We start from the raw sequence: 56,743 nt of genomic DNA on the forward strand, positions 1-56,743 counted from the left end.
CGCGCATCGCGCTGCTCACGCCCTACCTCGAAGGCAAGCAGCGCGAGGTGGCCGACAGCAACGCCGCGCTGCGCGAGCGCCTGGGCGAAGGTGCGGCCGAGCCCGCCAACCAGCGCCGCCTGACCAACCTGGGCACCTTCCGCGCCTACGTGCAGGCCTACCTGCGCGCCCACCCCGGCATCCACCAGGGCATGACGCTGATGGTGCGCGCGCTGGAGCCCACGCCGCAGGGCGTGCCGCTGGAGCTGTACTGCTTCACCGCAACGACGGCCTGGGTGGCCTACGAGGGCACGCAGGGCGACATCTTCGACCACCTGCTGGCCGTCCTGCCCGAGTTCGGGCTGCGCCTGTACCAGAGCCCCTCGGGCAGCGACGTGCGCGCCGTGCTGCATGCGGACAAGGATGCGGACGCACTGGCGCTACAACAATAGGAGCTGGTTGCGCTTTCCATTACTCGATTTCAGCCATAAAATATGCTGAAACTATGAATTGGCAAGCGCTACCAGCTATTCTTTCGATAGCTTACAGCCCCGCGTCAGATTGCCTCGCTCTGCTTGAACACCAGCCGCCCGATGGGCACGCAGTCCGGCCCGGCGCAGGCCTTGCGCGGAAAGCGCGCCTGGTCCGGGTTGTCGGCCACGAGCCACCAGCCCGAGCCCTCGCGCTGCACGCGGCGCAGCAGCAGGTCGCCGTAGAAGTTGATGGCGAACACCTGCCCGTCGCGCAGCGCCGCGTCGGCGGTGTTGATGACCACCACGTCGCCCGTGTGCAGCGACGGCTCCATGCCCGCGCTGCGCACGCGCAGCGCCAGCAGCTGCCCAGGCACATAGCCGCGCCGCGCCAGCCAGTGCTTGTGCAGCGACAGCGGCGCGTCCTCGTCCGACTCGTCGGGCCAGACCGTGTAGCCGATGAGGCCCGGGCGCATGCGCAGTTCCACGGGATAGAGCTGGTACACGTCAGGCCCCGCGCCGAAGTCGTAGTCCGCCGCCGGCTCGTGCACGGCATGCGTGGCCGCGGGCGAGAACCACCCCTGCATGCCGCGCAGGCCCTCGATGCGGCGCACCGTCTTGTCCGAAATGGCACGGTTGCCCAGCAGCATCTGGCGCACGAACGCGCCGCCGCTGTAGCCCAGCAGGCGGCCGAATGAGGTCACGTTGCCTGCGCACAGCTTTTTCACGGCATCGGCCAGGCGAGCACGGCGCAACTCCTGAATCTGGCTCTCGTCCATCGAAGCAAGTTAGCATGCGATTTTCCCCCATTTGCTATCATCAATAGAAGCAATTGGTTTCATTTTTAACCCGTGCGGCCCGGCGCGTCCAGCAATGTCAACAAACGTCAGGACCCGCACGCCAGGGGTCAATTGATACCAAGTGCTACCGAAAATGGGTCATAAATCATTCGACAATGGCGCCCCCGATGCTCTCCCCCTCCGTCCTCCAAGAGAAGGATCCCCATGGGGAACTGCTCGTGCAGACCCTGGAGCAGGCCGCCGACGCGGTGGTCGTCATCGACGAGCACAACCGGGTGGTTTTCTTCAACCCCGCCGCCGAGCGCCTGTGGGGCTGGGCGCGCGCACAGGTGCTGGGCCATAACGTGAAGATGCTGGTGCCGCCGGAGATCGGCGAGGCGCACGACGACTACGTCAACGCCAACCGCGCCACGGGCATCAACCGCGTCGTGGGCGCCTCGCGCGAGGTGCCGGTGCAGCGGCGCGACGGCACGCGGCTGTGGGCCTCCATGTCCATCTCGCGCGTGGTGCTCGGGCCGCGCGTGCTCTACACCGCCTTCCTCAAGGACGTGACCGCGCAGCGCGCGCAGCAGCAGCACCTGCGCCAGCTCTCGCTGGTGGCCGACCGCAGCGGCAGCGCCATCGTCGTGACCGACGGCGACTTCCGCATCACCTACGTGAACGCGGGCTTCGCGCGGCTGCTCGGCTGCGGCCCCGAAGAAGCCCTGGGCTGCAGCCCCGCCGCCCTGCTGGGCGGCCCGCACACCGACCGCCGCACGCTCGAAGCCCTGCACGCCCGCGCCCTCGCCGGGCGGGAGCTGCAGACCCAGGTGCTGCTGTACACCCGCGCCGGGCGCCCGCTGTGGGTCTCCCTGATGATGAACCCGGTGCACGGTACGGCGGGCAGCCTGGAGCACGCCGTGTTCGTGCTCACCGACATCACGCACACCAAGATCCACGAAGTGCTGCAGCACAAGGTGCTGGACGCCATGGCGCACGGCGCGCCGCTGCGCGAAACGGCCGTGCTGCTGTGCGGCGAAATCGAGCGCATCGCGCCCGAAGTCACCGCCACGCTGCTGGAGGTGGACGCCGGCGGCCGCCTGCGCGTGCTCGCCGCGCCCAGCCTGCCGCCGGAGCTCCAGCGCCTGGCCGACGGCATGCCCGTGGGGCCTGGCGCCGGCTGCTGCGGCGCGGCGGCCGCCACCGGCCAGCCCGTGCTGTGCGCCGACATCGCCAGCGACCCGGGCTGGGCGGCAGCGCGCGAGGCCTTCACGCGCCACGGCCTGCGGGCCTGCTGGTCCAGCCCCGTGAAGGCGCGCGACGGCGCGGTGCTCGGCACCCTGGCCTTCCACTACCGCACGCCGCGCGGCCCGGACGCGCTGCACGAGCGCCTGGTGGAAGCCGGCCTGCACCTGTGCGCGCTGCTGCTGGAGCGCGAACGCGAACGCGTGCGCATCCACCAGCTCGCCTACTACGACGCCCTCACCGGCCTGGCCAACCGCAGCAAGCTGCGCATGCGCGCCGAGCGCCTGCTGCACGACGCGCAGCGCGCCCACCTGCCGCTGGCGCTGGTGTTCATCGACCTGGACCGCTTCAAGCAGGTCAACGACACCCAGGGCCACCCGGCCGGGGACGCGCTGCTGCGCGCCATGGCGGAGCGGCTGCAGGACAGCGCCCGCACCGGCGACGTGGTGGCGCGCATGGGCGGCGACGAGTTCGTGCTGGTGCTGCCGCAGTGCGACGCGCGCCAGGCCGCCATCGCCGCCGAGCGGCTGCTCGCCACCATCGCCCAGCCGGTGGAGGTGGATGGCGCCACGCTGCACCCCGGCGCCAGCATGGGCATCGCCATGTTCCCCGAGGACGGCGGCGACACCGACACCCTGCTGCGCTGCGCCGACCTGGCCATGTACCAGGCCAAGGCCGCCAACGGCCCGCGCTACCGCTTCTACCGCGCCGAGATGAACGCCCAGGCCCAGGAACGCTCGCGGCTGGAAGCCGACCTGCACACGGCGCTGCAATGCGGCGGCCTGGCCCTGCACTACCAGCCGCAGATGGACGGCGCCGCGCTGCGCGGCGTGGAGGCGCTGCTGCGCTGGACGCACCCGCAGCTCGGCGCCATCGCCCCCATGCGCCTGGTGGCGCTGGCCGAGGAATGCGGGCTGCTCGGCCCGCTCACCCAGTGGGTGCTCGGCGAAGCCTGCCGCCAGATGGCCGACTGGCGCGCGCGCGGCGTCACCGTGCCGCACGTGGCGGTCAACTTCCAGGCCGGCAGCTTCCTCGACCCCGGCCTGCCCGCCATGCTGGCGCGCACGCTGGCGCAGCACGGCCTGCAGCCGGCCGACCTGACGGTGGAGATCACCGAGACCGTCATGCTCGCGCCCGACCCCGCCGTGCTGGAAACGGCACGCGCCGTGCGCGCGCGCGGCATCTCGCTGTCGCTGGACGACTTCGGCACCGGCTACTCCAGCCTCGGCGCGCTGCACCGCCTGCCCATCAGCGAGCTCAAGCTCGACAAGAGCTTCGTGCAGGACATCGAAACCAATGCCACCGCGCGCGCTCTCACCATTGCCGTGCTGCACATCGCGCACGGCCTGGGCCTGCCCGTGGTGGCCGAAGGCGTGGAAACCCCGGCACAGCGGGAGTTCCTGCAGGCCCAGGGCTGCGCCGTGCACCAGGGCTACCTGTACACCCGCCCCCTGCCGCCCGAGGCGCTGGAGGCGTGGCTCACGGCGGCCTAGCGCGCGCCATGCCCATCCCTATCCCATCGTCAGGAATACGATAGAAATGCAACAGATTCTCAGAGACATCACCGTGCGGCGCATGGTCATGTATGTGCTCATGCTCATCAGCGCCCTGGTCGCGGTGCTGGCGTTCATCAGCACGCGCGGGCTGCAGCATGCCGAGCAGTCGCTGGAGCAGAACCACCTGCTGCTCACGGAAACCTCGGCACTCAACATCGCCAACGCCAAGATGCTGCAGGCGCAGCTGGCCCTGTCGCGCCAGCGCGAGTACACGGCCGCCGGCGACCAGGAGGCCGCCGCGGCGGAGGAGCGCAGCCTGGACGGCATCCTGTCCGTCGCACAGGAGCAGTTCGCGGTCTTCGCCCGCGCGGCGCAGCCGCACGCCCCGGGGCCCTTGCTGCAGGAGCTGCAGGCCAGCTTCAAGGCCATGGTGGACCAGGGCATCACGGCGCAGCGCAGGCTGCTCGCGGCGGGCGACATCGCACAGATCGCGCAGCACGTGCGCCAGGTGACCATACCGGCACGCCGCACGCTGGAGGACGCGGTGAACCGCTACGAAGCCTACGCCGCCGGGCACGAGAGCGCGCTGCTGCAAACCGCGCACGCCAACCGCCGCAACGCCTTCATCGGCACGGCGGCGGTGCTGGGCTTCTGCCTGCTGCTGATCGTGCTGGGCGACCGCTACGTGGTGCATTTCGTCAAGCGGCCGCTCGACGAGATCAAGGGCCACTTCCGCCGCATCGCCGAAGGCGACCTGACCCGGCCCATCGAGCTCTTCGGCCGCAACTGCGTGGGCCAGATCCTGCCCTACCTGCGCGACATGCAGGGCAGCCTGGGGGCCACCGTGGGCACGGTGCGCGAAGGCGTGGGGCAGATCGCCGGCGGCGCCTCGGAAATCGCCGCCGGCAACGCCGACCTGTCCTCGCGCACCGAACAGCAGGCCGCGTCGCTGGAGGAAACCGCCTCCAGCATGGAAGAGCTGGCCGCCACCGTGCGCAACAACGCCCACAGCGCCGCCCAGGCACGCGGCATGGCCGAGCAGGCCAGCGCCACCGCGCAGCGCGGCGGCGACGCCATGCAGCAGACCGTGGCCACCATGCGCCGCATCGCCGAGGGCTCGCGCCGCGTGGACGACATCACCACCGTCATCGACTCCATCGCCTTCCAGACCAACATCCTGGCGCTGAACGCCGCCGTGGAAGCCGCCCGCGCAGGGGAGCAGGGCAAGGGCTTCGCGGTGGTGGCCAGCGAGGTGCGCACGCTGGCGCAGCGCAGCGCCGCCGCGGCCAAGGAAATCAAGGACCTGATCGCCGACTCCAACGCCACGGTGGCCGAAGGCACGCGCCAGGTGGAAGCCGCGGGCGTCACCATGGACGGCATCCTGGACGCGGTGCACAAGCTCTCCTCCCTGGTCGGCGAGATCGCCACCGCCTCGCACGAGCAGGCGGCGGGCATCGAGCAGGTCAACCGCGCCATGGCGCAGATGGACCAGGTGACGCAGCAGAACGCCGCCCTGGTCGAGCAGGCCGCCGCCGCGGCGGGCTCGCTCGAATCCCAGGCCCAGCACCTGAACCAGGCCGTCGCCATCTTCCGCCTGAACGAAGGCGGCGCGGCGGCCCTGCCCCGGCAGCCCCACACCGCGGCGCCACGCCTGCCCGCATCGTCCCATCCCTAGCCCCAGACCCCGGCCATGCGCAACAACCAACCCATCACCCAGCGCGAGTACACCTTCCCGCTGGACGCCACGCTGCTGTCCGTCACCGACCCCGGCAGCCACATCAGCTACGCCAACGCGGCCTTCATCGAGGTCAGCGGCTTCGCGCCGCAGGACATCCTGGGCCAGCCGCACAACCTGGTGCGCCACCCCGACATGCCGCCCGAGGCCTTCGCCGACCTCTGGGCCACGATCAAGGAAGGCAAGTCGTGGACGGCACTGGTGAAGAACCGCCGCGCCGACGGCGACCACTACTGGGTGCGCGCCAACGTCACGCCCGTGGTGCGCAGCGGCCAGCTCGCCGGCTACATGTCGGTGCGCACGCAGCCCCAGCGCGCCGAAGTGGAGGCCGCCGAGCGCCTGTACGCCGACTTCCGCGCAGGGCGCGCACGCGGCCGGCGCTTCCGCCAGGGGCTGATCGTGCGCACCGGGCTGATGGCCTGGGCCTCGCTGCCGCAGACGCTGCCGCTGCACTGGCGCATCCACCTGGCCGGGTTCGCTCTGGCGCTGCTGGCCATGGCCGGCGCCTGGGGCCTGGGCATGCACGACGGCCAGTTCGCGCTATTCGCCGCCTGGACGCTGGCGGCCTACGCGCTGTCCTCGCTGTGGCTGTCCCGCCAAATCGCGCAGCCGCTGCGGCGCGTGCTGCACCAGGCACAGAACGTGGCGGCGGGCCAGATGCAGCAGGGCATGCACCTGGAGCGCATCGACGACATCGGCATGCTGATGCGCAGCGTGAACCAGGCCGGGCTGAACCTGCGCTCGCTGGTGGACGACGTGAGCGGCCAGATCGACGGGGTGCGCAGCGCCAGCGCCGAGATCGCGCAGGGCAACCACGACCTGAGCCAGCGCACCGAGCAGGCCACGGGCGAGCTGCAGCAGACGGCGGCGGCCGTGGAACAGATGTCCGCCGCCATCGGCCACAGCGCCGAGGCGGCGCGCCAGGCCAGCAGCATCGCCGCCGAGGCCACGGCCGCCGCGCACCAGGGCAGCGAGGTGACGCAGCAGGTGACGGCCACCATGCAGGACATCGCCACGGCCAGCCACCGCATCGGCGACATCACGGGCGTGATCGACTCGCTGGCGTTCCAGACCAACATCCTGGCGCTCAACGCCGCCGTCGAGGCGGCGCGCGCGGGCGAGCACGGGCGCGGCTTCGCCGTGGTGGCCGCCGAGGTGCGCAAGCTCGCGCAGCGCAGCGCCTCGTCGGCCGCCGAGATCAAGGCGCTGATCGCCGACAACATGGCCCAGGTGCAGGCCGGCAGCACGCTGGCGCGGCGCGGCGGCGAAGCCATGGCCGGCATCGTGGAGCAGACGGGCCGCGTGGAGCGCCTGATCGCCGAGATCAGCACCGCCACGGCCGAGCAGGCCAGCGGCATCCAGCAGGTGAGCGCCGCCGTGGGCCGCATCGACCAGATGACGCAGCAGAACGCCGCGCTGGCCGAGCAGTCCACCGCCGCGGCGCAGCAGCTGAGCCACAAGGCAGACCGGCTGGTGCAGGCCGTGGACGTGTTCCGCAGCTGACAGGAATAGGAATAAAAAAGGCCTTCAGCCCAGTGCCAGCAAGCGCGAGCAGCTATTTTTTCAGTAGCTGAGGCGGCGCTGCCACAGGCTCTGGCTCGGTCACGAAGCCGATGCGCTGCAGGCCCGCGGCGTGGGCCGCCCCCATGATGGCGGCCACGCGGCCATAGGGAACGGCAGCATCGGCGCGCAGCTGGATTTCCGTGTCGGGCCGCGCGGCCGCCACCTCGGCCAGCCGGGCCTCCAGGGCCTGCGGGGCCACCGGCCGGTCGTCGATGAACGCCTGGCCCGTGCGGTCCACCACGAGCGTGAGCGCCTGCACGGGCGCGCCCGGCGCGCCGCCCTGGGCGCGCGGCAGCTCCAGCTGGATGCTGCTGGCCAGCAGCGGCGCGGTGAGGATGAAGATCACCACCAGCACCAGCATCACGTCCACCAGCGGCGTGACGTTGATCTCGCTCATGGGCTGCGGCCCAGGGGTGCGCTCCAGCCGGCCGAAACTCATGCCCCCACGCTCCCCGCTGCGCGTGGTTCGCTGCCCCCCGAGGGGGCTGACCCGCCTTGGGGCGACCGGGCGGCGGGTCGCTCCATGCCGCTGCTGTCGGCCAGCAGCTCGTGCAGGTCGTGCGCGAAGCCTTCGAGGTCGGCCTCGATGCGCCCGGCGATGCGGCCATAGACGTTGTACGCCAGCACGGCGGGAATGGCCACGGCCAGCCCGGCGGCGGTCATGACCAGGGCCTCGCCCACCGGGCCGGCCACGCGCTCGATGGTGATCTGGCCCGCGCCCGCGATGGTCGCCAGCGCGTGGTAGATGCCCCACACGGTGCCCAGCAGCCCGACGAAAGGCGCCGTGGAGCCCACGGTGGCCAGCAGCACCTGGCCCCACTGCAGGCGCCCGAGCACGCCGTGCAGGGCATCGCGCAGCACGCGCGTGAGCTGCTGCGCGCGGCTGCCCTGCGCGGCCAGCGAGCCGGGCGGCGCACCCGCCGCCAGCGCATGGGCGGCGCCCGCCAGCGGCAGGATCAGGGATTCGCGGTCGAAGGGCTGCACGCGGCTGGCCGCATCGGCCAGGCTGGCGGCCTGCCAGAAGGCGGCGGTGGCGCGCGGCAGGTCGGCGCTGGCGCGGCGCAGCAGGCGCAGCTTCCACAGGATGACGACCCAGCTCGCCACCGACATGGCGAGCAGCAGCAGGGCCGTGACCTGGGTCACCGCATCGCCCTGGCGCCACCAGTGCAGCAAGTCCATGGCGCTCAGTCGTTCAGGCCAAGCACGTCGAACATGTCGAACAGGCCGGTGCGGTGCGCCGCCAGGAAGCGCACGGCGCGCAGGCTGCCCTGCGCATAGCCGGCGCGGCTGGAGGATTTGTGCGAAATTTCGATGCGCTCGCCCGTGCCCGCGAACAGCACCGTGTGGTCGCCCACGATGTCGCCGCCGCGGATGGTGGCGAAGCCGATGGTGGACGGGTCGCGCTCGCCCGTGACGCCTTCGCGGGCGTAGACGGCGCAGTCCTTGAGGTCGCGGCCCATGGCCTGGGCGATGACCTCGCCCATCTTCAGCGCGGTGCCCGAGGGGGCGTCCACCTTGTGGCGGTGGTGCGCCTCGATGACCTCGATGTCGTAGCCCGTGGACAGCGCCCGGGCCGCCATGTCGAGCAGCTTGAGCGTGACGTTCACGCCCACGCTCATGTTCGGCGCGAAGACGACGGCGGTCTTCTGCGCGGCAGCGGCGATGGCCTCTTTCTGCGCCGGCGTGAAGCCGGTGGTGCCGATGACGGCCTTGACGCCCAGTTGCGCGCACGCGGCCAGGTGCTCCAGCGTGCCCTCGGGGCGGGTGAAGTCGATCAGCACGTCGGCGTTGGCCAGGCCGGCGCGCACGTCCGCGGTGATGGGCACGCCGCTGGCCACGCCGAGGAAGGCCGTGGCGTCGGAGCCGATGGCGGGGCTGGAGGCGATGTCGAGCGCACCGGCCAGCACGCAGTCGTCGCTGGCGCGCACGGCCTCGATCAGCATGCGGCCCATACGGCCGGATGCGCCGGCGATGGCGACGCGAATGGCAGGTGCTGCGGACGGGGAAGTGGCGGTCATGGAAATCCTGGCAAATGGAGGGTGGCGCCCCGCAGCCGGCGCGCCAAGGGCGGGTCAGCGCGCGGAAGATTCCAGCGGCGGGTAGTGCCGGGGCGCGGCGTCGGCATCGGGTGCCGACGGGCTGGCGGACGGCGCGCGTTCGGGCGCGGGGTAGCGCTCCAGCTGCGCCTCGGTGGCTTCCAGCACGGGGGCCTTGCGCGGCACGGCGCGCGAACCCAGGGTGGCGACGAACTCAGCCTCGGTCGGCATCTCATCGCCCTCGGAGCGCACGAACTCGTCGCCCTCGAAGAACACGACGAGCTTGCGCGTCTGCACCTCCTCGCCCTGCTTCTTGAGCGTGAACACGTAGTCCCAGCGGTTGGCATGGAACAGGCTGGTGACCAGCGGCGTGCCAAGGAGGTCGCGCACCTGCTGGCGGCTCATGCCGGGCTGCAACGCCTGCACCTGCTCGCGCGAGACGAAGTTGCCCTGCACCACGGTGGCACGGTACGGCTTGAGGGTTTCGACCATCGCGCGCCCGGAAAGGTCGACGCTGCCGCAGGCGGTCATGGCAGCGCCAATGGACACAATCAGCGCCACGCGGGCGCTGCAACGGGCTGTGGCATGCATGGATAAGGCTATGAGGCTATGATCCGGCCCATTGTAGCGGCTGGTGCCGAATGCCCGGCCCGCGCTTTCCGGCGTATGCGAAAGACCTTGCCATGACGAATATCGACGAACTCAAAAGCACCGGACTCAAGGCCACACTGCCACGCCTGAAAATCCTCGAGATCTTCCAGAAGGGCGTGCAGCGCCACATGACGGCGGAAGACGTGTTCCGCACCCTGCTCGACGAACGCTCCGACATCGGCCTGGCCACCGTGTACCGGGTGTTGACGCAGTTCGAGCAGGCGGGCATCCTGCTGCGCAGCAACTTCGAGAGCGGCAAGGCCGTCTACGAACTGAACGAAGGCCAGCACCACGACCACTTCATCTGCACCGCCTGCGGAAAGGTCGAGGAGTTCTACGACCCCGAGATCGAGAAGCGCCAGCAGGCCATCGCGAAGTCCAAGGGCTGGGTGGTGCACGACCACGCCATGGCGCTGTACGGCCAGTGCGCGAGCTGCGCGGGCAAGGGCTGATCGGCGGCTAGAAGCCGCCGCTGTGCTCCATGGCGCGGCGGTGGCGCTCGACGAATTCCTGGTAGGTGTCGATGCCGCGCAGTTGCAGGATGGTGTTGCGCACCGCTGCCTCGACCAGCACGGCGATGTTGCGCCCCGCCACCACCTGGATGACCACCTTCAGCACCGGAATGCCCAGGACGTCCTGGGTCAGCGGCTCGTAGGGCAGGCGCTCATACTCGCGCTCCAGCGTTTCCTTGCGCACCAGGTGCACGATGAGGCGCAGGCGCATGCGGCGGCGCACGGCCGACTCGCCGAAGATGGCGCGGATGTCCAGCAGGCCGATGCCGCGCACTTCGAGCAGGTTCTGCAGCAGCTCGGGGCACTTGCCCTCGATGGTGTTCTGGTTGATGCGGTACAGGTCCACCGCATCGTCGGCCACGAGGCCGTTGCCGCGCGAGATCAGCTCCAGCCCCAGCTCGCTCTTGCCCAGGCCGGATTCGCCGGTGATGAGCACACCCAGGCCCAGAATGTCCATGAACACGCCGTGCATGGTCATGCGTTCGGCGAAATGCTTGGACAGGTAGGCGTGCAGCACGTCGATCACGAAGGCCGAGGGCTCGTGCGTGGCGAACATCGGAATCTGCGCGCGTTCGCACATGGACACCAGCTCGTCCGGTGCGGCCTGCCCGTCGGCCAGCACCAGCACCGGCGGCTCCAGGGTGACGATGCGTGAAACGCGGCGCTTGCAGTCCTCGGGGGTGGCGTTGCCCAGGTAGGCGATTTCACGCTCGCCGAGCACCTGCACGCGGTATGGGTGGATGTAGTTGAGGTGCCCCACGAGATCGGCGCCCGAGCGCGCGCTGCGGATCGCCACCTCGTCGAAACGGCGCTCCGAGGCGCTCAGCCCCGCGACCCACTCCCAGCGCAGCTGGCCGCGAAAGGCCTCGAACAGGACATCGGCGCTGACGACGTTGGGCTTCACGGCGGGCGGAGCGGGCTCAGGCCGCCTGGGTGGATTGCCAGCCGGCGATCATGCCGTGCAGCTCGGCCGCGTCGGTGCAGGCCTTGATCCGCTCGCGCAACGCGCCGTCGCTGAGCAGTTCGGCGATCTCGGAGAGGATCTCCAGGTGCTTCTGCGTCGCGGCCTCGGGCACGAGCAGGAAGATCAGCAGGTTCACCGGCTGCTCGTCGGGTGCGTCGAAGCCGATGGGACGCTCCAGCTGGAATACCGCCGCCATGGGGGACTTGAGCCCCTTGATGCGCCCATGCGGAATCGCCACGCCATGGCCCAGGCCCGTGGAACCCAGGCGCTCGCGCGCAAACAAACTGTCGGTGATCAGGGCGCGCGACAGGCCATGCTGGCTTTCAAACAGCAGCCCCGCTTCTTCAAAGGCACGTTTTTTGCTGGTGGCATCGACGCTCACGAGAACCTGAGCGGTCGGCAAGATGGAGGCAAGTCGGTTCATGGTGGTGTCGGTCATTATGCACACGGTGCTTGGAAACGCGCCGGGCTGGTTTCTGCGCGCCCGGTAGCCTCGCAATATTTTGTTGCAATGCAAAAATAGTGTAATGCGACTGTGGCCAGCGTCCCAAACGGGGGGCTATGGCAGGCAGCAAAAAAGCCGCCCCGGAAGGCGGCTTTCAGCGCCGGAACCTGCCCCGGCAGCGTGCGCTGCTCAGGCGTAGGCACGCTTGAGCGCATCGGCCTGGTGGTCCTGCAGCCGGTTCTTGTGGCGCACGACGATGCGGTCGAGCTTGTCCACCAGCTCGTCCACGGCGGCGTACAGGTCCGAGTGGGCACTCTCGGCGAACAGGTCGTTGCCCTTGACGCGCACATTGCACTCGGCGCGTTGCCGCTTTTCCTTCTCCTTTTGCTTCTCGACCGACAAAAGCACTTTCACGTCCACCACCTGGTCGAAGTGGCGGGTGATCCGATCCAGCTTGGTCATGACATAGCTACGCAAGGCGGGGGTGACTTCGAGGTGGTGACCGCTGATCGTCAAGTTCATGGATATGCCTCCTATGGCGCTCGGTTGAACACTGCGGCCCCGCTGCGCCGGGCCGCCCTGGGAACTTGTGGTTTCACTATGCGCCGGGCCCCTGCGGAAAGCAATCCGATTCCGCCCCGGCGCACCGGGTTATGGCGCGCCAGGTGCCAAAACGGTGCAAATCTGCGCACAATGGACAGGCTTTGGGGGGCTCTCCAGCCGGAGACCTAGAATCGCGCCCTGGCGGGGACAGCCCCCGCGCGCCGAACCAACCCTCCGACAGCCATGACCCAGCCCAGCACTCCCGCCCTGCACACCTCTGCCCTGACTTCGCTGCCCCTGCTGGCGCGCGGCAAGGTGCGCGACAACTACGCCGTGGGCGACGACCGCATCCTCATGGTGGCCAGCGACCGCCTCTCGGCCTTCGACGTCATCATGGGCGAGCCCATTCCCGGCAAGGGCGAACTGCTCACGCAGATGGCGCTGTTCTGGTTCGGCAAGCTCGGCCACATCTGCCCGAACCACCTCACGGGCGAGGCGCCCGAGAGCGTGGTCTCGCCCGCCGAGGCGCCGCAGGTGCGCGGCCGATCGATGCTGGTGCAGCGCCTCAAGCCCATCCTCGTCGAGGCCGTGGTGCGCGGCTACCTGGCCGGCAGCGGCTGGAAGGAGTACCAGGCCACGCAGTCGGTCTGCGGCGTGCCGCTGCCGCCGGGCCTGACGAACGCGGCCAAGCTGCCCGCGCCCATCTACACGCCCGCGGCCAAGGCCGAGATGGGCGACCACGACGAGAACATCACCTTCGAGCGCACGGTGGAGATGATCGGCCCCGACCTGGCCACGCGCATCCGCGACATCTCCATCCGCCTGTACCAGGAGGCGGCGGACATCGCCCTGGCCAAGGGCATGATCATCGCCGACACCAAGTTCGAGTTCGGCCTGGCGCCCGACGGCACGCTGGTGCTGATGGACGAGGTGCTCACGCCCGACAGCTCGCGCTACTGGCCCGTGGAAGGCTATGCCGACGCGCTGGCCCGGGGCGAAAACCCGCCGAGCTACGACAAGCAGTTCGTGCGCGACTGGCTGGAGCAGGCCAAGGTCAGCGGCAACAAGCCCTGGGACAAGACCGCCCCGGCACCGCGCCTGCCGCAGGACGTGATCGAGAAGACCGCCGCCAAATACCGCGAGGCCCTGCAGCGCCTGACGGCCTGAGCCCGTTCACTGCGGCAGCAGCGGCGGCGCCTCGATGTCGTCCAGCGACGGCTCGCCGCGCTCCTGCGCCGTGAAGCGCAGCAGCGGCTGGCCGTCTGCGTCGCGCAGCTCCAGCGCGCGGCCCTGCTGGTGGAAGGCGGCGACGGCGGCCAGGCGCTCCAGGTAGGCCATTTCGCTGCCCCCGCCCGCCAGGCACAGCCGCAGCGACGCATCGAACCCCGACAGGCGCAGCGCGCCGCCCTGCTGCGCGTAGCTGGCGATGAAGCGGTTGCAGCCGCCCGAGCCGCTGGCGCGCGGCCCGCCGCGCTGCAGCACCAGGTGCGCCGCGCTCGCACCCGGCGCCGGCGCATCGACGGCTTCGCCGCCGACGATCTCCTCCAGCCGCCAGTAGGTCTGCTGCAGCGGCACGGCCGCCGCCACGGTGGCCGCCCCCTGGGGCGGCAGCGCCAGTTGCACATCCACATGGCGGAACGCAGGCTCCCACAGCACGGGATGCACGCCGGGCGTGTCCAGCAGCAGGCGGCCGCGCCAGCGCACCATGGCACGTACCTCGTAGCGCCCTTGCGGCTGGATCTGCGCCTGGCGGTAGGGGATGCGCAGCAGGTACGGCAGCGGCCCGGCCGGGTCCACGCGCTGGCGGGCCAGCACAAGCGGCGGCGCGCCCTCGTCCGTCACGTCCACCAGCGCGGCCTCGAAATACGCATCGGGCGGCACGTACAGGCGCTCGCGCGAGAACACGGTGCCGGAGACCTGCGCGTCCGGCGCGGGCACCGTGCTGCAGCCCGCCAGCCACAGGGCGATCCCGGTGGCCCACGCCGCCCCGCGCCACCGCACGGGCTCAGCTCAGGACGACGCTGGACAGGCGGCGCCGGTACGTGGCCACGACCGGGTCTTCGGGCGGGATCTGGCCCTCGGCCACCTTGGGCTTGGGGGGCTCGATGATTTCGAGGACCGACACATAGGCCTTGCGCGCGGCCTCGTCGTTCCAGGCCTTGTCGCGCATGAGGATTTCGAGCAGCTCGTCCATCGCCTCGGTCCAGCGCTGCTGCGCCATGAGCCAGCGCGCGCGGCCAAAGCGCGCCTCGAAGTCGCGCTTGTTGGTGGCGATTTTTGCATCAAAATCGGCTCCAGCGCCCGCCCCAAGAGCGCCAGCAGCTACGAAATCAAGAGCATCCATCCAGTCCTTGAGCGCGCCCAGGCGGCGCGCGCCCGCAGCCTTGGCGATGACGGGCGCGAAGGCCACCTTGGCATCGTCCTCGCGGCCGAGCTGCAGCAGCAGCTTGACGTAGTCGAAGCGCGCCTCGTCGTTGGCCGGGTCGGTGGCCACGGCGTGCTGCAGGTGCTCCAGCGCGCCGGCGGTGTCGCCCTCGGCCAGGGCATCCAGCGCCTCGGACTCGGCCTCGTCGGCCTCCACTTCCTCGGCGCTGGGCAGGTGCTTGTCGAGGAATTCGCGCACCTGGCCCTCGGGCAGCGCGCCCATGAAGCCGTCCACGGGCTGGCCGTTCATCAGCAGCACGCAGGTGGGAATGCTGCGGATGCCGAACATGGCCGCGAGCTGCTGCTCCTGGTCGGAATCGATCTTGACCAGCTTGAAGCGGCCGGCGTAGGCCACCTCCAGCTTTTCCAGCACGGGGCCCAGCGTCTTGCACGGGCCGCACCAGGGCGCCCAGAAGTCCACCAGCACGGGCACCTGCATGGAAGCGGCGATGACTTCGGCTTCAAAGTTCTGGACGGTTACGTCGATCATGGGGGGGATCCTCTGCAAAGCATGGCGCCGGGGCGGCGCAAAAGTAAAATCGGGGGTTCCACTCAAGGCGCCGCGCCCGCGCGCGGCGCCGCACAGCACATGAAACCCATACAGATCGGCGTGGTCATGGGCTCCAGCAGCGACTGGGACACCATGCAGCACGCAGTAGAGATTCTCCGGCAATTCGGCATCGCCCACGAAGCGCGGGTGGTCTCGGCCCACCGCATGCCCGACGACATGTTCGCCTACGCCGAGAGCGCCGCGCCGCGCGGGCTCAAGGCCATCATCGCCGGTGCGGGCGGCGCCGCCCACCTGCCCGGCATGATCGCCGCCAAGACCCCCGTGCCGGTGCTCGGCGTGCCGGTGGCCAGCCGCCACCTGCAGGGCGTGGATTCGCTGCACAGCATCGTGCAGATGCCCAAGGGCATTCCGGTGGCCACCTTCGCCATCGGCCAGGCCGGCGCGGCCAACGCGGCGCTGTTCGCCGTGGCGCTGCTGGCGAACGAAGACCCGGCGCTGCGCCAGCAGCTCGAAGCCTTCCGCGCCGCACAGACCGAGGCCGCGCGCGCCATGGCGCTGCCGCCCGCCGCATGAGCGCGCACCCCGTCCACCTGCTGCCGCCCGGCGCCACGCTGGGCGTGCTCGGCGGCGGCCAGCTCGGGCGCATGTTCGCGCACGCCGCGCAGGCCATGGGCTACTTCACCGCCGTGCTCGACGCCGACGCCGACAGCCCGGCCGGGCGCATCAGCCACCACCACATCCGCAGCGCCTACGACGACCCGGACGGCCTGGCGCAACTCGCCGGCCTGTGCGACGCGGTGACCACCGAGTTCGAGAACGTGCCCGCCGTGGCCCTGGCCGCGCTGGCCGGGCAGTGCCCCGTGGCGCCGGCCGCGCGCGCCGTGGCCGTGGCGCAGGACCGCGCGCAGGAGAAGGCGCACTTCGTCGCCTGCGGCGTGCCGTGCGCGCCGCATGCGGTCATCGAGACGGCCGAACAGCTCGCCGCCGTGCCCGCCGGCCTGCTGCCCGGCATCCTGAAGACCGCCCGCCTGGGCTACGACGGCAAGGGCCAGGTGCGCGTGCAGACCGCCACCGAGCTGGCCGCCGCCTGGGCGCAGCTCGGCCGCGTGCCCTGCGTGCTGGAGCAGATGCTGCCGCTGGCCTTCGAGTGCTCGGTGATCGTGGCGCGCGCGCACGACGGCGCCACGGTGCACCTGCCGGTGCAGCGCAACCTGCACCGCGACGGCATTCTCGCCGTCACCGAGGTTTATGAAGGAAATGTGCCTCCAGCCCTTGCCAGACAAGCGGTGGAAGCTGCGATTTCCATAGCAAACGGCCTGCAGTACGTGGGCGTGCTGTGCGTAGAGTTCTTCGCGCTGCAGGACGGCCGCCTGGTGGTCAACGAAATCGCCCCGCGCCCGCACAACAGCGGCCACTACAGCCAGAACGCCTGCGACGTGTCGCAGTTCGAGCTGCAGGTGCGCACCCTGGCCGGCCTGCCGCTGGTGCAGCCGCGCCTGCACAGCGCCGCCGTCATGCTCAACCTGCTGGGCGACCTATGGTTCACGCGCGGCGACAGCGCGCAAACCCCGCCCTGGGAGGCCGTGCTGCGGCTGCCCGGCGCGCACCTGCACCTGTACGGCAAGAGCGCTGCCAAGCACGGGCGCAAGATGGGCCACCTGAACGTCACTGCCGCCACGCCCGAGGCGGCGCGCGCCACGGCGCTGCAGGCCGCCGCGCTGCTGGGCATCGCGCCATTCTGACCATGGTGCTCGACGGCCAGCAAGGCGCCTCCATCACCGCCGCGGCCCAGGCGCTGCGCGCGGGCCAGCTCGTGGGCCTTCCCACGGAGACGGTCTATGGCCTGGCGGCCGATGCCGACAACGACCAGGCCGTGGCGCAGGTCTTCGCCACCAAGGGCCGCCCGGCGGACCACCCGCTGATCGTGCACGTGGCCGACGCCAGCGGCGTCGATCACTTCGCCAGCGCGGTGCCCGCCTTTGCCCAGGCGCTGGTGCAGGCCTTCTGGCCCGGCCCGCTCACGCTGATCCTGCCGCGCCGCCCCGGCCATGGCGCCGCCGCCGCCGGGCAGCAGGACAGCATCGGCCTGCGCTGCCCGGCCCACCCCGTCGCCCAGGCGCTGCTGCGCGCCTGCCTGGCCGAAGGGGTGCGCGGCGTGGCCGCGCCCAGCGCCAACCGCTTCGGCCGCGTGAGCCCGACCACCGCGGCGCATGTGCAGGGCGAGTTCGGCGACGGCCTGCTGGTGCTCGACGGCGGCGCCTGCGCCGTGGGGATCGAATCGACCATCATCGACTGCACGCGCGGCGTGCCCGTGCTGCTGCGCCCCGGCGCCATCACGCGGGCGCAGATCGCGGCCGCCTGCGGCATCGCACCGCTCTCGAAAGAGGCGCTGCCCGCGCACACGCCGCGCGCCTCGGGCACGCTGGAGGCGCACTACGCGCCGAACGCCAAGGTGCGCCTGATGGATGCCAAGGCGCTGCAGGCCGGCCTGGATCTGCTGGGCGCCGACGCCGCCCACCTGGCCGTGTACGCCCGCACGCCGTTGCGCGCGCCCTCGCCCCAGGTGCTGCTGCGCCGCATGCCGCAGGACGCGGAGGCGGCAGCCCAGGAGCTGTTCGCCGCGCTGCGCGCCTTCGACGACGCGGGCGCGCGCCTGGTCTGGATCGAACTGCCGCCCGCCACCCCGGAATGGGAAGGCGTGCGCGACCGGTTGCAGCGCGCCGCGGCGGCCTGACGCCGCTTGACGTATACACTTTCGCCCACTTTTTTGGAGAAATTCATGGCTTCTCATTGGATGCGCCGCAGCCTTCTGGCCGCCGCCTGTGCTTCGGCCGCGCTGCTCGCGGCCTGCGGTTCCAGCACCGTCGATTCCGCCATCTCGCCGCAGCGCGCCGTGGTCTTCGGCGACGCCGTGAACGACGTGGGCCAGAAGGGCTCCGCCTACACCGTCAACGTCACCGACGGCAGCCGCTTCAACTGGACGGCGCAGTTCGCCTCGTACTGGAGCCTGCCCGTCACCCCGGCGTCCAAGGGCGGCAGCAACTACGCCCAGGGCAACGCACGCATCGGCGCCAAGCCCGATGCCGCGGGCGACGCCAGCACGCCCACCATCACCGAGCAGGTCACCAGCTTCCTGGCTGCCAACAAGACCTTCGGCGCCCAGGACATCGTGCTCATCAATGGCGGCATCAGCGACCTCATCGCCGGCATGGCCCAGGTCAATGCCGGCCAGCTTACGGCCGACGCCTACCGCGCCCAGGCGCGCCAGTGGGGCGTGGATCTGGCGGCGCAGGTGCGCCGCATCACCGAAGCGGGCGGCAGCCACGTGGTGCTGGCCGGCGTGTACGACCTGAGCCGCACCCCCTGGGCCGCGGCCATCGCGCAGCAGGCGCTGCTCAAGGACGTGAGCCGCGCCTTCAACACCGGCCTGGAAATCTCCCTGACCGACCTGGGCAACAAGGTGCAGTACGTGGATCTGGAGTACTACGTCAACCTGTACACCGACACGCCGGCCAGCTTCGCCTTCGACAACGCCACGCAGGCCGTGTGCACCTCGGTGGACGCGGGCAACGGCATCGGCACGGGCGCGGGCCAGATCAACTCGGCGCTGTGCACCCCGTCCACCGTGCTGCCCGGCGCCAACGTGGACCGCTACGTGTTCGCCGACAACGTGTACCTTACGCCCTCGGCGCACCGCCAGTTCGGCACCTACGCCGTGGACAAGGTGCGCCTGCGCTGGTAACTGCCGGCCCCGCAATGAAAAAGCCGACCCTCGGGTCGGCTTTTTCATTGCAGCCTGCGCTGATTCAGAAGGTGTAGCCCGCCGCGATCGTCAGCACCGTGGGGCGGAAGCGGATGTCCATCGAGCGCGCCACGCCCGCCGTGGTGGCCGTGATGACCGACTTGACATGGGCCGTGGCAATGGCCCCGGTGACCGACCAGCGCTCGTTGATGCGGTAGCTCACGCCCACCTGCGCGGCCAGCCCCCAGGAATCCTTCATGCGGATATCCGTGGGGCCGCCCTGGAAGGCATTGCCCACGGCGGTGGAGGTGCGCTTGTCGAACTTGGTGTAGTTCACGCCCACGCCGACGAAGGGCCGCCACTGGCTGTTGGCATCGCCGAACTTGTAGTTGAAGAACAGCGTCGGGGCGATCTGGCGCACCTCGGCCAGGGTGCGGCCGTCGAAAGCGACGATGTGGGGCGGCAGGCGCGCAGCGATCTGCGCATTCACGTCGTGCGTAGGCGGGGAGCCCAGGGCCAGTTCCAATTCCATGTGCGGGTCGAGCGCGTACGCCACCGACAGGAACAGCGTGGCCTTGTCGGCCACTTCGACGCTGATGCCGGACGGGGCGGCCGGCAGCATGGGGCCCACGGCATCGGAGGCCGAGGAATGGGGCGCGATGTGCGTGAGCCCGCCGCGCACGGTCCACTGCGCCGAGGCCGTGCCGCACAGCGCCAGCAGGGTTGCCGCTGCCGCGGCCTGGGGGATGAAACGTTGCATGTCGTGTACTCCTTCGATGGGCGCGGGCGCTCAGCCGCCCGATGCCAGCACCTGCTGGAAGAAGCCGCGCGCGGCGGCGCTGCAGAACGGCGGTACCAGGCTGCCGTGGTAGGCCTGCAGCACGGCGCTGGCACCGCCCTGCGCCGCCTTGGCCTTGGCCTGGGCAAAGCCCAGCTTGGCGGCGGCGAAGGGGTCGGCTGCGCCGGTGGGGCTGGAGTCCACGTCGAGCACCGTGACCAGCCCGGCCGGCGGCGCCAGGGGCGACGGTGCCGTCCACAGCTGCTGCATGACCTGGGTGTTGACCTTGTAGAACACCGTCGGGTCGGCATTGCCGCCGCACAGCAGCACGGGGCGCCGGGGCGTCCAGTTGCGCAGGTCGTTGGCCTTCAGCGCCTTGCGCATCGGGTGCTGGGGCGCGGCCGCCGCGGCGCCGGTGGTGGGGCTGGGCACGGCGCCGTCGGGGTTGGCAATGGCGTCCTGCAGGTAGGCCAGTCGCGTGGCGTTGTTGATCAGGTTGCCGGTGCCGAAACCCAGCGCGAACAGGGGCGCCAGCTCGGGCGGCTGCGTGGGCGGCGTGATGGTGGCGAACATCGGCGCGGGCGGCGTGCTGCTGAACAGCGCCGTCTGCGGCAGCTTGCCTTGCTGCATCAGCGTGGCCAGCGGCGTGGCCGAGGGCAGCAGGGTCTCGATGCCGCTGGCGTAGCTGGCCTCGAACACGTCGGACGTCTGGCGATAGAGATTGCCGTAGGCCTTCTGGTAGCTCACGGTGAGCATCGGCATGAACAGGGTGGCGCCCAGGTTCACGTTGCCGTAGAACACGGCATCACCGAGCGCGCCCAGGGCATACGGCCCGGACATCGGCGCCGCCGCCGTGACCGGCAGGCCCGCAGCCTGCATGGCCCGGTGCGTGGCCATGGCCACGTGGCCGCCCTGCGAATAGCCGGTCACCAGCAGCTTGCCGGCGTCGGCGCGGCCCAGGCGCGGCAACGCCTTGCGCGCGGCGGTGAGCGCGTCGATCATTTCCTTCGATTGCTGGTCGGCATTCAGGTACGGGTGGTAGCCCAGGCGCGACACGTCGTAGCCCGCGTAGTTCGGCGCCACCACGATGAAGCCCTGCGCCGCGTACATGGCGCCCAGCAGCAGCCCCTCGGACGCGCCGGGGCGCGTGGTGTCGGTGATGTCGGCGATGTTGTAGGCGCGGTTGGCATCCGTGCCGTGGGCATACAGCACCACGGGGCGGGCGCCCTTGCAGGCGGCGGCGTCGCCCGTGGGCACCATCAGCGCGCCGGAGGCGTTCGTGCCTTCGCCCGCGCCACCCACGGTGCCGTACTCGATGTAGTGGAAGTCCACGCCGCACTGGGGCGTGCCCGCCACGGCCAGCAGGCCCTTGCCGGTTTCGCTCTCGGACAGACGGTCCTTGAATTCCGCGGCCCCCAGCGACGTCACGCGCAGGGGCGGGTTGTGCACCAGCGAGCCGCGCGCGCCGCTCGTGTCGGTTTCGGTGCTGCCGCCAGTGTCGGATCCACCGCCGCAGGCCGCCAGCAAGGCAGCAGCGCTGGCCACGGCCAGCCCAGTCCATCTGTTCATTGCAGTCTCCTTTGCTATAAATCGAACGATCGTTCGTTTTTTGGACGGCACATCGTACTGCGCACATCCCCCTGGGCAGGGCAGGAGACCCCGAATGCAGCAGGGTTAGGGAGCCGTGTCTACCCCCCGCGCCGTCCAGTCGATCAATGCGTCGAGCACGGGCCGCGCCGCCGCCGCGTTGGCGTGGTTCACCAGCGCCACCAGCACCTGGCGCCGGCCGTTGGCGGCGTGCACGTAGCCGGCCACGGCCATCACGTCGCGCAGGCTGCCGGTCTTGAGGTGGGCCGCGCCCGCGGCGCGGCTGGCGCTGCGGCGCAGCGTGCCGTCCACGCCCGCGATGGGCAGCGACGCCAGGTACTCAGGCATGACCGGCGCGGCCCAGGCCAGCTGCAGCATGCGCGCCAGGGCCTGGGCGCTGATGCGCGCCTCGCGGCTCAGGCCCGCGCCGTTGTCCACCACCGGGAATTCGGCGTCGCTGCCCAGGCGCTGGCGCCACCAGCGCTGCAGCGCCTCGCGCGCGGCCTCGAAGCTGCCCGCGCCGCCCTTTTGCAGCCCCAGGGTCAGGAACACCTGCTGCGTCATGACGTTGTTGCTGTACTTGTTGATGTCGCGCACCACCTCGGCCAGCGCGGGCGAGGCGGCGCTGAACGCGGGCTGCAGCCCCGCCGGCACGCGCCCCTCGCGCACCTGGCCCGCCAGCGTGCCGCCCAGCGCGCGCCACATGCCTTCGATGGCGCGCGCGCCGAAGGCCGCCGGCTGCGCCGGCGCCACGGCCCAGGCGCGCTCGCCGCAGGCCGCAGGGAAGACGCCGGCGAAGGCGATGCGCGCGGCCTCGCCCAGCTCGGCGCGCAGGCCCTGGCGCCAGTCGCCGCAGGCCGCGCCCGGCGCCGCCAGCGGCACGCTGGCCTGCAGCTGCATGCCCGCCAGCGGCGGCTCGTAGGACACGCGCGCCACGCCAGCGGCGCTGTCGGGCACGAAGGTCAGGACGATGGCCTGGTAGTTGACCAGCAGCGCATCGGGCGCCACGTTGTACGGCCGGCTGGGCTCGCCGTCGAAAGCCGCCGGGTCGTGCGCGCCCGGGCTGAAGGCGCTGCGGTCGAGCACGATGTCGCCCGCGATGGCCTGCACGCCCTGCGCCTGCAGGCGGCGCAGCAGCAGCCACAGCCGCTCGACCACGAGCTTGGGGTCGCCCCGGCCCTGGATGTAGACGTTGCCCTGCAGCGTGCCGCCCTGCAGCGCGCCTTCCAGGTACACCGGCGTCTGCCAGGTGTAGGCGGGGCCGAGCTGCTCCAGCGCCGCGAAGGTGGTGACCAGCTTCATCACCGAGGCCGGGTTCATCGGCACCTGGGCGCGCCAGGCCAGGCGCGGCGGCTTGCGCGGCGCATCGGCATCGGCCACCACCACGGCCAGGGCCTCGGGCGGCAGCCTGGCGGCGGCCAGGGCCGCCTGCACCTCGGGCGGAAGGGCGGACAAGGGCTGCGCGGCCGCCGCGCCGCACAGCAGCCAGGCCAGCACGCAGGCGGCCCAGCGGCCGCGAAGACAGGGGATGCCAAGGGAGTACATGCTTAGATTTTAAGCATTTTTGGCATCCAACCCTTATGCAGCAAGCGCTGGCAGCTATCATTTTTGATATTCCGCCAGGGCATCGATAATCCAGGGCTGCTCTGCCTGCCCGCCCATGAAACTGCTTGCCTTCGACACCAGCACCGACACCCTGTCCATCGCCGTCCAGCACGGCGCGCGGGTGTGGACGCACAGCGGCCCCGGCGGCGCGCAAGCATCGGGCACGCTGGTCCCCGGCATCCAGGGCCTGCTGGCGCAGGCCGGGCTGGCCCTGGGCGACCTGCAGGCCATCGCCTTCGGGCGCGGCCCCGGCTCGTTCACCGGGCTGCGCACGGCCTGCGCCATCGCCCAGGGCCTGGCCTGGGGCGCGGGCCTGCCCGTGCTGCCCATCGACACCCTGCTCGCCGTGGCCGAGGAGGCCCGCGCGCAGCACGGCTGCACCGCAGTGGTGGCCGCGCTGGACGCGCGCATGGGCGAGGTCTACCACGCCCCCTGGCGCTGGGACGGCCACCAATGGGCCGCGCTGGCCGACTGCGGCCTGTGCGCGCCCGAGGCCGTGGCCGTGCCACCCGGCTTCGCCATCGCGGGCAACGCCCCCGCCGCCTACGGCGACCGCCTGGCCCCCGAAGCGGCCGGCGCCCCCCGGCTGCCGGCCCTGCCCAGCGCGGCGGCGCTGCTGCGCCTGGCACCCGCCTGGCTGGCCGCAGGCCGGGCCGTGCCCGCCAGCCAGGCGCTGCCGCTGTACGTGCGCGACAAGGTGGCGCAAACCACGGCCGAGCGGGCCGCCCTGCGGCAGAGCGCCACACAGACCGCCGCACCAGGCACCGCACAGGGTGCCACGGCCCCATGAGCGCCCTCGCCGCGCACGCCACCCGGCCCACGGCAGGGCCCGCCACGCGCTTCGAGGCGCTGTCGCTGGCGCGCCTGGACGCGCTGCTGGCCGTCGAGCAGCAGGCCTACAGCCACCCCTGGACGCGCGGCAACTTCATCGACACCCTGACGGCCGGCTACCAGGCCGAGCTGCTGCTGGCCGGGGACGAGCTGATCGGCTACTACGTCGCCATGCAGGGGGTGCAGGAAGCGCACCTGCTCAACGTCACCGTGGCGCCGCGCCACCAGGGCCAAGGCTGGGCGCGCGTGCTGCTGGAGGCGCTGAACGCCTGGGCGCGCAGCCGCGGCGCGCAGTCCCTCTGGCTGGAAGTGCGCAAGAGCAACACCCGGGCGCGCCAGATCTATGAAACCCATGGCTACCACCAGGCCGGCGTGCGCAAGGCCTACTACCCCGCCACCGGCGGCCTGCGCGAGGACGCCATCGTCATGCACCTGAACCTATGCCCCTGAACCTCGACGCACGCCAGCGCGCCATGCTGCAGGAGATGGGCATCACCCTGTGGCTGCCCGGCGCGGCACCCGCGCCCGCTCCGGTACCCGCCACGGCGGTGGCCGCCCCGGTGCCGCAAGCGCCCATGCCCCCGGTGGCGCCCCCCGCGCCCGCCGCACCCCCTGCGGCACGCCAAGCGCCCCCACCCGCCACGGCGCCCGCCCCCGCCGCAACGGCACCTGTGGCCGAGGGCGCGGCGTTCACCCTGGCGGCCCCGCGCCCAGGCTATCCCGCGCAGGCCGCCGCCGCGGGCGCCGCCCCGCAGTCCGCCTGGCTGGTGGTGGTGGAATGCGCCCAGGAAGACGACCCGTTCGCTGGCGAAACCGGCCGCCTGCTCGACAACATGCTGCGCGCGCTGCGGCTGCACCAGCATCCGGGCGTCTTCATTGCGCCGCTGCTGCGCGGCCCCGCCGCCGCGCCCGCCGCGCTGGCCGATGCGCTGCACGCGGCGCGCCCGGCCGTGGTGCTGGCCCTGGGGCTGCCAGCGGCGCGCATGGTGCTTGGCTGCAGCGAGCCGCTGGGCCGCCTGCGCGCCAGCCCGCAGAGCGTGGAGGGCATTCCCGTGGTGCCCACCTATGCGCCGTCGTACCTGCTGCGCGCCCCCCAGGCCAAGGCCGCCGCCTGGGCCGACCTGTGCCGCGCCCACGCGATGGTGCAGCGCAACAACAGCTGAAACACCGACACGGCGCTGTCATTGTTGCAGTGCGATAATCCGCCGCTTGCTTACCGGAGAACACTCCTTGGAAACCTACCCCAGTCGGTAGCTTTCAGCGCCTGGCCCGCTCCGGGTGACTGAAAGCGCCCCGCATCCCGCTTCGTCGCCCCGCACCCACAAGGAGTGAGCCCATGCTCAACATCTTTACGCTCGCCAATGGCCGCCTGGCCCAGGAAGAGATCGAGTCCCTGGAGGAGCTGTCGCGCTTCCAGCCGATCTGGGTGGACCTGGAGTCGCCCACGCCCGAGGAAAAGCGCTGGATCAAGCAGCACTACGGCCTGTCCATTCCCGAGGACGCGATGGACGAGGACATCGAGGAGTCGGCGCGCTTCTACGAGGAAGACAACGGCGAGCTGCACATCCGCAGCGACTTTCTCATCGACGACCACGACCAGCCGCGCGGCGTGCGCGTGGCCTTCATCCTGAACCTGGTCAACGACGAGCTGAAAAGCAAGGGCGTGCTGTTCTCCATCCACGACGAGGACGTGCCCGTGTTCCGCCTGCTGCGCCTGCGCGCGCGCCGCGCGCCCGGCCTGATCAACGACGCGCGCGATGTGCTGCTCAAGCTGTTCGACGCCGACGCCGAATACTCCGCCGACACGCTCGAAGGCATCTACGACGAGCTGGAACTGGCGGGCAAGAAGGTGCTCTCGGGCAACGTGACCGACGCGCTGGCCGGCGAGGTGCTGGGCGCCATCGCGCGCCAGGAGGACCTGAACGGGCGCATCCGCCGCAACGTGATGGACACGCGCCGCGCCGTGAGCTTCATGATGCGCAGCAAGATGCTGAACGCCGAGCAGTTCGAGGAAGCGCGCCAGATCCTGCGCGACATCGACTCGCTGGACAGCCACACGGCCTTCCTGTTCGACAAGATCAACTTCCTGATGGACGCCACCGTGGGCTTCATCAACATCAACCAGAACAAGATCATCAAGATCTTCTCCGTGGCCAGCGTGGCGCTGCTGCCGCCGACGCTGATCGCCAGCGTCTACGGCATGAACTTCCGCGCCATGCCGGAGCTGGAATGGGAATTCGGCTACGTATACGCCATCGGGGTCATGGTCGCCAGCGCCATCGTGCCCATGCTGTACTTCCGCAAGCGCGGCTGGCTGAAGTGAAGGGAACCTCTCAAAACCCATCCGCTCTCTTCCTGACCCGAGAAGCCTGACCCGCCCCTTGCCATGATCACACCCCGCAGCGCGCTGAAGTTCGACCTGTTCGCCCAGGCCTCGCGCCAACACAAGAGAGATGAGGTGGGCGATCCGCTGCAGGTGATCGCGCGGCACATCGACTTCGGAGCCCTGGCCGGGCTGGTGGATGCCTTGATCGAGCGCGGCGATGGCCGCAAGGGTGGCCGGCCGGCCTATCCCACCGAGGTGATGGTGCGCATCCTGGTCTTGAAGCAGCTGTACAACCTCTCGCACGAGCAGATGGAGTACCAGTTGCTGGATCGGGCGAGCTACCAGCGCTTTTGCCTGCTGCAGGATGCGATGAACGTGCCGGACCGCAACACGATCTGGCGCTTCGGCGAGCGGCTGGGCGTGGATGGGGCCACGGTGCTGTTCCAGGGAGTGGATGCGCAACTGCACCGCCATGGCTACATGGCCCGGGGCGGACAAGCCATCGATGCGACGCTGGTGCCCGCGCCGCGCCAGCGCCTGGACAGGCCGGAGCGCGAGGCCCTGGCCGAAGGCAGAACGCCCGATTGGAGTGAGGCCGAGCGCCGGCAAAGGGATGTGGATGCCACACACACGAAAAAGCACGGCAAGAGCTACTTCGGCTACAAGCTCAGCGTGAGCGTGGACCTCAAGCACGGCTTCATCCGCCGCATCGCCACGGGCACGGCCAGCGAGCACGACGGACACCACTTCGACGAGGTGCTGGACATGCACAACACCGGGCGCAGCGTGCACACGGACAAGGCCTACGCGAGCCGGCAGCGCCGGCAGATGCTGCAAGTGCTGGGCTTCGTGGACGCGATGCAGCGCCGGCCAGCCGGGCCAGCCCCTGAGCGAGTGCCAGAAGCGGCGCAACCAGCGCATTGCCAGCAAGCGTGCCCGGGTCGAACATGCGTTTGCCGGCATCCGGCACCTGGGCGGCAAGTTCGTACGCACGATCGGGCAGGCGCGGGCCACGGTGGCGATGACGATGATGGCTGCCTGCTACAACATGAAGCGCCTGGCCTCGTTCCTTGAGCGAGGCGTGGATGCGTTCTTCAAACCGGCGACCACCAAGGCACAGGTGCGCCTGCAAACGGCGAAAGCCTGAGCCATCGGGGCTGCAAGGCCCCTCAATGCACGAGGTGCAGACCGCCGTAAGGCCTCATCGCGCATTCAAAACGGCTGGCGTCCAATCGTGCCTATTCGGATCCGTCAATCATGGGGTTGTGAGAGGTTCCCTGAAGCACCGCCTTGCTTCAAGGAGCTTCCAGGCGCAAGCTTGAAGTCGCCCAGGGCTTCCTCGCGGGCGAAGGCTCAGCGCATTTCCACGATGCGGTCGCAGGCGTCCAGAGTGGACTGCCGATGTGCGATGACGACCACGGTCTTGTTGCCAGACAGGCTGCGAATCGCGTCGTTGACCGCCTGTTCGGTGGCCCCGTCCAAGGCACTCGTGGCCTCATCCATGCACAACACGGGCGGGTCGCGGTACAGCGCCCGCGCGATGCCAATACGCTGGCGCTGCCCTCCCGAGAGCCGTATGCCCCGGTCGCCCACCAGCGACGCATAGCCATCCGCCAGATCGCTCACGATGAAATCATGGATGTGCGCCGCGCGCGCAGCCCGTTCGACGCGACCCATGTCGATCTGTTCCTTGGGGACGCCGAAGGCGATGTTCTCGGCCACGCTGATATCGGCCAAGTAGATCTGCTGGGGCACATAGCCAATGGATTTTTGCCAGGCCTTCACATTGGTCTTGTCGATCACCATGCCGTCCACCAGCACCTCCCCGGCTTGCGGAGACAGCAATCCGAGGAGCAGATCCATCACCGTACTCTTGCCTGAACCGCTACGCCCTGAAATCCCGGTGATGGTATTGGCGGCGAACACCAGCTCCAGGCGGTCGAGCACCAGCACCTCCTTGCTGGCCGGATAGGCGTACGACACACCTTGCAGGCGAATTTCATGCCGGGGAACGATCTGTGCGCAGCCTTCCGCCTGGTCGTTTACCGGCATGCACAGGTCACGGTGAATGTTGTGAAGAATCGGCCCGGAGTATTTCAGGCGCGTGAGGCCACTGTAGATGGTCTGCATCGCCGGCAACAGACGGTAGGCCGCAAAGCCGTACAGGCCCATGGTGGGCAGCACTTCGCTCACATCGCCGGAGCGCCACAAAGAGAGCAGCGCAATGGCGATCAAGCCCGCGAATCCCACCGCCTCGACGATGTACAGCGGCGACTGGACCAAGGTTTCGGTCGCGGCGGAGCGGCGCGCGAAATCGTGCGAGGCACTGGCAAACGAGCGCAGGTACGCCTGCGATGCGTGCGCGATCTTCACGTCCTTGATGCCACTGACCACCTCGTGGCAGCTTTTGTACCGGCGAGCGTCTGCCGCCTGCCGCTCGGCGCCCACCTGCGTCAAACGCTTGCGCACAAAAAGGTAAATGGTGCCGTAGAGCGCGCCCACCACGGCGACGATCCACACCGCCATTGAGGGGTCGTACACCAGGATCAGCACCACCATGGCCAGCGCCACGGCGCCCTGCGCTATCACGATCGCCAGCGGTTGCAGCAGATCAAACACCAGTTGATCGACCTCCGACAGCACGTTCTTCGTCAACTCGGACGGGTTGCGCGAAAGGAAGAAGTCATACGGCTGCCGCAAATAATTCGACAGCAAACGCACGCCCAGCGATTTTCTTTGCATCTGGACAAATCGACTGACCACATGCAGCGTGACCGCCTTGAATACCGATGAGACCACCACGACCATCAGGGTGAGCAGGCCCAACACGTAAATCAGCGCCGCCGGATCAGAAAACTGCAAATCCCGGTAGATCGCATTCACCCACGGATTTTCCTCAATCACGTTCGGACGCGCCAAGACCGCCAGAAATGGCGCGATGGATAAAACGCCTGCGGTTTGCAGCAGCGCCATGATGCTGACCAGCACCACCACCCGGACGGCTTTTTTGCGCTCTTCGGTCGTGAAGAGATCAACCACCTTCTTGCAATGAGCGCAGAAGGTCACGGACGGCCCACCCATGACGCCGCACGCGAAGCCGGCAGACTGGCGCATGGCGAGCATGCGCCAGATATCGCCTTGGCCCTCAAGCCGATACCCCGTCTTTGAGACTGGGCCATCCCTCGCCCGTCACATCGTGTACCGGATCGAACTTGAGCACGTCTTCAATGTCCCTGAACTGCTCCACCTTGGGTGCCGAAAACGCCTGCCTTGCTGCCGGCTCGAACGTGAATGCCATTCCAGGCGCGCCGTCGTCACGGGGCTTGACCAGGCCAAAATCCAGCAATTCACGGCTCAGATTCTCCACCGCCGCATCCAGGTCGCTGTCCGTGACGTCGAAACGCGCGAGCATGGCCGAGCGGGCCTGCTCTGCAGTAGGAAGTGACAGCAGCATCAGCATGCAATCGGCACCGACACGGTCCACCGTATAGTAAATGCCACCGCGAAGATCGAGCAAAACCAGCTCGTCGTCGTAATTCTCGAACAATATTTCTTGATTATCAAAACACAGCAACTTCACAAGGAACCCCTTCTGCCATTTCAAGAACGCCCCACCCATTACATGGAACGTTTGCGATCCAATGATTTTTTGAACACCCTCAGAACATTCAACTCCACCAACCCTTTGCCATTGGTCAAATTCCCCTCATGGCGACGAAAAATAACAGCATCAAAATCCAGCCGCACCACACGAATACCCTGATTCTGAGCACGGTGAAACCAGTCCACGTCCTCGCCAAACCAAAGGTCAGGATCGAAAATGCCGACCCGGGAAAATACCGAGCGCCTGAACACCGTTCCAGAGATGGAGTATGGAAACTGCGCAAGATGGGAGGTTGAAAATTCAAAAGAATGGTCTGGGCCGCGCCTTGCCATCACCCTGGGCATACCCATTGCCAGATCAGCCTGACCATCTTTCCTGAGCGTATCCACCAGACGGCCCAACGCACCATCCGCCCAAAGGTCATCGCTGTCGATAAACGCGATGTACTCGCCCCGGGCATGCTCCAATCCAAAATTGCGAGCGGAGGCCGGTCCGCCGTTGGATTTTGTCAATACCCGCACACCTGAAAATTCCCTGGCACACGCAGCCGTTCCATCGGTAGACCCGTCGTCAACCACGATGATTTCAATGCCATCCATCCCCTGATTCGATACGCATTCAATTATTTCAGCAACAAATTCCCGCCGATTGTACGCGGGGATAACAACCGTCAAATCAGAGATCGGCATTAGGCATCCTCACCTTGAAAACATTTCATCGAGACGCCAGGCGCTTTCTGTCCAAGGCTTTTTTGAAGCTGCGCAGCACATTCAGCTCCACCAGATTTTTCCCCTCCGTCATATTGCCCCCATGGCGCCGGACAATGACGGAAACACCATCAATCCGCATGACGTTGATGCCACGCTCTCCAGCACGGGCAAACCAATCGACGTCCTCGCCAAAGTTCATATCCGCATCGAACAAGCCCACCCGATCAAACACCTCACGCCTGAAAACCGAGCCCGTGATATAGAATCCAAACCCCTCACATGGATTGCCGAAATATTCGTACGTGCCGCTTCGCATATTCCATTGGGCCAATTGTGGCCATCCCATGACCACATCCACCTCGGGGTGTGCGTCCATGGTGCGCACCAACTCCCGTAACACCCCCTCCGGCCACAGGTCATCACTGTCGAGAAAAGCGAGATATTCCCCCCGCGCGTTCATGATGCCCCGGTTGCGCGCCTGAGCGGGCCCACTATTGGGTTGCTCAAACAGTTTGGCGCTGGGATGGGCGCGCACACGCGCCGCCGTGCCATCGGTGGAGCCATCATCCACCACGATCAGCTCCAGATCGGAATATCCCTGGCCCACGATATTCGCAATGGCCTCGTCAATCAGATGCGCCCGGTTATATGCAGGAACGATCACCGTCACGGCCGTCGGCTGGGGGCCGAGAGACGGCGTCTGCGCGCCCCTCGACCGCTTTGGAGGCGCCTGGAGCCACGACACAAGAGCGTCCACCAGCAATTTCCTGTCGCGCCCCAACTGCAATGCATAGCCCGGAACAGCCTGGCAAAGCCGGTCGATGAATGCGTAGGTGGCATTGCCGGCATATGCCAACTGCTCCACGGTGGTCAAACCCGCTGCATTGCGCACCTCGGTGGGGGTGATATCCGTATCCAGAAAAGAAGACTCCGAGTCCTGCACCCGCGGCACGGCCACGCCCTTGATGGGCATCGAAGAAGGCATGGCAGCGCTGAACACCGGCGTCAGCTGGAACACAGCCTTCTCGTCCGCTGCTCCAGCCGGATTGCTCAGGCACGGAAGCAGGCGCTCACAGTGGGCCAATTGATCGCGGTGCACCTTGGCCGAACCATACAAGGGGTACACCGTGGGTTCCGGCTCCAGGCCGACCACGACGTAGTCGTCCCCGCAAAACAGCATGCCATGCTGCAGTCCGGCGAGCGCCGTGGACGATTTGCCGATGCCTCCGCGTCCCGTAAGCAAAAGGGCTCCGTCTTTCGTACCTATCGCCGCCGCATGCAGAAGCTGGCGCCCGTCCTCCGCCATGCACCAATGCAGCAGCGTGCGCAGCGGCGCTGCCGCGCACCAATACGGCAGGCTCCTCGGATCATCCACCCAGTAGTAGCCACAGCGCTCTTGCCGGGAGTACATATTGACGGAGAGTTCTCCGTACAGAAACGCAAACTGGTATGCGGAGTTGTCGAAACCCCAGATGTCACCACGGTCGGTGAAATGCCGATTGTCAAATGATGGGCGCGGTATTTTGGTGCCGCCGCTGGCGCCATCCCATAGGCAAAGCGTGTGGCGGGCGACAGAATCCTCTGCAGGCTCAGCCACGCGCAGATGGTTCAGCGCCGGCAGAAAGATTTCCTGCAGCCGGGAACTGCCGAAGCGCAAATCGACATGGATCTCAGCCAGCTTGAGGGTGACGGCCGATTCATAGGCCTTGGCTGCCGTCTGATACTCCCCCTGCATTTGTTCGAAGAATTGCCTTTGACAGGCCAGATCCTTATAGAAATCACTCACGATGCCGATTCCTTGCCACGCGCACGCTGTCTGTCGATATGTTCCTTGAGGATCGACAGGTGCTGGATTCTTTCGGATTTCTGCGTTATGCCTGAATTGGTGGGATGTATCCTTCGATGCAGCAACACCTCCGGCAGGATGAAACTTGAAAGACCTATGCCCTGACTGCGCGAATACCATTCGACGTCAATCCCGACCAACAAATCGGTTCGATAATCTCCAACGCGCGCAAATGTAGCCTTCTTCGCCAGCAAGGTACCGCTGGTTGGCGCCGGCATCGCACCGCCCGGACAATGCAGGCCAGCGCGGATTTCGGGGGCGAGTTCCGGGCTCAAGAACTGCATGGCATATGCATAAACAACATCAACGGCTGGATGGTCGGCCAGATGACGCATCTGCATCTGCAGCTTATGAGGCTCCCAGCGGTCATCAGAGTCGAGGAATGCAATGTATTCGCCGCGTGCGGCAGCCACACCCGCATTTTTCGCTGCGCTCGCACCTTGATTCCGCTGGTAAATATAGCGAAGGCGGTCACCGTACGACTGGCAAGTTTGCGCGGAACCATCCACGGAACCATCGTCGACCACCAGCACTTCAATATCCGCAAACGTCTGTGCTAGCGCACTGTCGATCGCCTCGGCAATATACATCTCGCGGTTAAAGCACGTCACCACGACACTGACCTTGGGAGCCAACACGGATTCACCACCTCTCAAAAGATCACAAGCCACTCGTCCAGACTCCTGCCATCCACCGGGTACGCCTACCCGCTCAAGACCGCCGCAGCAGCCGGCGGGCCATGTGCGCAGGAAAATCACGCCAACGGCTTATCTTGCTAGCAGTTTTCAGATAGCTCGGAAAACTCCCGAGCAAACGCCACCAGGGCATGTCTGGATACGCACGCGAATGGTTCATCCACCCGAGCACCAAGAGCTGGTCTGCACGCATTTCATAGGACGAAGACGTCTGCAATCTGAACAACAAACTTTCGTAGCGCGACGGAACAGCAGCATTCAAGCTGTCCATCACGTGCTCTGGAATGGGCGCGTCATGCGTTTCGCGCAGGTAGTTCAAGGCCATCTGCAGCAACTGCACGCTGTTCAGATAGCGCGCGTGGTCCATCAGCCGCAGCCAATCGATCTGCTTCTCGCGCAGGATCCACATGGCATCGACAATCCAGCGCAGCGGTGGCAATGCATTCCACAGCGCCCCATGCAGGCATACGTGGAGCAGCTGGTCCGTTGCATCGAAAGTCCGGCAATCGACACCCTTGAAATCCGACACAACGGAATTTTCCCAGAACCGCTCATGCGCTCCTGGCCATGTGGCCCGGTGCAAAGGGGTCCAATGCAGATCTATTTCCCATGTTTGCCCATTGACTGTGCGCGTAAATTCCACCGCATGGGTCAAGCGTTTTTCACGGATTTCCTTGAATTGGATATCGATGCGGCGTGCATACCCATATCCCAGCAGCACTGCACTGGCGTCTTCGAAACGATCGGGATGCACCATGAAGTCAAGGTCACTCATGGGTCGCAGCGCAGGATCACCGTAATAGCGCTGAATCAACGCGGAACCCTTGAGCAAAATCACCTCAATGGACTCCGCGCGCAATGCAGCAAGCACTTTACGCAACTCCGAAAGCATCAGATGGTTGCGGCACCACTGGTAGCGGTAAATGCCGCGCAGCCGCCCCATTTCCGCATCGCACAGCCCTGATTTTTCCGCTTGCCGGTACAAAAGCGGCAATAACCGGTTCGATGATTCATCCAAATGGTCTATATCCTCAAGGTCTCTCCATGTCCGCCAGTGCTCTGGAAATTCATCCGGGGGGCACAGGCAGGCCCTCAGCAAGGCCGCCTGGCCTGGCTGAGGGAGATTTTGAGAGGGTTTTTTGACCTTGGAGTGTGGAGAAGCTGTCATCCGCCGGGAAAAGAAGGCACTGCTTTGACGGGCGGATGCTGCGTCCGGCCGTGCATGGAAGCAGGTATTTTCGATTATTTTTTCACAATCCCCGTGCAGCAAGGCGAAGCAGATTCAAATCTGAAATAACCGCCCCGCCGCGCCCGTCCGCTACGGCGCGCCATCGGGTGCCGGCCCTTCGCCGGGCGCGGCGCCGCAGTGCACCTTGGCAAACGTGAGGATGACCTCCCGCACGACCTTGCGCTGCGGCGCGGGCAGTTGCAGGAAAGCGTCGAAGGCCTCGCGCTCCAGGTAGCCCACCCCGTCATCCCAGCGCTTGCGCTGCTCCTGCACCGACAGGCGCACCGCCTCGCCAAAGCGCAGCACCTCGGGCTCGATCTTCAGCCACTCGGCCAGGACCTGCACCTTGTCCTGCGCCGGAATCGCCTCGCCGCGCAGCCAGCGGCGCGCCGCCTGCAAGGTCACCGACCGCCCCCAGTACCGCGTGTTGAATTCACGCTCAAGCACCACCGGCCGCAGCGGGTAGCCCGCCTCGGCCATGGCGGTCCGCAGCCGCTGGCCAAACTCGATTTTCTCGTTCATGAACCTAAAGTAGGTTTTCAAATGAACTGGTAGAGACTTTTGGTTCATTTTCAAATAGACTATTGGTTCACTTCATCGCATGCCTCATGGCGGGAGGGACATCCGCATGCAGACAGAACACGAGACCGGCCGGCAGACGCCCCGCGAACGCGAGGCCGCCCGTGCCGGGCGCGGCTTCACCCTGATCGAGGTCATGATCGTCGTGGCCATCGTCGGCATCCTGGCTGCGGTGGCGCTGCCGTCGTACAGCCGGTACGTCACGCGCGCCAAGCTGCCCGAGGCGTTCTCGGTGCTTTCGGGCATGGGGCTGTCGGCGCAGCGCTACTTCCAGGACAACCGCACCTACGCCGATACCAGCGGCATCAACGGCTGCCCGCCTGGCGTGGGCGTGGCCAACGGCACCAGCAAGCACTTCAACTTCGCCTGCAGCAACGTCGCCGCCGCCACCATCACGATGACGGCCACGGGCATCGGCACCGACCTGTCGGGCATCGTCTTCACGCTGGACCAGAACAACGCGCGCGCCACCACGTCCGTGCCGTCGGGATGGACGGGCAGCAATGGCGGCGCATGCTGGGTGCGCAGCCAGAGCGGGGAATGTTCATGAGCCCCGTCCCGCACACCCCACGCCCGCCCCGGCGGCCACACCCCAGGCGCGGCGGCCGGGGCTTCACCCTCATCGAGCTGATGGTGACCATCACCATCATGGCGATCCTGCTGATGATGGCGGTGCCGCCGGTGATGCGCGCGCTCCAGAACGCCCGCACCGCGGCGCTGGTGCACCGCCTGCCGCAGGACGTGGCCTGGGCACGCAACCGCTCCGCCACCTCGCCCACCCCCTACCGCATCGTGCTGGGGCCAGGCTGCCAGTGGCAAACGCAGCAGGCCAGCTTCGCCGGCGGCACGCTGGCCTGGAACAGCACGGCCGAGACGGACGCGCGCTCCATGCCCGCCGCCACGGCCGCCGCCGCCCACCCCCAGGCCACCTGCAGCCTGAGCGGCGGCGCCACCCAGCACGTCACCTTCGACGGCCAGGGGCTCATCGCCGACAACGCCCCCACCGTCACCATCGCCAGCGGCAACGGCCAGACCTGGACGCTGCAGATCCTGCTGTCGGGCCTGGTGCTGCTGAACGCACAGACCAGTTCGTGATGCCCGTCCCGCACCCCGCCCGCACACCCCGCCGCCCGCGCCAGCGCGGCATGACGCTCATCAGCGTGCTTGTGTCGCTGCTCATCTTCGCCTTCGGCCTTCTGAGCCTGGCAGGGCTGTATGCGCGCCTGCTGTCGGCACAAACCGGCAACGAGATGGCCACCAGCACGCAGGTCTTCGGCAACCGCTTCTGGGCGCTGCTGCAGGCACACCCCGGGCTGGTGCAGGCGCTCCAGGCCCAAGGCACCAGCGTGACCTACACCCAGGCCAGCATGGGCGGCGCCCCGGCCGGGCTGCAGCCGCTGCTGCGCGACGTCTTCAGCAGCAAGGCCCTGCGCCTGCCGGACGCCAGCGTCACCATCACCCTGGGCAACGACGCGCGCGGCAAGGCCTGCGCCACCACCACGCCGCAGACCACCGTCTGCGGCGTCGGGCTGCGCATCGACTGGCCCGCGCAAGGCGGCGGCACCCCACGCAGGCAAAGCTATTCGTTCCAGGTCGGAGGGTTTTGAAATGCCCCATCAAAACGGCCACTACCCCTTACCAGAAAAGCGCTTGCAGCTATCGATAAGGAAGCATGTGCAAACCGGCTTCACGCTGATCGAGCTCATGGTCACCCTGCTCATCGGCATGCTGCTGACGCTGGCGGTGCTCGTCATCCAGGCCGAACTCTCGCGCGCCAACATGCTGCTGGCCGACGCCAGCCAGCGCAACGACCAGGCCCGCTCGGCACTCGACCTGCTCCAGCGCGACCTGGGCAATGCCCTGTACATGCTGGGCGGCACCACGCCCCGGTGCGAGGCCACGCTGCAGTACACCGGCGCTGCAGCCACGCCCGTGGCCACCCTCCAGGGCGTCACCGCCCAGCCCCAGCCCGCGCCGCTGCCGGCCAGCACCGCCGTGGCGGATGCGCTGCTCAAGCCCGATGCCTACGCGGGCGGCGAAGGCGGCGTCACCAACACCAGCCACATGCTCGCCGTCACGCTGGTGCCCTCGGCCCTGCGCGCGCCGCCCGCCACCGGCGTGCAAAGCACGCCCTACAAGGTGGTGCACAACGTGGTGGCCACGGCCCCCTCGGGCCAGCAAGCCGTGAACGACGGCTGGCTGCCGCTGAACAGCACCACGGGCATCGCCGCGGGCGACTCCCTCACGCTGCTGCTGCCCCTGTCGGGCGGCACCGCGAGCGGCCTGGCCTGCCTGCGCTTCACCGCGGGCAGCCTGGGCACGGTTTCGCTGCCGCCCCCGGCCACCGGCACGGTCGCGGCGGTGCGCATGGGCGTGCCCGGCAAGTTCGCCGACTTCACCCAGCCGCTGCGCGACGCGGGCCTGCTGGCGGCCGGCCAGGTGCTGGCCAACGGCCAGCTCGCCGGCACCAAGCTCAAGAACGACGGCCCCGCCGCCGGCCAGGGCGCCGTGCAGACCCTGGTGTACTACGTGGCCCGCGCCGCCAATGGGGCATCGGGCTCGGTGCCCGTGCTGGCGCGCGCCACCATCAACGCCGACGGCACACTGGCCGCCCAGCCCGCGCCCGTGGCCGCCGGGGTGGTGAGCCTGCAGGCCCTGTTCGGCGTGGACGGCGCCAGCGCCGCCACGCCGCCCACCGGCGGCGTGACCCACTACCGCACTTGGCAGCAGGTCACGGCCAGCCAGCTCACGGGCCGCGTGCGCACGGTGCTGTACGCCGTGGTGGCACGCACGCTGCAGGCGCACCGCCAGAACCCCGAGGTCACGCAGGTGAACATTCCGAGCCCGCAGCTCACGGCGGGCGACCCGGTGTTCACCGCCTTCCGGCCCCGCACCGACGATGAAAAGCGCGACCGCTACACGGTGCACACCGCCGAGGTGGCGCTGCGCAACCAGATATGGGGGCGCTGATGCGATTTCCAGCCAAACCGGCCCCAAAGCCTTGCATGGAAAGCGCTGCCAGCTCCTTTTTCAGGAGCACACGGAGGCGCCAGCGGGGCGACGTGCTGCTGTTTGTTTTGTTCGCGCTGCTGGTCACGCTGCTGGGCGGGCTGTACGCCATGCGCGGGCTGCTCGACGACACCGTGGTGGCAGGCCATGCCGCGCAGCGCCAGAAGAACGTGCAGATGGGCGACGCCGCGCTGGCGCTGGCCACCCAGGTGATCACCAGCACGCTCGGCGGCACCGATGGCAGCGTGGCGCTGCAGATCGCCGCCGATGGCGCGAGCTGGTTCCACATACCGTCCGGCGCGGGCGCCTGGGATCCGCCCGGCACCGGCACCAACGCAGGCTTCTGGAGCCAGTGCACGGACAGCGCGGCCGCCGTGAAGTGCCCCGACGTCGCCACGCTGGCCGGCACCGCGCTGCCCGGCGGCTACACCGCGCGCATGCTGGTCGTGCCCACCAACCTGCCGCCCGATCCGCAGACCTGCGGCACCACCGGGTACGTGGCCAGCTTCTACAGCGTGTTCGTGAACGTGCGCGAAGCCAGCGGCATGACCTCCGCCAACCTGGAGAGCGTCTTCAAGCAATGCGTGCGCGACATGAACTGAACCCACCAGGACCTGCCATGAAACAGCCCCTTCCGCACCGCCCTCCCCTGCAGGCGGCAGCCGCCAGCCTCTGCCTCGCCGCGCTGGCCTGCGGCCTGCCGCCCGCCAGTGCCCAGACCCAGGCCCGGGCCCAGGTGGTCTTCGCCGTGGGCAACTCGGAATCGATGGACGGCACGCTCTCCGGCGCCATCATGACCGGCTCGGGCATGTTCGCGGGCAACGCCAGCCTCAGCTCGCTGGCGGGCTCGTCCTCGCCGCCCAGCTATGCCGTGCCCGCGGGCTTCACGCCGCCGAAGCAGGCGGCCGATGGCACGGGCCAGGCACCCTACACCGTCAGCAGCGGCGGCACGCTGTACGACAACGGCGCCAGCCGCCTGAACGTGGCCAAGGCGGGCATCGCCAGCACCCTGAACAGCTATCTGGGCAGCATGGACTTCGCCCTGGTCACCTACCAGACCAGCAACAGCAGCGTGTACACCACCTGGGCATACCACATGTCGCCGCTGGGCGGCTTCAGGTTCACCAACACCCGGCAGGCGGGAAGGCGCTACGTCACCAACCCCTGTTACGCGGCCACCGGCGCGGCCGGGCTTTCCACCACGGTGCGCGGCAATTGCCAGTCGATCGCCAACGCCAACCTGTACGACGCGGCGGCGGCCCCAGGCGGCATCTTCGCCAACCCGTACATGGAGATCGCCTCCAGCGCCGACGACCCCAGCATCAACGACGTGCTGTATGCGAACAACTTCGCCGCCCTGTGGATCACCTACGGTGCGGTGACCACCAACAATGGCGTCACCGTGACCCCGCCCAGTGCCAATACGCCGTACACGGCCTATGGCCTGAACAGCTACAACAACGGCGGCATCCTGGTGGGCTATGCCAGCTCGGCCCCTGCTGCCAACACGGCCACCGGCCCCACCAACGCGGGCTACGTGCCCTTCTCCTCGCAGGTGATGTACGTGCAGCGCGGCTTCGGCTACGGCGGCAGCCAGTCCGCCACCACGGGCAGCACCCGGGTGGCCATGACCAGCCTGGGCAACAGCCCCGCCGCCTCGGCCATCGCCACCGCCTACAACCAGTTCAAGCCCCTGCTGGAGCCCGAGACCAACAACATCGGCACCGGCGAAATCAAGGCCATCGCCGGGCAGGCCGCCACGGCCGGCCTGGTGGCGGGCGCGGGCAGCGTGCTCTCCAGCCTCACGGCCACCTGCGCCGGCCAGTACGTGATCCTGCTGACCGACGGCCTGCCCACGATGAGCCTGGACGGCAAGGCCTGGCCGCCGCTGGGCAGCGAGGCCGGCGCGGGCTACGGCGTCTACGCCACCTTCGCCGGGCTGCCCGCGAACGCGCCCTATGGCATGCGCGACGGCATGGGCTCCACGCTGGCGCGCGGGTCGCTGGTGGCAGGCGCCACCGCCACCAACAACCAGGCGCTGACCGACACCATCGCCAAGATCACCGAACTCCGGAGCCGGGGCATCAAGACCTACGTGGTGGGCCTGGGCGCGGGCGTGGATGCCACGCAGAACCCGGCGGCGAACGCGGCCCTGAACGCCATGGCGATCGCGGGCGGCACCGGGCAGCAGTACCCGGCGAGCGACATTCCTTCGTTCCAGGCGGCACTCTCGGCCATTGCGGCGCAGATCTACGCCAGCACGCAGATCACCGCGCCCGTGGCACCAGGCAGCGTCACCTCGGGCTCCAAGGTCTACGTGGTGACGAGCAAGAACCAGTCCGGCGCCATGGGCGGGCATATCGAGGCGTACAACACCGACACATCCCCCAGCGCCGCGCCCGGCACCGCCGTCGGCAGCGCGCTGTGGGACGCCGGCAGCCCCGCCAAGATGGGTGCCGCCACGCGCCGCGACAGGCTCTGGAGCACCCTCGCCACGCCCGGCGGCGGCGCCCCGGGCGCGGGCGCGCTCGCCAAGCTGGCCGGCATGGACGCGGCGGCCTTCGGCTGGCCGCTGTCGCCCGCGCAAACCTGCGTGCCCAGCCTGGCCACCATCCTGGCCTACACCTTCAACCCCAGCTACGGCACGGCGGGCGACACGGGCAGCGGCGGCATGGGGTTTCCCGCGCCGGTGGCGGGCTGCTCCTACCTGGCCGGGCGCGAGCCCAACTGGATGCTGGGCTCGATGAGCCCGAACGACGGCGTCCAGTACCTGGGCGCGCCCGGAAGCGCCTCGCTGCTCGACCTGCCCGGCTATCCGGCCTTCGCATCACGCAACAAGGGCCGCCAGGGGCTGGTGCTGGCCGCGAGCAACGACGGCATCCTCTACGGTATCGACGCCGACACCGGGGCCATGCACTGGGGCTGGATGCCGCGCCCCTTCGTGGCGCAGCTCGCGCAGTACACCGCGCTTGCGTCCAGGCAATTGTTCGACGGCGGCTTTCGCGTGGCCGACGCGGTGGACGCATCCAACGGCTGGGCCAGCTACGTGGTGGGCACGGCCCAGGGCGGGGCGTACCACTATGCGCTGCAGCTCACCGGCAACGCCAGCGCCACGGAAACCACGCCGCCCGGCCCGGCCGCGCAGGCCTGGGGTATCGGCGTGCCCGGCGGCACGTCGCCGCAGATGCAGGAACCCGTGGTGGTGACGGTGGGCGGCCGGCAGTACGCGCTGTTCGTCGTCAACACCACCTCGGGCGCCACCACCACGAGCGCGCTGTACGAGGTCAACGTGGCCACGGGCCAGGCGGCCGGCGGCGGCGCGCTCTCGGCCAGCCTGCCCTTCGCCGCGCACAGCGCCATGAGCTACGACGCGCAGACCGGCACGCTGTGGCTGGGCGACAAGACGGGCGGCGTCTGGTCGGTCAGCATCACCGGCCAGAGCACCGCGGACGCGGCCACCGCACTCCAGCGCGGGGCCGTCAGCCCGGCCGCCCCGATCAACTTCGTGGGCTATGGCGAGTCGGAGGGCATTCCCTACGTCTGGGCGGCAGCCAAGGACAAGCTCACTATGTTCACGCTGTCCGGCTCGGGCATGGCCCCCGCCGCCTGGGCCAGCCAGGGTGGCACGTCGCCGCAGGGGTACAAGGCAGGCAACGCCAGCGCGGCCGTCAGGGCGCTGAAGCAGGGCGGCCAGATCTCCGCGCCGCCGGTGCTGGCCAACGGCGTGCTGGTGGTGCCGGTGCACGTGCCGCCCGCCGCGGGCAGTTGTGGAGCGGGCCAGGGGTACTACCAGCTGTTCGACCTGGCGTCGGGCTCGGACCCCAAGATCCGCATCACCTACAACGGCGCGGACGTGGTGGCCGGAGAGATCTACCTCGGCGCGGGCGCGCCGCTCACACCCGGCCTGCACGGTTCGGAAAAAGGCATCGTGGGCTATCCCGGCACCGATGCCCCGCCCGCCGCGGGCAGCAACCCCAGCCTGGGCTCGATCAATTTCGGCGGCAAGCCCCTGAGCCGGGCGATTCTTTGGCGGCAGCGCTAATGATGCTCTGAAAAACAGGCTCCAGCGCTTATCCAGAAAGCGCTGGCAGCTCTTCTTTTCAGAGCAAACGCAGCCAGGCCCCGACGATGTGGTCGGCGTAGCGGCTGGCCACGGTGGCGACGAAGCGGCTGAAATCGACGTGTGCCGTGTCGTCGGCGCGGTCCGAGATGGTGCGCATGGCGGCGAAGGGCACGCGGTAGTCGGCGCAGACCTGGGCCACGGCGGCGCCCTCCATCTCCACGGCCAGCACCGGGTGGCCCGCCGCGTGCAGCGACGTGCGCAGCGCATGCGCATCCTGCGCGGCCGAGACGAAGCGGTCGCCGCTGGCCAGCAGGCCCTGGTGCACGCGCGGCGTGGCGCCGCCGTCTTGCGCATCAAAAACGCCCCCAGCCCTTTCCAGGCAAGCGCTGGCAGCTTGCAAAAGCGTAGCAGTCAGCGCCGTGTCGCAGGCCAAGCGCGCGCCGCCGTAGCCGGGCAGCTCCCAGCGCGGGAAGAGGGGCGAGGCGTCCATGTCGTGCTGCAGGTAGTCGCTGGCCACCACCACGTCGCCCACGCGCACGCCATCGCCCACGCCGCCGGCCACGCCCGTGAACAGGATGCGCGACGCGCCAAAGCGCTCAATGAGCGCCGTGGCCGTGGTGGCCGCCGCCACCTTGCCGATGCCGGACAGCGCCAGCACCACGGGCCGCTCGTGCAGCTCCCCACGCCAGAAGGAGCGCCCGGCGTGGATGACGCGCTGGGGATGCGCCAGCGCCTGCACCAGGCCGGCCTGTTCTTCAGGCAGTGCGCTGAGGATGGCGGTGCTCATGGGCGCGGCCCATCGGGCCAGCGGCCGCCGCGCAAGGGCCGCCCCGCCGCGCAGCGGCTCAGGGGGGTGCTCACTTCTTATCCCGCAGCTCGCGGCGCAGGATCTTGCCCACGGGGGTCTTGGGCAGGTCGGTGCGGAACTCGATCACCTTCGGCTGCTTGTAGCCCGTGAGGTTGGCGCGGCAGAACTCCTTGACCTGCGCCTCGGTCAGCGCCGGGTCCTTCTTGACGATGACCAGCTTCACGGCCTCGCCGGTCTTCTCGTCGGGCACGCCCACCACGGCGCATTCGAGCACGCCAGGCATCTTGGCCACCACGTCCTCGACCTCGTTGGGGTAGACGTTGAAGCCGCTGACCAGCACCATGTCCTTCTTGCGGTCCACGATCTTGAAGTAGCCGCGCTCGTCGATGATGCCGATGTCGCCGCTCTTGAAGTAGCCGTCCTCGGTCATGACCTTGGCGGTTTCATCGGGACGCTGCCAGTAGCCGGCCATGACCTGCGGGCCCTTGATGGCGATTTCGCCGGGCTGGCCCTGGGTGGTGACTTCGTTGCCCTCGTCGTCCAGCAGCTTCATGTAGGTGCTGGGGATGGGCACGCCGATGGTGCCGGTGTAGTCGGTCGCGGTGACCGGGTTGCAGCTGGCCGAGGGGCTGGTTTCCGACAGGCCGTAGCCTTCGCAGATGGGGCAGCCGGTCTTCTCCAGCCAGAGCTTGGCCACGGCGCCCTGCACGGCCATGCCGCCGCCCACGGAGATCTTCAGGTTCTTCCAGTTGACCTTGCCGAAGTCGGGGTGGTTGGCCAGGCCGTTGAACAGCGTGTTCACCGCCGGGAAGCTGTGGAAGCTGTGGCGCGACAGCTCCTTGAGCACGGCGGGCAGGTCGCGCGGGTTGGGGATCAGGATGGTCTTGCCGCCCGTGCGCATGGACAGCATCATGTTCACGGTGAAGGCGAAGATGTGGTACAGCGGCAGCGCGCACACCGCCGTGGGCTGCTCGCCCGCAGGCACCTTGCCCATCACCGGGGCGTTCCAGGCCTCGGACTGCAGCACGTTGGCGATGATGTTGCGCTGCAGCAGCACGGCGCCCTTGGATACGCCGGTGGTACCGCCCGTGTACTGCAGCAGCGCGATGTCGTCGGGCTTGATGTCGGGCGCCTTGAAGCTGCCGCGCGTGCCCTGGGCGATGGCGTCGTTGAAGCGCACGGCGCCGGGCAGGTCGAACTCGGGCACCATCTTCTTGACGTTGCGCACCACGTAGTTGACCAGCGCGCCCTTGAGCAGGCCGAGCTGGTCGCCCATGGCGCACAGCACCACGTGCTTGATGGGCGTGTTGGCCACGCAACCCTGCAGCGTGGTGGCGAAGTTCTCGATGATGATGATGGCCTTGGCGCCGGAGTCCTTGAGCTGGTGCTCCAGCTCGCGCGCGGTGTACAGCGGGTTGACGTTGACCACCACGTAGCCCGCGCGCAGCACGGCCGCCACCGCGACCGGGTACTGCGGCACGTTGGGCATCATGATGGCGACGCGGTCGCCCTTGGCCAGCCCCAGGCTCTGCAGGTAGGCCGCGAGGGCGCGGCTGAGCGAGTCGGTCTCGGCGTAGCTGATGTCCTTGCCCATGAAGCTGTAGGCGATCCGGTCGGCGTACTTGGCGAACGCTTCGTCCATCAGGGCCACCAGGGACGGGTACTGCGACGGGTCGATGTCGGCCGGAACACCTTGCGGGTAAGCGGCCAGCCAGGGGCGGTCTTGCATGCTTGTCTCTCCTAACTTCTCGTTACAAAACGGATGGCCTGCATTGTCTCAGCGGGCCCTTTCTCTCACGCCGGTGGTTATCCCGAAGCCGGGGCCACCGCTTGATGCTGCGCAACGTCCCCCAGGCACAGGCCGCCGGCTAGGGCCGGGGCGCCGCGGGGACGGGGAACGGCGGGATGGTCAGGGTGCCGTCCATCATGCCGGTGCTCTGCCGGGCGGCCTGGGCCAGCGCCTCGGTCCATGCCTTGGCGGGCCTGCCGGCCACCAGGAATTCATGGCTGTTGCGCGTCTGCGGGCGCAGCAGGTGCTGCGCCACCCAGGCGTCCACCACGACCAGGGCGCCCCGGTCCATGCCATAGCGGTAGCTGATGTAGCTGGCCGGCTGCGGCGGCGCCAGCTTGCGGCCGGCCAGCCACTGCGCCCATTCGGTCTGGTGCTTGTCCATCCAGGCGCCGTCGGCCCAGCGCTTCATGCGCAGGCAGTCCACGCGCACGCTGGAGCCGCTGCGCGCGTCCTCCACGTCCATGCCCTGCTGGCGCGGGCAATTGCCGGTCCAGAGCACGTCCTCGCGCTCGAAGTTGCCGCGGTTGGTCTGCACGCGCAGCACGGCCAGCACGTCCTTCTTGGCGCCGCGCAGCACCAGGGTGCGCGCCTGCAGCGCGATGCTGTCGCCCGGCTCCGATGGCAGGGGGTAGACGGCGTCGCTGGTGCCCAGGTCCTCCCAGTCACCCGGGGGCAGGTTCAGGCGCGTGCGCCCGACCTGGTACTCGTTCGGCTGGCGCTCCAGGGGCGCGCAGGCCCCGAGGGCCAGGGCGGCGCAGGCCAGGAGCAGACGGGGCAGCCAGCGGCGGGCTGGCAGAGCGGATGTATTCATATCTGACCACAAGCTTACATGAAGATGGTTGCGCCCCCGCCGCGCGCGCCCGCTGTAGGGAGCTGCCCCCACCGGCGCGGCGCCCGGGCCGCGTGCAAAAAAGGCAGCCCGCGGGCTGCCTTGGCATGGCCGTCGCGCGGGGCGCTCAGCGCACGACCTGCGCGAGTTCCCCGGCGGCGTATTTCTGCGCCATCGCGGCCAGCGGCACGCCCTTGATCTTGGCGGCCTGGCCTTCGCAGCCGAATTCCAGGTAGCGCTGCTTGCAGATGGCCTTGGCGGCCTCGCGCGCGGGCTTCATCCATTCGCGCATGTCGAACTTGTCGGGGTTCTCGGCGTGGAACTTGCGCACCGCGCCGGTCATGGCCAGGCGGATGTCGGTGTCGATGTTGATCTTGCGCACGCCGTACTTGATGGCTTCCTGGATTTCCGTCACGGGCACGCCGTAGGTTTCCTTCATCTTGCCGCCGTACTGGTTGATGAGGGCCAGCAGGTCCTGCGGCACGCTGGAGGAGCCGTGCATCACCAGGTGGGTGTTGGGAATGCGCGCGTGGATTGCCTTGACGCGGCTGATGGCCAGCACGTCGCCCGTGGGCGGGCGCGTGAACTTGTAGGCGCCGTGGCTGGTGCCGATGGCGATGGCCAGCGCGTCGAGCTGCGTAGCCGTGACGAACTGCGCGGCTTCCTCGGGGTCGGTCAGCATCTGGCTGTGGTCCAGCTTGCCGGCGGCGCCAACGCCGTCTTCCTCGCCCGCCTCGCCGGTCTCCAGCGAGCCCAGGCAGCCCAGCTCGCCCTCGACGGTGGCGCCGATCCGGTGCGCCATGGCGACCACCTGGCGCGTCACGTCCACGTTGTAGGCGAAGTCGGACGGGGTCTTGCCGTCCTCGCGCAGCGAGCCGTCCATCATCACCGAGCCGAAGCCCAGGTCGAGCGCACCCTGGCAGATGGCGGGCGAGGTGCCGTGGTCCTGGTGCATGACCAGCGGGATGTGCGGGTAGGCCTCGCTGGCGGCAGCGATCAGGTGCTTGATGAAGCTCTCGCCCGCGTACTTGCGCGCGCCGGCGCTGGCCTGCAGGATCACGGGCGCGCCCACTTCGTCGGCCGCGGCCATGACGGCCTGCACCTGCTCCAGGTTGTTGACGTTGAAGGCGGGGATGCCATAGCCGGCTTCGGCGGCATGGTCGAGCAGTTCGCGCATCGAGACGAGAGGCATGGTGGGGAGTCCGGTCGAGGGTTGAGGAAAAGCGGTGGTAACCGCTTGGTAACCCTCGATTCTAGTGTCGCGCCACCGGTCAGATGCCGAAGGCTGCGCGCCGCCCTCGGATCGCAGCGCAAGGCGCATTGCGCCGCCAATACCGGGCGTATTGGCAAGCGATGCAACGCCGCGATGCGATTCGAGGGCCAGCGCAGACCGGCAGATGACCGGTGGCGCGGCACTCGGGCCTGCCCCATCCAGGCCCGCCAGCGCCGCAGCGCACCCCAGGGGCTTACGCCACGCGGCAGATCTTCAGCATGTTGGTACCGCCGGGCTGGCCCATGGGCTCGCCGCAGGTGATGGCGTAGATGTCGCCGGCCTGCACGATCTGGCGGGCCTTCAGGTGCATCTCGGCCTGCTCCAGCGCGGTGTCGCGGTCGGCGCTGGTGTCCATGAGCAGCGGGCGCACGTTGCGGTACAGCGCCATCTTGCGCTGCGTGGCCACCTTGGGGGTGAGCGCGTAGATCGGGATGTGGATGCGGTGGCGGCTCATCCACAGCGCGGTGGAGCCGCTGTCGGTCAGCGCCACGATGGTCTTGGCGCCCAGGTGGTGCGCGGTGAACAGCGCGCCCATGGCGATGCTCTGGTCGATGCGGCCGAAGGTGCGGCCGGTGAAGTCGGCGTCCAGCTCCACGTCCTCGGCGGCCTCGGCGGCGGCGCAGATGTTGGCCATCTCGCGCACCGTCTCCAGCGGGTACTTGCCCGCCGCGGTCTCGGCGCTGAGCATCACGGCGTCGGTGCCGTCGAGCACGGCGTTGGCCACGTCGCTCACCTCGGCGCGCGTGGGCACGGGGTTGGTGATCATGCTCTCCATCATCTGCGTGGCGGTGATGACCACCTTGTCCATGTCGCGCGCCATGCGGATCATCTTCTTCTGCAGCGCGGGCACGGCGGCGTTGCCCACCTCCACGGCGAGGTCGCCGCGCGCGACCATGATGCCGTCGGACACGCGCAGGATTTCCTCCAGGCGCGGGATGGCCTCGGCGCGCTCTATTTTTGCGATCAGCGCGGGCCGGTGGCCGTAGTCCGCCGCCGCCACGTTGCACAGCTGGCGCGCCATCTCCATGTCGATGGCGTTCTTGGGAAAGCTCACGGCCACGTAGTCGGCCTGGAAGCCCATGGCGGTCTTGATGTCCTCCATGTCCTTGGCGGTGAGCGCGGGCGCCGTCAGGCCGCCGCCCTGCTTGTTGATGCCCTTGTTGTTGGACAGCTCGCCGCCGAGCTTGACGGTGGTGTGCACGGCGTCGCCGCGCACCGCCTCCACGGTGAGCACGATCAGGCCGTCGTTGAGCAGCAGCGTGTCGCCCGGCTTCACGTCGCGCGGCAGCTCCCTGTAGTCCAGGCCCACGCCCTGCAGGTCGCCCGGTTCGGTGCGCGAGGCGTCGAGCACGAAGGGCGCACCCGGCTCCAGCCACACCTTGCCCTCGGCGAACTTGCCCACGCGGATCTTCGGGCCCTGCAGGTCGGCCATGATGGCCACCTCGCGCCCGGCACGCTGGGCGGCCTCGCGCACCATGGCGGCGCGGTCGATGTGGTCCTGTGCCTTGCCGTGGCTGAAGTTCAGGCGCACGACGTTGACGCCCTCGCGGACCATCTGCTCCAGCAGCTGGGGGTCACTGGAAGCGGGGCCCAGGGTGGCGACGATCTTGGTGGCGCGAAGCAATTGCATGAGGGTCTCCTGGTGTGCGTGTAATCCGGTTTCAATTTTTGCACGAATCTGGTTACATCCGTGCGACAAGCGGCAGCAAAAACAGGAGCTGCCAGCGATTGCCTGGCAAGGGCTTGCAACTCTTTTATGCTGCAAACCCAATAAAAACAAGCGCCAGCAGCTATTGCTTTGGTAGCAGCCTCAGCCCGCCAGCACCCGCACGGGCCGCCCGCGCTGCACCGCCTGGTGCTGCAGGCGCCGCTGGCGCCCCGCGTCCTCGGCCTGCGCGGCCTGGCGCTCGGCCAGCTTGAGGGCGATGAGCGTGCGCGCCAGGCGCTTGTTGGCGTGCTGGCTGCGCTCGCCCATCACTTTGACGGCGATGCCGCTGGCCACGTGCAGCGCGTGCACCGCCGAGTCGGTGGTGTTGACGTGCTGCCCGCCCTTGCCGCTGGCGCGGCAGGCCTGGTAGACGATGGCGCCGTCGTCCAGCCCCGCCACGGCCTCGGGCACGGCGCAGCGCTGCACGCCCACGAACCAGTTCTTGCGCCGGTGGCCCGGCCGCCAGGGGCTGGTGAAGACGCACTGCACGCTGCCCTCCCACGTGGCCAGCCATTGCCGCGCCGCGGCGCTGGCCGCGCCCTGCAGCAGCACCGACCTGAAGCCCGCCGGCGTGCCCGCCTCCTGCGCCACGGCCAGCGCGATGCCGTGGGCCCCGGCGTCGCGCAGCAGGGCACGCACGGTGATGGCCACGGCGCGTTCGCATTCCGCCGGGCCCTGCGCGGCGGTGATCTGGATCAGCAGCATGCGGACAGCGCCCCTTTCTTGTAGGTCAGCAGCGGCCGCAGCCGGGCCACCAGGCGCGCCAGGCCGGCCTCGGCCAGCGTCGCCACCACGGCGTCCACGTCCTTGTAGGCCTGGGGCGCCTCCTCGTACAGCAGCGCCTTGTCGGCGCAGACCACGGTGCTGCCGAAGCGCGTGCGGCGCAGCCCCTCGGACGGAAAGCGCGGCGCCAGGCGCCCCATGCAGTCCGCGCGCGCCCACTTGCGCCCGGCCCCGTGCGCCAGCGAATCGAGCGCGTCGTGGCAGTCCGCCCGCGGCGCCACGAGGTAGCTGTAGTCGCCGCGCGAGCCGGGAATCACCACCAGGCCCTGGCCGACCGGCGTGGCACCCTTGCGGTGCAGGTAGCCCGCCTCGCCCCGCGCCACGGCGGGCAGCACGTGGTTGTGGCTCACGTCCAGCAGGCACTGGCCGCCGGTGCGCAGCGCGCGCAGCATGCGCTGGGCGATCCAGTGGCGGTTGCACGCGGCGTAGGCCAGCGCGGCGTCGTGCGCGGCCAGGTAGGCGCACGCATCGTCGCAGCCTGCGGCCAGCCCGGCGTGGCCCCAGCGCTCGACGTGTTCGCGCAGGATGGCGCCGCCCAGCCCGCGCGAGCCGCTGTGCACCAGCAGGTGCACGTGCTTGGCGTCGAGCGCCACGCTGGCGTCGTACACGGCATCGACCACCTGCAGCTCGGCAAAGTGGTTGCCGCCGCCGATGGTGCCCAGGCTCTCGGCCAGCATGGCCTCGGTGGCGGGCAGCGGCGCCGTGGGCAGCGCGCGCAGCTGCGCCAGCGCGTCGTCCATGAGCGCATCGGGCAGCGGCCCGTCGATGCTGCCGAGCTGCTTTTCCAGCCCGCTGGGCGACACCTTGTGCGTGCGCAGCCCGGTGCGCCACAGCGCCATGCCGCAGCCGATGTCGCCGCCCACCAGCGCCGGGTACAGGTGGCCCACGGTGAAGAAGGCCGCGCCCACCGGATAGCCCCGGCCGGGGTGCAGGTCCGGCAGGCCGACGGCGGCGCGCATGTGCGGCAGCCGCGCGGTGGTGTGGAGTTGCTGGACCGCGGCGTCTTCGATCCACACGCGGTCGTTGGCGAATACGCGCACCTGTGGCGCGCCGCCTTGAAGGGAAGAATTGCCCATGAAAACCTTTGGAACAGGCAAGAGAAACCAGGCGCCACGCGGTGCGTGGCGCTGCCAGGGGGCTGCATGCCGCAAGGGGCGCAGCGCGGCGGCTGGGGTTCTCGGGCCTGTCCGGCGGTGCGGGCAGGGCGGTGGAATCAGGCCAGCGCGGCGGCCTTGCGGGTGCAGCAAAGGACGGTGTGAGCGTGTCGTGCAGTCATGGGCTGCTCCTTTGCGAAAAAGAAAAGAGGGGGCGAGTCTAGCGGCGGCGCGCACGCCCGGCCAGCGCGGGCGGGCAGCGGCTGTTGCGCCGCCGCATCAGTCGCGCATCAGCGCCTCGATTGCGTCAGCCGCCACGGGCACGCCGCGCGTGATGAGTTCGCAGCCGCCTTCGGTGACCACGGCGTCGTCCTCGATGCGGATGCCGAGATTCCAGAACGCCTCGGGCACGCCCGCGGCGGGGCGCACGTACAGGCCGGGCTCGATGGTCAGCACCATGCCCGGGCGCAGGATGCGGCTCGGGCGGTTGGTGATGGTTTCGCCCGACAGCGGGTCCTGGCGCGCGCTCGCCTGGCCCACCTCGGCAGGCTCGACGTAGCTGCCGCAGTCGTGCACGTCCATGCCCAGCCAGTGGCCGGTGCGGTGCATGTAGAACGGGAAGTAGGCGCGCTGCTCGATCACGTCCTGCGCGCTGCCGGCCTTGCCCTTGTCGAGCAGGCCCAGGTCGAGCAGGCCCTGGGCCAGCACGGCCACGGTGGCGTCGTGCGGGTCGTTGAAGCGGTTGCCGGGGCGCGTGGCGGCCACGGCGGCCTCCTGGCTGGCCAGCACCAGGTCGTAGAGCGCGCGCTGCGGCCCGGTGAAGCGCCCGTTGGCCGGGAAGGTGCGCGTGATGTCGCTGGCATAGCCGTCGAGCTCGCAGCCGGCGTCGATCAGCACCAGCTCGCCGTCGCGCAGCGGCGCGGCGTCGGCGCGGTAGTGCAGCACGCAGGCATTGGCGCCGGCCGCGACGATGGAGCCGTAGGCCGGGGACTGCGCGCCGTGGCGGCGGAATTCGTGCAGCAGCTCGGCGTCGAGGTGGTATTCGCGCAAATCCTGGCCCGCGCGCAGCAGGCGCGCCGATTGCCGCATGGCGCGCACGTGGGCGCCGGCGCTGATTTCGGCGGCGCGGCGCATGGTGGCCAGCTCGTGCGCATCCTTCACCAGGCGCATTTCGTCCAGCAGGGTGCACAGGTCGCCCTGCTGCGCCGGGCACAGCGCGCCGAAGCGCGCGCGCGCGCGCACCTGGCCGAGCCAGCCTTCGACCTGCGCGGCCAGGCCCGGATGGGTGGCGAACGGGAACCAGACCTGGCTGCGGTTTTCCAGCAGGCGCGGCAGGCGCGCGGCCAGTTCGGCGAAGGAGTGCGCGGCATCGACGCCGAGCGCGGCGGGCGCGGCCTCGGGGCCGAGGCGGTAGCCATCCCAGATTTCGCGCTCCAGGTCCTTGGGCGCGCAGAACAGGGTGGATTCGCCCTCGGCCGTGAGCACCAGCAGCGCCTGCGGCTCGGTGAAGCCGGTGAGGTAGTAGAAGTAGCTGTCGTGGCGGAACGGGAAGCTGTTGTCGCGGTTGCGCGGCTGCTCGGTGGCGGTGGGGATGAGGGCGATGCCACCGGCACCGAGTTGGCGCGCGAGGGCCTGGCGGCGCTGGGCATGGGGTGTGGTCATGGCGCTATGGTAGTGCCCTGGTTGAGCGCCTGCAGGCGCTCGGGCGTGCCCACATCGGTCCAGCGGCCGGTGTACGGCGCGGCGCCGACGCGGCCCGCGTCCATGGCGCGGCGCAGCAGCGGCGCCAGCGGCGCGGCCATGCCCTCGGGGTTGCCGGGGGGAATGTCGCACCAGGGCGGCGCGAACAGTTCGGCCTTCAGCAGCGCCAGGGTGCTGTAGGTGTAGCGCGGCGCCGGGTCGGCGCCGGGCAGGTTCAGCGCCAGGCCCTCGGGCGAGAGTCCGAAGTCGCCGCGCGGGTGGTGCGGCGGGTTCGGCACCAGCCACAGGTGGGCCAGCAGGGGGCTGGCGGCGAAGGCCTGCGCGGCCTCGGGCGCGAAGACGAAGTCGGGCGCGAACACGTCGCCCGCCGCAAGCCAAAACACCGGGCCGAGCTGCGGCAGCGCGCGCGCGATGCCGCCGGCCGTCTCCAGCGCGCGGCCGAAGTCGCGCCCCTCGTTGGAGTATGAAATCGATAGCTGCTGGCGCTTGTCCAGCAAGGGCTGAAGGCCAAAATGGCTTGAAATTCGATCGCCCAGCCAGGCGGTGTTGACCACCACGCGGCGCACGCCCGCGTCAGCCAGCGCACGCAAATGCCATTCCAGCAGCGGCACGCCCTGCACGGCCAGCAGCGGCTTGGGGCAGGTGTCGGTGAGCGGGCGCATGCGTTCGCCACGGCCGGCGGCCAGCAGCATGGCGGGGATCGGAAACGTGGTCATGGGGGCGCAGTGTAGGTGCCGCAGAACGGGTCGGCCACTCGCAGCAGCTCCGCCAGCGTGCGCACCTGCATCTTGCGCATGGCCTGGGCGCGGCGCACCTTGACGGTGATCTCGCTCACGCCCAGGTCCGCCGCGATCTGCTTGTTGAGCCGCCCGGCGGCCACGCCGCGCACCACTGCCTGCTCGCCCGGGGAGAGGCTGTCCCAGCGCGCGCGCCGCAGCGCCTGCGCCTGCGCCTGCGCGCGCCGGTCGCGGTCGCGCCCGAGGCCGAGCTGGATGGCGTCGAGCAAATCCTGGTCGCGGAAGGGCTTGGTCAGGAACTCGATGGCGCCGCCCTTCATGGCCTGCACGCTCATCGGGATGTCGCCGTGGCCGGTGATGAAGACCACGGGCAGCGCCATGCCCAGCTCCTGCATCTGGCGCTGGAACTCCAGGCCGCTCTGGCCGGGCATGCGGATGTCGAGCACCAGGCAGGCGGGCGTGCCGTCTCCCGCTGCATCGGCCTGGCGCCAGTGCGCCAGGAACGCAGCCGTGGAGCCAAAGCCCTGCGCCGCCAGGCCCACGGACGCCAGCAGGTCCTCGATGGCGGCGCGCACCGAGGCGTCGTCGTCGATCACATACACCCGGGCGCCGTTCATGCCGCATTGTCCCGCAGCGCCGGCAGGCTGATGTGGAAGCTGGCGCCACGGCGCCCGTCGGCGCGCGGCGCGGCCCAGACCCGCCCGCCGTGGGCCTCGGCCATGCTGCGGCACAGCGTCAGCCCCAGGCCCATGCCCTGGCTCTTGGTGCTCCAGAAGGCATCGAACAGGTGGGCCTGCACGGCGGGGTCAAGGCCGATGCCGCTGTCGGTCACGCACAGCTCCAGTTGCTCCGGCCCGGGGCGGCGCAGGGACAGGATGATTTCGGGCACACCGCCGGGGCCGGCGGTGTCGATGGCGTCGATGGCGTCGATGGCATTGAGCAGCAGGTTGCCCACGATCTGCTGCACCTGCACGCGGTCGGCCCAGGCCGGGGGCAAGCCGGGCGCGGCGTCCCAGCGCACGGCGATGCCGCGCGCGTCGAGCGCGCCGCGCGACAGGGCCACCATGTCGCGCGCGGCTTCTTCCAGATCGAAGCGCTGGCGCCGCGGCGCCTCGCCGCGCGCCATGCCGCGGATGCGGGTGACGACGTTGCTGGCGCGCTCGGCGTCGGCCAGGATGCGCTGCAGCGCCTGGCCAGCTTTTTCCAGCTGCGGCGGCTGCTGCGCCAGCCAGCGCTGGCAGGCGTGGCCGCTGGTGACGATGGCCGCCAGCGGCTGGTTGACCTCGTGGGCGATGGAGCCGGTCAGCGCGCCCAGGCTGGTGGCGCGCGCGATCTGCAGCAGCCGTGCCTGGGCCGCGTGGGCCGCCGCCTGCGCGGCCACCATCTTCAGGCCCAGGTAGGCGGTGATGGCGATGGCCAGGATGCTGATGCCGGTGTTGACCAGGCCAACGCTGTACAGCCCGGCCGGCGTGAGCGCGAAGCTGACCACGGTGAGCGCGATGCAGGCCAGCGCCAGCGCCACCACGGCGCGCGGGCTGAACCAGCGCACCGCCACCAGGATGACCGCCGTGTGGAACACGGCCGCCGCCACGGCGTACTCGGTCAGCGTGTCGGCCACGAAGATGGCGGCCATGGCCAGGCCCAGGGCCAGGGCGATGAGCGCGCGGCGCACGCGCGCCGGGGGGCGCAGGGAAGCGAGCATGGCGCTCTCCTTATAGGAGCTGCCAGCGCTTGCCAGTCAAGCGATTGCGGTGGAAAACCACCTCAATTCCTTATCTGGCAAGCGCAAGCAGCTATTGTTTGTGAAGCATCAATCCTCCGCGCTGGCGTTCCAGAAGGCCTGCAGCACGCCGTCCTCAGCTTCCAGGCGGGCCATGATCTGGTCTAGTTCGCCGCCGTCCACGGCGGTGGCGTAGAGCGTGGCCTCGATCTCCGCGTCGCCCTGGCCGAAGGGGTGCTGGTCGATGTCGCGCACCGGGTAGCTGGCGGCCTCCAGCCATTCGACCAGTTGCTCGCGCACCTCGGACTGGCGCGCGCGCCGGCAGATGACGTAGACCGTGTAGGTGGCCTCGCTGAATTCCTCCTGCACCGGCTGGCGGTTGATGCGGTTGACCACCGGGCGCAGCAGCGTGTTCGCCGCCAGCACGAACAGCGCCGCCAGCACGGCCTCGGGCAGCAGCTTGGCGCCGGCGCAGCAGCCCACGGCGGCGGAACCCCAGAGCGTGGCGGCGGTGTTCAGGCCCGAGACGTTGGCGCCCTCCTTCATGATGGCGCCCGCACCGAGGAAGCCGATGCCCGAGACCACGTAGGCGATCACCTGCAGCGGGCTGGGCGAGCCGCCGTAGAGCGTGTGAAAACGCACCGCCAGGTCGACGAACACCGCCGCGCCCACGGCCACCAGCGTGTTGGTGCGCAGCCCCGCCGTGCGCTGGCGCACCTGGCGCTCGAAGCCGATCAGGGCGCCGAGCAGGAAGGCCAGCAGCAGGCTGGCCAGGGTGCTCAGCGTGGCGGAGAGGTCGAAGGCGGGCCATTGGTTCATGCGGCCATCCTAGCCAGGAAAGATGTCACTGCGGCCCTCACTGCCAGCCGAAGCGGCGCATGTAGGCGCGCTTGACCCACGTGACCAGCACCACATAGCCCAGCAGGATGGCCGCCAGCAGCGGCCAGTACAGCAGCGGCAGCGCCTGCAGCTTGAAGTGGCCGGCCAGCGGCCCCATGGGCAGGAAGATGCCCACGGCCATGATGGCCGCCGTGGTCAGCAGCAGCGGCCAGGCGGCGCGGCTCTGGAGGAAGGGCAGGCGCGGCGTGCGGATCATGTGCACGATCAGCGTCTGCGTGAGCAGGCCGACGACGAACCAGCCGGACTGGAACAGCGCCTGCTGCGCCGGCGTGTTGGCCTGGAAGACCCACCACATCATGGCGAAGCACAGGATATCGAACACCGAGCTCAAGGGGCCGAAGCACAGCATGAAGCGGCCGATGTCCTGCGGGTTCCAGCGCAGCGGCTGGCGCACCAGTTCGTCGTCCACGCGGTCGAAGGGGATGGCGATCTGCGAGATGTCGTACAGCAGGTTCTGCACCAGCAGCTGCAGCGGCAGCATGGGCAGGAACGGCAGGAACACCGAGGCCACCAGCACCGAGAAGACGTTGCCGAAGTTGGAGCTGGCCGTCATGCGGATGTACTTGAGCATGTTGCAGAAGGTGCGGCGGCCCTCGACCACGCCCTGCTCCAGCACCATCAGGCTTTTCTCCAGCAGGATGATGTCGGCCGCCTCCTTGGCGATGTCCACCGCGCCGTCCACGCTGATGCCGATGTCGGCGGCGCGCAGCGCGGGCGCGTCGTTGATGCCGTCGCCCATGAAGCCGACCACGCGGCCCTGCGCGCGCAGCGCGTGCACGATGCGCTCCTTGTGCAGCGGCGTCAGCCGGGCGAACAGCCGGTGCGCTTGCACTGCGGCGGCCAGCGCGGCGTCGTCCATGCGCTCGATCTGCGCGCCGGTCACGGGCGGGCCGCCCGCCAGGCCCACCTGTTCGCAGATGCGGGCCGCCACCAGCTCGTTGTCGCCGGTCAGCACCTTCACTTCCACGCCGTGCGCGGCCAGCGCCTGCAGCGCCGGGGCGGTGGATTCCTTCGGCGGGTCGAGGAAGGCGATGTAGCCCACCAGCGTCAGCCCGGCCTCGTCGGCCACACCATAGCCGCAGGCCGCCAGCGGGCTGGCCGGCAGGTGGCGGCGGGCCACGGCGACCACGCGCAGGCCCTGGGCGTTCAGCCCCTCGGTCACGGCGCGCACGCGCGCCAGCATGGCGGCATCCAGCGCCACGGTGTTTTCGCCGTCGCGCACCTGCGTGCACACGGCCAGCATTTCCTCGACCGCGCCCTTGCACACCAGCAGCGTGTCGCCGCCGGCCCGCGGCTGCAGCAATACCGACATGCGCCGGCGCTCGAAGTCGAAGGGAATTTCGTCCACCTTGCGCCAGGCGGCCTCCAGCCCGGGCTCGGGGTGCAGCTGCAGGTGCTCGATGACGGCGCGGTCCAGCAGGTTCTTCAGCCCGGTCTGGTGG

The 56,743-nt window shown here is 69.2% G+C and carries 53 protein-coding genes and 1 pseudogene (2 of these 54 cut by a window edge); 21 read left to right on the top strand and 33 right to left on the bottom strand.

Annotated features, from left to right (window positions below; genetic code table 11):
- A protein-coding gene (locus YS110_13055) for a mechanosensitive ion channel family protein (GenBank protein ID UJB65611.1) crosses the window boundary here: on the top strand, positions 1-431 show its 3' portion. Its footprint begins 832 nt before the window's first position; 431 of the gene's 1,263 nt are visible here — the last part of the coding sequence; its start codon lies off the left edge, out of view; it ends in the stop codon at positions 429-431.
- Between the two features lie 104 nt (positions 432-535).
- On the opposite strand, the gene YS110_13060 is transcribed toward YS110_13055, so the two are convergent.
- Positions 536-1,228, bottom strand: coding sequence for a S24 family peptidase (locus tag YS110_13060; GenBank protein UJB65612.1), 693 nt, complete (start codon positions 1,226-1,228; stop codon positions 536-538).
- A gap of 176 nt (positions 1,229-1,404) precedes the next feature.
- Between YS110_13060 and YS110_13065 the strand changes: the two genes are divergently transcribed.
- The 3 genes from YS110_13065 to YS110_13075 are packed head-to-tail and all read left to right on the top strand — an operon-like array spanning position 1,405 to position 7,207.
- Positions 1,405-3,966: an EAL domain-containing protein gene (locus YS110_13065; GenBank protein UJB65613.1), complete on the top strand. Its 2,562-nt coding sequence runs from the start codon at positions 1,405-1,407 to the stop codon at positions 3,964-3,966.
- Positions 3,967-4,012: 46 nt separating this feature from the next.
- A complete protein-coding gene (locus YS110_13070; protein UJB65614.1) occupies positions 4,013-5,644 on the top strand; it encodes a Tar ligand binding domain-containing protein in 1,632 nt (543 codons plus the stop codon).
- Between the two features lie 15 nt (positions 5,645-5,659).
- Positions 5,660-7,207, top strand: a complete 1,548-nt coding sequence (locus YS110_13075) for a PAS domain-containing protein (GenBank protein ID UJB65615.1) — start codon at positions 5,660-5,662, stop codon at positions 7,205-7,207.
- A 52-nt stretch (positions 7,208-7,259) separates the two neighbouring features.
- Here the strand turns inward: YS110_13075 and YS110_13080 are convergent, their stop codons facing one another.
- The 4 genes from YS110_13080 to YS110_13095 are packed head-to-tail and all read right to left on the bottom strand — an operon-like array spanning position 7,260 to position 9,894.
- Entirely contained in the window at positions 7,260-7,706 is a 447-nt protein-coding gene (locus YS110_13080) for a biopolymer transporter ExbD (protein ID UJB65616.1), read from the bottom strand.
- Positions 7,703-8,446, bottom strand: a complete 744-nt coding sequence (locus tag YS110_13085; protein UJB65617.1) for a MotA/TolQ/ExbB proton channel family protein — start codon at positions 8,444-8,446, stop codon at positions 7,703-7,705. The genes YS110_13080 and YS110_13085 overlap by 4 nt, the downstream gene beginning before the upstream one ends.
- Positions 8,447-8,451: 5 nt before the next feature.
- The gene (dapB, locus tag YS110_13090; GenBank protein ID UJB65618.1) at positions 8,452-9,285 is read right to left on the bottom strand and encodes a 4-hydroxy-tetrahydrodipicolinate reductase; all 834 of its coding nucleotides are present in this window, start codon (positions 9,283-9,285) and stop codon (positions 8,452-8,454) included.
- A 54-nt stretch (positions 9,286-9,339) separates the two neighbouring features.
- Positions 9,340-9,894, bottom strand: a complete 555-nt coding sequence (locus YS110_13095; GenBank protein ID UJB65619.1) for an outer membrane protein assembly factor BamE — start codon at positions 9,892-9,894, stop codon at positions 9,340-9,342.
- A gap of 92 nt (positions 9,895-9,986) precedes the next feature.
- On the opposite strand from YS110_13095, the gene fur reads away from it, so the two are divergent.
- The gene (gene fur / locus YS110_13100; protein ID UJB65620.1) at positions 9,987-10,406 is read left to right on the top strand and encodes a ferric iron uptake transcriptional regulator; all 420 of its coding nucleotides are present in this window, start codon (positions 9,987-9,989) and stop codon (positions 10,404-10,406) included.
- A gap of 7 nt (positions 10,407-10,413) precedes the next feature.
- Here the strand turns inward: fur and YS110_13105 are convergent, their stop codons facing one another.
- The 3 genes from YS110_13105 to raiA form a co-directional block, all read right to left on the bottom strand.
- Positions 10,414-11,370, bottom strand: coding sequence for an HPr kinase/phosphorylase (locus tag YS110_13105; protein UJB65621.1), 957 nt, complete (start codon positions 11,368-11,370; stop codon positions 10,414-10,416).
- A gap of 16 nt (positions 11,371-11,386) precedes the next feature.
- Entirely contained in the window at positions 11,387-11,854 is a 468-nt protein-coding gene (locus YS110_13110) for a PTS sugar transporter subunit IIA (protein UJB67448.1), read from the bottom strand.
- A 210-nt stretch (positions 11,855-12,064) separates the two neighbouring features.
- Positions 12,065-12,397: a ribosome-associated translation inhibitor RaiA gene (gene raiA, locus YS110_13115; protein UJB65622.1), complete on the bottom strand. Its 333-nt coding sequence runs from the start codon at positions 12,395-12,397 to the stop codon at positions 12,065-12,067.
- 264 nt (positions 12,398-12,661) lie between these two features.
- On the opposite strand from raiA, the gene YS110_13120 reads away from it, so the two are divergent.
- Positions 12,662-13,585, top strand: a complete 924-nt coding sequence (locus YS110_13120) for a phosphoribosylaminoimidazolesuccinocarboxamide synthase (GenBank protein UJB65623.1) — start codon at positions 12,662-12,664, stop codon at positions 13,583-13,585.
- A 6-nt stretch (positions 13,586-13,591) separates the two neighbouring features.
- Here YS110_13120 and YS110_13125 read toward each other — a convergent pair whose 3' ends face one another.
- Both YS110_13125 and trxA read right to left on the bottom strand, forming a co-directional pair.
- Positions 13,592-14,419, bottom strand: a complete 828-nt coding sequence (locus YS110_13125) for an META domain-containing protein (protein ID UJB65624.1) — start codon at positions 14,417-14,419, stop codon at positions 13,592-13,594.
- A 4-nt stretch (positions 14,420-14,423) separates the two neighbouring features.
- Positions 14,424-15,332: a thioredoxin gene (gene trxA / locus YS110_13130; GenBank protein ID UJB65625.1), complete on the bottom strand. Its 909-nt coding sequence runs from the start codon at positions 15,330-15,332 to the stop codon at positions 14,424-14,426.
- Between the two features lie 99 nt (positions 15,333-15,431).
- Here trxA and purE point away from each other — a divergent pair, with 99 nt between their 5' ends.
- Genes purE through YS110_13150 form a run of 4 tightly spaced genes read left to right on the top strand, consistent with a single transcriptional unit; the run spans position 15,432 to position 19,095 of the window.
- Complete coding sequence (purE, locus tag YS110_13135; GenBank protein UJB65626.1) at positions 15,432-15,926, top strand: 5-(carboxyamino)imidazole ribonucleotide mutase; 495 nt, start codon at positions 15,432-15,434, stop codon at positions 15,924-15,926.
- On the top strand, positions 15,923-17,095 hold the full coding sequence (locus tag YS110_13140; GenBank protein UJB65627.1) for a 5-(carboxyamino)imidazole ribonucleotide synthase: 1,173 nt from the start codon (positions 15,923-15,925) through the stop codon (positions 17,093-17,095). The genes purE and YS110_13140 overlap by 4 nt, the downstream gene beginning before the upstream one ends.
- A 2-nt stretch (positions 17,096-17,097) precedes the next feature.
- Positions 17,098-18,087, top strand: coding sequence for a threonylcarbamoyl-AMP synthase (locus YS110_13145; GenBank protein UJB65628.1), 990 nt, complete (start codon positions 17,098-17,100; stop codon positions 18,085-18,087).
- 45 nt (positions 18,088-18,132) lie between these two features.
- On the top strand, positions 18,133-19,095 hold the full coding sequence (locus YS110_13150; protein ID UJB65629.1) for a GDSL family lipase: 963 nt from the start codon (positions 18,133-18,135) through the stop codon (positions 19,093-19,095).
- Between the two features lie 64 nt (positions 19,096-19,159).
- On the opposite strand, the gene YS110_13155 is transcribed toward YS110_13150, so the two are convergent.
- From YS110_13155 to dacB, 3 genes are all read right to left on the bottom strand, one after another.
- A complete protein-coding gene (locus YS110_13155) occupies positions 19,160-19,855 on the bottom strand; it encodes an outer membrane beta-barrel protein (protein UJB65630.1) in 696 nt (231 codons plus the stop codon).
- 30 nt (positions 19,856-19,885) lie between these two features.
- On the bottom strand, positions 19,886-21,442 hold the full coding sequence (locus YS110_13160) for an alpha/beta hydrolase (protein UJB65631.1): 1,557 nt from the start codon (positions 21,440-21,442) through the stop codon (positions 19,886-19,888).
- A gap of 105 nt (positions 21,443-21,547) precedes the next feature.
- Complete coding sequence (gene dacB / locus YS110_13165; protein UJB65632.1) at positions 21,548-23,005, bottom strand: D-alanyl-D-alanine carboxypeptidase/D-alanyl-D-alanine-endopeptidase; 1,458 nt, start codon at positions 23,003-23,005, stop codon at positions 21,548-21,550.
- Positions 23,006-23,120: 115 nt separating this feature from the next.
- Between dacB and tsaB the strand changes: the two genes are divergently transcribed.
- The 5 genes and pseudogenes from tsaB (at position 23,121) to YS110_13190 (ending at position 27,369) form a co-directional block, all read left to right on the top strand.
- On the top strand, positions 23,121-23,855 hold the full coding sequence (gene tsaB / locus YS110_13170; protein ID UJB65633.1) for a tRNA (adenosine(37)-N6)-threonylcarbamoyltransferase complex dimerization subunit type 1 TsaB: 735 nt from the start codon (positions 23,121-23,123) through the stop codon (positions 23,853-23,855).
- Complete coding sequence (gene rimI, locus YS110_13175) at positions 23,852-24,346, top strand: ribosomal protein S18-alanine N-acetyltransferase (GenBank protein ID UJB65634.1); 495 nt, start codon at positions 23,852-23,854, stop codon at positions 24,344-24,346. The genes tsaB and rimI overlap by 4 nt, the downstream gene beginning before the upstream one ends.
- Positions 24,337-25,059, top strand: coding sequence for a hypothetical protein (locus YS110_13180; GenBank protein UJB65635.1), 723 nt, complete (start codon positions 24,337-24,339; stop codon positions 25,057-25,059). Before rimI ends, YS110_13180 begins: the two co-directional genes overlap by 10 nt.
- 173 nt (positions 25,060-25,232) lie before the next feature.
- Complete coding sequence (corA, locus tag YS110_13185; GenBank protein UJB65636.1) at positions 25,233-26,219, top strand: magnesium/cobalt transporter CorA; 987 nt, start codon at positions 25,233-25,235, stop codon at positions 26,217-26,219.
- Positions 26,220-26,285: 66 nt separating this feature from the next.
- Positions 26,286-27,369, top strand: a pseudogene (locus YS110_13190) (IS5 family transposase).
- A 206-nt stretch (positions 27,370-27,575) separates the two neighbouring features.
- Here YS110_13190 and YS110_13195 read toward each other — a convergent pair.
- The 7 genes from YS110_13195 to YS110_13225 all read right to left on the bottom strand — a co-directional run bounded on the left by YS110_13195 (position 27,576) and on the right by YS110_13225 (position 34,827).
- Positions 27,576-29,303, bottom strand: a complete 1,728-nt coding sequence (locus tag YS110_13195) for an ABC transporter ATP-binding protein (GenBank protein UJB67449.1) — start codon at positions 29,301-29,303, stop codon at positions 27,576-27,578.
- 64 nt (positions 29,304-29,367) lie between these two features.
- A complete protein-coding gene (locus YS110_13200; protein ID UJB65637.1) occupies positions 29,368-29,826 on the bottom strand; it encodes a PqqD family protein in 459 nt (152 codons plus the stop codon).
- A gap of 14 nt (positions 29,827-29,840) precedes the next feature.
- The gene (locus YS110_13205) at positions 29,841-30,515 is read right to left on the bottom strand and encodes a glycosyltransferase family 2 protein (protein ID UJB65638.1); all 675 of its coding nucleotides are present in this window, start codon (positions 30,513-30,515) and stop codon (positions 29,841-29,843) included.
- Between the two features lie 25 nt (positions 30,516-30,540).
- Positions 30,541-32,322, bottom strand: coding sequence for a glycosyltransferase (locus tag YS110_13210; GenBank protein UJB65639.1), 1,782 nt, complete (start codon positions 32,320-32,322; stop codon positions 30,541-30,543).
- The gene (locus tag YS110_13215) at positions 32,319-33,020 is read right to left on the bottom strand and encodes a glycosyltransferase family 2 protein (protein UJB65640.1); all 702 of its coding nucleotides are present in this window, start codon (positions 33,018-33,020) and stop codon (positions 32,319-32,321) included. The genes YS110_13210 and YS110_13215 overlap by 4 nt, the downstream gene beginning before the upstream one ends.
- 73 nt (positions 33,021-33,093) lie before the next feature.
- Complete coding sequence (locus YS110_13220) at positions 33,094-34,095, bottom strand: nucleotidyltransferase family protein (GenBank protein UJB65641.1); 1,002 nt, start codon at positions 34,093-34,095, stop codon at positions 33,094-33,096.
- Between the two features lie 300 nt (positions 34,096-34,395).
- A complete protein-coding gene (locus YS110_13225) occupies positions 34,396-34,827 on the bottom strand; it encodes a transcriptional regulator (GenBank protein UJB65642.1) in 432 nt (143 codons plus the stop codon).
- A 106-nt stretch (positions 34,828-34,933) separates the two neighbouring features.
- Between YS110_13225 and YS110_13230 the strand changes: the two genes are divergently transcribed.
- The 6 genes from YS110_13230 to YS110_13255 all read left to right on the top strand — a co-directional run bounded on the left by YS110_13230 (position 34,934) and on the right by YS110_13255 (position 41,935).
- Positions 34,934-35,434: a prepilin-type N-terminal cleavage/methylation domain-containing protein gene (locus tag YS110_13230; protein ID UJB65643.1), complete on the top strand. Its 501-nt coding sequence runs from the start codon at positions 34,934-34,936 to the stop codon at positions 35,432-35,434.
- Positions 35,431-35,979: a prepilin-type N-terminal cleavage/methylation domain-containing protein gene (locus tag YS110_13235; GenBank protein UJB65644.1), complete on the top strand. Its 549-nt coding sequence runs from the start codon at positions 35,431-35,433 to the stop codon at positions 35,977-35,979. The genes YS110_13230 and YS110_13235 overlap by 4 nt, the downstream gene beginning before the upstream one ends.
- Positions 35,979-36,491, top strand: a complete 513-nt coding sequence (locus tag YS110_13240) for a prepilin-type N-terminal cleavage/methylation domain-containing protein (protein ID UJB65645.1) — start codon at positions 35,979-35,981, stop codon at positions 36,489-36,491. The genes YS110_13235 and YS110_13240 overlap by 1 nt, the downstream gene beginning before the upstream one ends.
- A 67-nt stretch (positions 36,492-36,558) precedes the next feature.
- Positions 36,559-37,854 carry a PilW family protein gene (locus YS110_13245; GenBank protein UJB65646.1) on the top strand — a complete coding sequence of 432 codons (1,296 nt, stop codon included), beginning with the start codon at positions 36,559-36,561 and terminating at the stop codon, positions 37,852-37,854.
- A 92-nt stretch (positions 37,855-37,946) separates the two neighbouring features.
- Positions 37,947-38,495 (top strand): hypothetical protein, encoded by a 549-nt coding sequence (locus tag YS110_13250; protein UJB65647.1) that lies wholly within the window; start codon positions 37,947-37,949, stop codon positions 38,493-38,495.
- A 17-nt stretch (positions 38,496-38,512) separates the two neighbouring features.
- Positions 38,513-41,935: a hypothetical protein gene (locus tag YS110_13255; GenBank protein ID UJB65648.1), complete on the top strand. Its 3,423-nt coding sequence runs from the start codon at positions 38,513-38,515 to the stop codon at positions 41,933-41,935.
- A 58-nt stretch (positions 41,936-41,993) separates the two neighbouring features.
- On the opposite strand, the gene YS110_13260 is transcribed toward YS110_13255, so the two are convergent.
- The 13 genes from YS110_13260 to mgtA all read right to left on the bottom strand — a co-directional run.
- Entirely contained in the window at positions 41,994-42,743 is a 750-nt protein-coding gene (locus tag YS110_13260) for a 5'-methylthioadenosine/adenosylhomocysteine nucleosidase (protein ID UJB65649.1), read from the bottom strand.
- Positions 42,744-42,813: 70 nt separating this feature from the next.
- Positions 42,814-44,493, bottom strand: a complete 1,680-nt coding sequence (locus YS110_13265) for a long-chain-fatty-acid--CoA ligase (protein ID UJB65650.1) — start codon at positions 44,491-44,493, stop codon at positions 42,814-42,816.
- A 139-nt stretch (positions 44,494-44,632) separates the two neighbouring features.
- Entirely contained in the window at positions 44,633-45,367 is a 735-nt protein-coding gene (locus tag YS110_13270; protein ID UJB65651.1) for a hypothetical protein, read from the bottom strand.
- Positions 45,368-45,512: 145 nt separating this feature from the next.
- Positions 45,513-46,577: a fructose-bisphosphate aldolase class II gene (locus tag YS110_13275; protein UJB65652.1), complete on the bottom strand. Its 1,065-nt coding sequence runs from the start codon at positions 46,575-46,577 to the stop codon at positions 45,513-45,515.
- A 274-nt stretch (positions 46,578-46,851) separates the two neighbouring features.
- Positions 46,852-48,288: a pyruvate kinase gene (gene pyk / locus YS110_13280; GenBank protein ID UJB65653.1), complete on the bottom strand. Its 1,437-nt coding sequence runs from the start codon at positions 48,286-48,288 to the stop codon at positions 46,852-46,854.
- A gap of 180 nt (positions 48,289-48,468) precedes the next feature.
- Positions 48,469-49,071: a peptide chain release factor H gene (locus tag YS110_13285; GenBank protein ID UJB65654.1), complete on the bottom strand. Its 603-nt coding sequence runs from the start codon at positions 49,069-49,071 to the stop codon at positions 48,469-48,471.
- Positions 49,062-50,225 (bottom strand): RNA ligase RtcB family protein, encoded by a 1,164-nt coding sequence (locus YS110_13290; GenBank protein ID UJB65655.1) that lies wholly within the window; start codon positions 50,223-50,225, stop codon positions 49,062-49,064. Before YS110_13290 ends, YS110_13285 begins: the two co-directional genes overlap by 10 nt.
- A 297-nt stretch (positions 50,226-50,522) precedes the next feature.
- Positions 50,523-51,905, bottom strand: a complete 1,383-nt coding sequence (locus YS110_13295) for an aminopeptidase P N-terminal domain-containing protein (GenBank protein UJB65656.1) — start codon at positions 51,903-51,905, stop codon at positions 50,523-50,525.
- Entirely contained in the window at positions 51,902-52,660 is a 759-nt protein-coding gene (locus tag YS110_13300) for a nucleotidyltransferase family protein (protein UJB65657.1), read from the bottom strand. The genes YS110_13295 and YS110_13300 overlap by 4 nt, the downstream gene beginning before the upstream one ends.
- Positions 52,657-53,298: a response regulator transcription factor gene (locus YS110_13305; protein UJB65658.1), complete on the bottom strand. Its 642-nt coding sequence runs from the start codon at positions 53,296-53,298 to the stop codon at positions 52,657-52,659. The genes YS110_13300 and YS110_13305 overlap by 4 nt, the downstream gene beginning before the upstream one ends.
- Positions 53,295-54,383, bottom strand: coding sequence for a HAMP domain-containing histidine kinase (locus YS110_13310; GenBank protein UJB65659.1), 1,089 nt, complete (start codon positions 54,381-54,383; stop codon positions 53,295-53,297). The genes YS110_13305 and YS110_13310 overlap by 4 nt, the downstream gene beginning before the upstream one ends.
- A 108-nt stretch (positions 54,384-54,491) precedes the next feature.
- The gene (locus tag YS110_13315) at positions 54,492-55,220 is read right to left on the bottom strand and encodes an MgtC/SapB family protein (protein ID UJB65660.1); all 729 of its coding nucleotides are present in this window, start codon (positions 55,218-55,220) and stop codon (positions 54,492-54,494) included.
- Between the two features lie 37 nt (positions 55,221-55,257).
- A protein-coding gene (gene mgtA / locus YS110_13320) for a magnesium-translocating P-type ATPase (protein UJB65661.1) crosses the window boundary here: on the bottom strand, positions 55,258-56,743 show its 3' portion. 1,298 nt of this gene lie beyond the right edge of the window; the window shows 1,486 of its 2,784 coding nt (coding positions 1,299-2,784); the start codon falls outside the window, past its right edge; its stop codon occupies positions 55,258-55,260.

Source organism: Acidovorax sp. YS12, assembly GCA_021496925.1.
Lineage (GTDB): Bacteria > Pseudomonadota > Gammaproteobacteria > Burkholderiales > Burkholderiaceae_C > Paenacidovorax.

Excerpts from the sequence above, each read along its gene's own strand:
- YS110_13060 (UJB65612.1), bottom strand. The coding sequence starts at position 1,228 with ATGGACGAGAGCCAGATTCAGGAGTTGCGCCGTGCTCGCCTGGCCGAT.
- YS110_13065 (UJB65613.1), top strand. The coding sequence starts at position 1,405 with ATGGCGCCCCCGATGCTCTCCCCCTCCGTCCTCCAAGAGAAGGATCCC.
- YS110_13070 (UJB65614.1), top strand. The coding sequence starts at position 4,013 with ATGCAACAGATTCTCAGAGACATCACCGTGCGGCGCATGGTCATGTAT.
- YS110_13075 (UJB65615.1), top strand. The coding sequence starts at position 5,660 with ATGCGCAACAACCAACCCATCACCCAGCGCGAGTACACCTTCCCGCTG.
- YS110_13080 (UJB65616.1), bottom strand. The coding sequence starts at position 7,706 with ATGAGTTTCGGCCGGCTGGAGCGCACCCCTGGGCCGCAGCCCATGAGC.
- YS110_13085 (UJB65617.1), bottom strand. The coding sequence starts at position 8,446 with ATGGACTTGCTGCACTGGTGGCGCCAGGGCGATGCGGTGACCCAGGTC.
- dapB (UJB65618.1), bottom strand. The coding sequence starts at position 9,285 with ATGACCGCCACTTCCCCGTCCGCAGCACCTGCCATTCGCGTCGCCATC.
- YS110_13095 (UJB65619.1), bottom strand. The coding sequence starts at position 9,894 with ATGCATGCCACAGCCCGTTGCAGCGCCCGCGTGGCGCTGATTGTGTCC.
- fur (UJB65620.1), top strand. The coding sequence starts at position 9,987 with ATGACGAATATCGACGAACTCAAAAGCACCGGACTCAAGGCCACACTG.
- YS110_13110 (UJB67448.1), bottom strand. The coding sequence starts at position 11,854 with ATGAACCGACTTGCCTCCATCTTGCCGACCGCTCAGGTTCTCGTGAGC.
- raiA (UJB65622.1), bottom strand. The coding sequence starts at position 12,397 with ATGAACTTGACGATCAGCGGTCACCACCTCGAAGTCACCCCCGCCTTG.
- YS110_13120 (UJB65623.1), top strand. The coding sequence starts at position 12,662 with ATGACCCAGCCCAGCACTCCCGCCCTGCACACCTCTGCCCTGACTTCG.
- trxA (UJB65625.1), bottom strand. The coding sequence starts at position 15,332 with ATGATCGACGTAACCGTCCAGAACTTTGAAGCCGAAGTCATCGCCGCT.
- purE (UJB65626.1), top strand. The coding sequence starts at position 15,432 with ATGAAACCCATACAGATCGGCGTGGTCATGGGCTCCAGCAGCGACTGG.
- YS110_13140 (UJB65627.1), top strand. The coding sequence starts at position 15,923 with ATGAGCGCGCACCCCGTCCACCTGCTGCCGCCCGGCGCCACGCTGGGC.
- YS110_13145 (UJB65628.1), top strand. The coding sequence starts at position 17,098 with ATGGTGCTCGACGGCCAGCAAGGCGCCTCCATCACCGCCGCGGCCCAG.
- YS110_13150 (UJB65629.1), top strand. The coding sequence starts at position 18,133 with ATGGCTTCTCATTGGATGCGCCGCAGCCTTCTGGCCGCCGCCTGTGCT.
- YS110_13155 (UJB65630.1), bottom strand. The coding sequence starts at position 19,855 with ATGCAACGTTTCATCCCCCAGGCCGCGGCAGCGGCAACCCTGCTGGCG.
- YS110_13160 (UJB65631.1), bottom strand. The coding sequence starts at position 21,442 with ATGAACAGATGGACTGGGCTGGCCGTGGCCAGCGCTGCTGCCTTGCTG.
- dacB (UJB65632.1), bottom strand. The coding sequence starts at position 23,005 with ATGTACTCCCTTGGCATCCCCTGTCTTCGCGGCCGCTGGGCCGCCTGC.
- tsaB (UJB65633.1), top strand. The coding sequence starts at position 23,121 with ATGAAACTGCTTGCCTTCGACACCAGCACCGACACCCTGTCCATCGCC.
- rimI (UJB65634.1), top strand. The coding sequence starts at position 23,852 with ATGAGCGCCCTCGCCGCGCACGCCACCCGGCCCACGGCAGGGCCCGCC.
- YS110_13180 (UJB65635.1), top strand. The coding sequence starts at position 24,337 with ATGCCCCTGAACCTCGACGCACGCCAGCGCGCCATGCTGCAGGAGATG.
- corA (UJB65636.1), top strand. The coding sequence starts at position 25,233 with ATGCTCAACATCTTTACGCTCGCCAATGGCCGCCTGGCCCAGGAAGAG.
- YS110_13195 (UJB67449.1), bottom strand. The coding sequence starts at position 29,303 with ATGGGTGGGCCGTCCGTGACCTTCTGCGCTCATTGCAAGAAGGTGGTT.
- YS110_13205 (UJB65638.1), bottom strand. The coding sequence starts at position 30,515 with ATGCCGATCTCTGATTTGACGGTTGTTATCCCCGCGTACAATCGGCGG.
- YS110_13225 (UJB65642.1), bottom strand. The coding sequence starts at position 34,827 with ATGAACGAGAAAATCGAGTTTGGCCAGCGGCTGCGGACCGCCATGGCC.
- YS110_13230 (UJB65643.1), top strand. The coding sequence starts at position 34,934 with ATGCAGACAGAACACGAGACCGGCCGGCAGACGCCCCGCGAACGCGAG.
- YS110_13235 (UJB65644.1), top strand. The coding sequence starts at position 35,431 with ATGAGCCCCGTCCCGCACACCCCACGCCCGCCCCGGCGGCCACACCCC.
- YS110_13240 (UJB65645.1), top strand. The coding sequence starts at position 35,979 with ATGCCCGTCCCGCACCCCGCCCGCACACCCCGCCGCCCGCGCCAGCGC.
- YS110_13255 (UJB65648.1), top strand. The coding sequence starts at position 38,513 with ATGAAACAGCCCCTTCCGCACCGCCCTCCCCTGCAGGCGGCAGCCGCC.
- YS110_13260 (UJB65649.1), bottom strand. The coding sequence starts at position 42,743 with ATGAGCACCGCCATCCTCAGCGCACTGCCTGAAGAACAGGCCGGCCTG.
- YS110_13265 (UJB65650.1), bottom strand. The coding sequence starts at position 44,493 with ATGCAAGACCGCCCCTGGCTGGCCGCTTACCCGCAAGGTGTTCCGGCC.
- YS110_13270 (UJB65651.1), bottom strand. The coding sequence starts at position 45,367 with ATGAATACATCCGCTCTGCCAGCCCGCCGCTGGCTGCCCCGTCTGCTC.
- YS110_13275 (UJB65652.1), bottom strand. The coding sequence starts at position 46,577 with ATGCCTCTCGTCTCGATGCGCGAACTGCTCGACCATGCCGCCGAAGCC.
- pyk (UJB65653.1), bottom strand. The coding sequence starts at position 48,288 with ATGCAATTGCTTCGCGCCACCAAGATCGTCGCCACCCTGGGCCCCGCT.
- YS110_13285 (UJB65654.1), bottom strand. The coding sequence starts at position 49,071 with ATGCTGCTGATCCAGATCACCGCCGCGCAGGGCCCGGCGGAATGCGAA.
- YS110_13290 (UJB65655.1), bottom strand. The coding sequence starts at position 50,225 with ATGGGCAATTCTTCCCTTCAAGGCGGCGCGCCACAGGTGCGCGTATTC.
- YS110_13295 (UJB65656.1), bottom strand. The coding sequence starts at position 51,905 with ATGACCACACCCCATGCCCAGCGCCGCCAGGCCCTCGCGCGCCAACTC.
- YS110_13300 (UJB65657.1), bottom strand. The coding sequence starts at position 52,660 with ATGACCACGTTTCCGATCCCCGCCATGCTGCTGGCCGCCGGCCGTGGC.
- YS110_13305 (UJB65658.1), bottom strand. The coding sequence starts at position 53,298 with ATGAACGGCGCCCGGGTGTATGTGATCGACGACGACGCCTCGGTGCGC.
- YS110_13310 (UJB65659.1), bottom strand. The coding sequence starts at position 54,383 with ATGCTCGCTTCCCTGCGCCCCCCGGCGCGCGTGCGCCGCGCGCTCATC.
- YS110_13315 (UJB65660.1), bottom strand. The coding sequence starts at position 55,220 with ATGAACCAATGGCCCGCCTTCGACCTCTCCGCCACGCTGAGCACCCTG.